Source organism: Sphingobacterium sp. UBA1897, from assembly GCF_002337775.1.
GTDB classification, from domain to species: domain Bacteria; phylum Bacteroidota; class Bacteroidia; order Sphingobacteriales; family Sphingobacteriaceae; genus Sphingobacterium; species Sphingobacterium siyangense.
The window spans coordinates 220,233-277,903 of the sequence record NZ_DDGR01000027.1 but is presented as its reverse complement, the minus strand read 5'-3'; the positions used below and the strand labels follow the sequence as shown (position 1 = coordinate 277,903).

Genomic DNA, 57,671 nt, shown 5'->3' with positions numbered 1-57,671 from the left:
TTCGAACTTTTTCCTTTATGATGCCATGCGCCATTCAGGATTTCACCATCAAAGGCGAGTTCTTGCCCAACTCTATTATTGTCTCTCGAAAAGAACCGTATTTTTTCGGAGTACCGATTATTATTGTACTGATAGTCACCTCCGCCTGTACCATAGAAACCCTTTTGAGCAGGATTAATCGCTACCCATTGAAAATATCCATCAACCAATATTTTGATTGTTTTACGATCTGCTTTGGGAATATCTTGCATTTTGCCTTCTTGCTGGCGACCTGTGATCCGCCAAAGTGCGTCAAGGTCTTGTGGAACTTTTTTCTGCTTGATATAGAGATGGTAGCTATTGGCAGTTTTGAGGCGAAGGGAGTCTGCTTCAATCCGGTAAGGTAATTGGGTTGTTTTGCCAATGGCAGCCGAATCCTGTGAGTTATACTCGACAGCGATAGTGATCAGATTATGCTGCTTATCAAGTGCGCCGCCCCAGGTAAGCTGAAAACGTTTTCTGACGTCATCGTAACTTATAAATGAAATATAATGGTCTTTAACGAGCATTAAATGTTTATTGATGCCATCCTGATACAGGTAGGCCCCGTCGTGAAGTTGCTGCTGTGCCTGGATTTTAGAAAAATAGATTCCAAAAAATAGAAAGAATAGGAGGGTACAATTTTTCATAACGGGTCTAAACTTGTTTCCCCTAAAGATACAAAATAAAACAGCGACACGAATGACGAACATTGGATTTAATCGAATCAAAAAAAGCTGACCAGGCGATGCCTTGCCTCCAAAAAGTTAGACACTTTTCTTGGCAGTTCAGCGAACGGTCAGCTTTTTTGATTCGGAGTTAAATGTATCTATTTAAATTTACTTGCCAATGCAGCTAGCTTGCTGGCCATATCCGTTTGTGGTTCGGCCTGCTTTTTAAAATCATTTTTTTTGTTTTTGGGTAGCGCAGGCTTCTCATCTGTTTTCATTGACAATGCAATGCGACTACGTTTTTCGTCTACTTCTGTTACCGTTACCATGACGTGTTGCTGTACTTTGACGACTTCATGGGGATCTGATATATAGCGATTAGATAATTGGCTTAGGTGTACCAGGCCATCTTGATGTACGCCAATATCAACAAAGGCACCGAAATTCGTAATATTGGTCACGATTCCCGGCAGTTTCATGCCAACCCGTAAGTCGCCAATGCTGTTGACCCCATCCGTGAATGAAAATGCTTCGAATTTTTCCCTTGGATCTAATCCGGGTTTTGCTAATTCATTTAGAATATCGTTTAATGTCGGTAGTCCTACTTCCTCCGAAATGTAATTTTTTAGGGGAATAGATTTCCTGAGGTCAGCATCTGTCAATAGGTCCTCCACTTTTTTTCCCAAGTCTTTGGCCATTTGTTCCACCAATGCATAACGTTCGGGGTGTACTGCAGAGGAATCCAATGGATTTACCGCATGGCGAATGCGAAGGAATCCTGCGGCTTGTTCAAATGCTTTATCACCAAGGCGAGGAACTTTTTTCAGTTCACGTCTCGATGCAAATGGACCATTCTCATTTCTGTATTTGATGATCTGTTGGGCCAAAGATGGACCTAGACCCGAAACATAGGATAAGATTTGTTTGGAGGCAGTATTCAGTTCAACACCGACCGCATTTACACAGCTGATAACGGTGTCGTCCAGAGAAGTTTGGAGTTTATTTTGATCAACGTCATGTTGATATTGTCCGACACCGATCGATTTTGGATCGATCTTAACCAGCTCAGCCAAGGGATCCATCAATCGTCTACCAATAGATACTGCACCACGTACCGTAACATCTTGATCTGGAAATTCTTCACGAGCAGTTTCGGAAGCCGAATAAATAGAGGCTCCACTTTCATTGACCATAACGATGGTAACGTTATTTAATCCGAGTTTCCGTACAAATTCCTCCGTTTCTCGACCCGCTGTTCCATTGCCGATTGCGATGGCTTGGATATCGTATTTCGAGACTAAATACTGAATTGTTTTTTTTGCTTCTGCCAGTCCATTGGCACCCGTATGTGGAAAGATAGCCGTATTTTCTTTGAGCTGTCCCTGCTCATCCAGAACAACCGTTTTACAGCCTGTACGAAATCCTGGGTCGATTGCAAGCAGCCTTTTCTGCCCTAGTGGAGCGGCTAGAAGTAATTGACGAACATTGTCGGCAAAAACTTTGATGGCTTCTTCATCGGCTTTTTGGCGTGTTAATACACGAATTTCAGTCTCCATGGAAGGTTTTAACAGACGCTTATAGCTATCGACCAAGGCGAGTTTTACCTGAGCTGCGGCATCGTTGGCACCCTTAACATAGATGGATTCGATACGGGGTAGAATTTCTTCTTCATTGATCGCTATATCTAAGTAGAGCAGCTCTTCTTTTTCCCCACGGCGCATCGCAAGCACACGATGGGAAGGTGCATCTTTCAAAGATTCAGACCATTCGTAATAATCTTTATATTTTAGGGCGGCGTCTTCTTTTCCAGGAACTACCTTTGAAACAAATGCACTTTTTTCGAGGAATATCGCTCTCGACTTGGCTCTCACTGTCGCATCTTCGGCAATGACCTCTGCAATGATATCGCGGGCACCTGCTAGTGCCTCCTCTGTATTTTTTACGCCTTTTTCTTCATCTATTAAACTGTCCGCAAGGGCGAGGAAATCGCCCGTTTCTTGCGCCAAAATAAGATCCGCTAAAGGTTGCAGACCTTTTTCACGTGCCACACTGGCGCGGGTTTTACGCTTAGGTTTGTAAGGCAAATAGATATCTTCAAGACTGGCCATGGTTTCGGCATTCAAAAGCTGCTGCTCAAGCTCCGCTGTCAATTTCCCCTGATCGTTGATAGATTTAAGAACAGCTTCTTTACGTTTATCTAAATCGCGCAGCTGCTGGAAACGATCTCTGATATTGGTGATTTGAACTTCGTCCAAACTACCAGTCATTTCCTTACGGTAGCGTGAGATAAACGGAACGGTAGCGCCTTCGTCTAATAGTGCTATAGTCGTGCGAACCTGTTTTTCGCTAATAGAAAGCTCGTTAGCAATAGTAATTTCGTGTGTTGATAAGCTCATTGTCGGTTTAATCTTAAAAAGTAGAGCTGTTGAATCACCATTCAACAGCTCTAAGTATATCTAATTATAAACTAAAGTAGTAAAATTAAGCAGGTTTATTGGTATTGTCCTGCTCAGGAACTTTTTTATCTTCTACCTCGTTGTTTTTAGTTTCTGCAAAATGATCGTTATACCCGTACGTGATGTGGGATGGCTCTTCGCCGTAATCGGGTTGTTTATGCGGATTATGTTCGACGACACCGGCAGGTGTTGTGAATTCATATTTTTTCTTAGGCTGCTCTGTTTCTGAACCTTCTACGGTTTCCTGTGGCTTAGCCTCTTCTTCGTGTGCTACTTGAGCCTTCTCCTCAGCTAAACGCACATCATTAGGAACAGCTTCTTCTTTTACTTCTGTTTTAACGTCTATGTCTTTCTCGAAATTATTGATTTGATCTGAAATTTCACGTTTGATACCTTCTGATGCATCTTTGAACTCACGTATTCCTCTTCCTAAACCTCTCGCCAATTCAGGAAGTTTTTTGCCTCCAAAAAGTAACAAGATTGCAAACACAATTAAGATCATCTCTTGTGTTCCGATGTTTAGAAATGCTATTACTGGATTGTACATACTCTTTTTCCTCTTCTTTTGATTACTAACTAGATGCTAAGGTACATTTATATTTCTATAGTTCTTAGACCCAAAAGTAAATTTAAGATAATTTTAAGGTATTTGAAACATAAAAATTACTTAACAAAGTGCGGTTATTTGATGGGTGTAAATTGTTATATTTTTGCTAAATATTTTTTAATATGACGATAGGGTAGCAATATCTTCGTATTTTTGTGGCTATTTTTTTAGGGAAATCGATTATGTTGGGAAAATTTAAAACATTTAAACCGTATTACAAAAGTACGATGGTATTGGCGGGGCCAGTGGTGATCTCACAATTGGGACATACACTGGTGCATACCGCAGATAGTGTGATTGTTGGACATTTTGCAGGAACCATTCCATTGGCCGCAGTTTCGTTGGTACATGCTGTTTTTATGGTTGTTATGGTCATCGGGTTGGGAATTGCTTATGGCATCACGCCGTTGATTGCACAGGAGAATGGCCGTGATAATAAAAAAGAATGTGCCATATTGTTGTCCAATAGCTTTTGGTTAAATATTCTCGCAGGACTCTTGTTGTTCGCTTTAGTTTACTTTGGTTCGATGTTGGCTATCGATCACCTCAACCAAGATCCGGCTGTGGTGAAGGAGGCAAAGCCTTATTTACTTATTCTGAGTTTATCGATGCTTCCGTTGATGGTATTTAGCACATTTAAACAATTTGCCGAAGGCCTTGGCTTTACAAAGCAAGCCATGAATGTAACTATTTGGGGAAATGTACTGAACATTATTTTGGCGATCATCTTTGTCAAAGGGATGTTTGGCATTAGCCCTATGGGGGTGAAGGGAGTCGGATACAGTACATTGATCGACCGTGTGTTAATGATGTCTGTGATGATGACCTATGTATTGCGATCGCAGAAATTTAAAGGATATATTCAATATTTTAAGGTGACATTGGTAGATCGGCAACGATTGCTTAAGATCGTGCGCATCGGAGCACCCGTGGCTATGCAATATGTATTTGAAATTGGGGCTTTTGCAGGGGCTTCCCTATTAGCCGGTACGATAAGTGCTACAGCGCAAGCTTCTCATCAAGTAGCCATCCAGCTGGCCGCGATGACGTATATGATGGCGAGTGGTATCGCTGCTGCTGCAACAATCAAGGTGGGGAATAGTTATGGTAATAGAAACCTTTTTCGCCTCGAACGATTTGCCATCACTTCGTATCAATTGGTGTTGATCTTTATGGTGATTACAGCGTCTTTGTTCGCGTTGTTGAATAATTATTTACCTTATATCTTTACCTCAGATCATGCTGTGGTGATTATTGCTTCCCAGCTGTTGATTATTGCGGGACTTTTCCAATTGTTTGATGGTACGCAAGTTGTCGGTCTGGGGGTGTTACGTGGTATGGGGGATGTGAATATTCCAACCCTAATCACATTTATTGCTTATTGGATTATAGGGCTACCAAGTGGCTACCTCATGGGAGTGGTATTTAACTGGGGTATTAAGGGGATTTGGTATGGGCTGACATTAGGCTTGTTAACCTCTTCGCTTTTACTTTATCTGCGGTTTCAATTGGTGATCAAGAAGAAGAAAATACAATTCGAACAAAGTATGTTTAAGTAACAAAAAATATATTTTAAATAATAAAAATGCCCCAAATAAGTGTCTAACTTTTTGGGGCATGTCTATTAAGAGCCTTTTTTTATTTATCAATTTTGATGGCTAGATTACTCTATTGCTATCCCAATTTTCCAGGTAGTCCGCCACACGTTTTAAGAAGGTACCTCCGAGGGCACCATCGATTGCACGGTGGTCGTAAGAAAGTGAAAGATACATCATATGTCTAATACCAATCATATCACCATACTCTGTTTCTATGACTGCTGGTTTTTTCGTAATTGTACCTACAGCCAAGATTGCAGCTTGCGGTTGGTTAATGATAGGAGTTCCCATAATATTGCCAAAAGCGCCGATATTGGTGAATGTAAATGTGCCATCTTGTGTGTCGTCAGGTTTTAATTTATTTGCCCGTGACCGTTGTGCGAGGTCGTTGACACTTTTACTCAAACCTACTAAGCTTAATTGATCTGCATTTTTGATAACAGGAACGATGAGATTGCCATTAGGCAATGCTGCCGCCATACCAATATTGATGTTTTTCTTCTTGATGATATTGTAACCGTCGATCGAGATATTGACCAATGGAAAATCTTTGAGCGCCTTGCTAATCGCCTCGATAAACAAAGGGGTGAACGTAATGTTTTCTCCCTCGCGTTTTTTATAGGCATCTTTAACTTTATTGCGCCACAAAACTAAATTGGTTACATCTGCCTCAACAAAAGAACATACATGGGGAGAGGTTTGTACACTTTTGACCATATGGTCTGCAATCAACCTTCGCATGCGGTCCATTTCAATGATTTCATCACTGCCATTGGCAACAGTGTGAACATGCGATGGAGCAGTGGAGATTATTTTCGGAGATTCTGTAGCCGTGTTCGTGTGCTCTGCCGGAATAGACTTTGGTGTTTTTGCCGATGAATCTCGATGTGTTACATACGTTAAAATATCTTCCTTTGTCACTCTTCCCTCTGCTCCAGTACCCTGGATACGGTCAAGTTCATCTTGGGACAATCCTTCGTGACGTGCGATATTCTTTACTAAAGGTGAATAGAAACGAAGGGTATTCTCGTAGGGAGAAGACGAAGTTTCAGCCGCTACATTTGGCAGCTGGTCTACACCAGGGATATTCAACTCTATGATCTCTTCGGGAGCTGTCGCTGAAGGAGCTGTATTTTCTTGTGCTTGAATCGCAGGTTCTTCATTTTCGCCCTCAATTTCTATAATTGCAACGACTTCACCAACTTGGACAGTCTGGTCTACGGTATAGCAATGCTCTTTTAAAACACCTTTTACAGGGGAAGGTACCTCTGAATCAACTTTGTCCGTTGCGATTTCCAATAAAGTGTCATCTTCATCAATCAGGTCACCAGGTTGTTTTAACCATTTTGTGATTGTTGCCTCGGATACACTTTCTCCCATTTTTGGGAGCAAGAGTTTATATAAAGCCATATTTTTTAGCAATCTCGTTATAGAAAAACGAAGTTAAATAAATTGTGGTTTACTTTCAACAATTTAAAATATTATTCCTTAAATAAGGTATTCTTTGAAATATTATTTTACTTTATTGTGTGTCTTGTTCTTTTTCTTTTACCAGCAACTTCCACAAAAGTAATAAAGCATTCATACGGGTACGTTCGATGTTGATCAGTCTTTCGTTATTAAACTGAAACTTCTTGGTTAAAACTTCTTTTTTTCCCGCAACAGCTACCCAGATCGTGCCAACTGGTTTCTCAACTGTTCCACCACCTGGCCCCGCTATCCCAGTTGTCGCAATAGCATAATCCGACGAAAATGCCTTTTTTGAACCGGAAGCCATTTCGATAGCAGTCTGCTCACTTACTGCGCCATATTGGATCAGTGTTGCTTCTTTGACGTTCAACAATTGTTGTTTTAAAGCGTTGGAGTAGGGGATAGTACCACCAAGGAATATAACGCTGCTTCCTGCTACTGCGGTTATTGAAGCGGCAAGGCTACCACCTGTACAGCTTTCTGCGGTAGTCAATGTAGCACCTCGGCGGCTAAGCTCTTTAATTAAATAAGGTTCGATGCTGGTATCATAATCTGCAATGACATATTGTTGTAAACGATGGAGTAGCTTTGTTTTAAAAAGGGCAACCTGGAGCATAATGTCAGATTTATTCCTGCTTTTACCAGAGAGTCTCAATCGGATAAAGGCCAAGGTTGGTAGATAGGCCAATTTTATGCTTGAAGGAAGTTCTGATTCGATATCCTTTATTTCTTCTGCCAAATAGGATTCTCCGATTCCGCCGACCAAAATTGTCTCATGACAGATAAATAAGTCAGGATCCTGTTTGGCTAATAAAGGCAGCACATGTTTTTCCATCAGAAATTTCATCTCAAATGGCACTCCAGGCATAAAAATAAACTTCTTTTGGTTCTGGTGTACCAGCATGCCGGGTGCAGTGCCATAGTCGTTAAATAGGACTTCACAATTTGCCAAAACATCGGCCTGCTGCAGATTGATGTCGAGCATTTTTAGATTGCGCGATTCAAATATGTTGGTCACGTGCCGAAGTACATGCTCATCCCGTATCAAGGTGGTTCCAAAATACGCTGCGGCAGTTTTTTTTGTCACATCATCTTTCGTCGGGCCCAGACCTCCGGTGATTAAAATAAGATCTGCTCGAGCTGAGGCCTCTTTCAATGTCGTTGAAATAGCCTCTTCGGTATCAGGGATCGATGTCATTTGAACGATATCGACTTCGAATTGGAGCAGTTGCTTGGCAATCCAGCCTGAATTGGTATCAATGATCTGACCGATGAGGATCTCATCGCCTATGGTAATAATCTCTGCTTTCATCTTTAAAATAATTATGCGATCACCTCCCTACTTTGAAAAATGCATCTGTGGGGATAGTGTTGGATTTTCTCAATCTTTTGGTGTTAAAATGTCCATGCGCTAGCGCCTAAAAAATGAAAATTCAATACCAGAAGATTCAGGATATAAACTTACATAAAATTGCGACTCAACGAAATGTTAAAAATGTATTTGATGGAAGAAGTTTTTTGAAAAGAAGCTGATGGTTCTGCTGACCAATACAGGTATAGCATTTCAAAAAAAAAGCAGTTATTTTAAAAATAACTGCCTCCTGAACTGGCTCTTTTTGTGAGCTTAAGATCTTGTAAGATCGATGCCTTTGCACGAATGGTGACGTTATAGCTTCGGAACCGCCCAAAAGGCATCCAGCCAAATGACATATCCCAACAATGTAGATCCCGATAGATATTGAAAGAGGTCATGACCACTTCCTTCTGTTTGAAATCGTATCCCGATTGAAAGGTTACCTTCCATTTGGGTGTAACACTGAAATCACCATGTAAATTTAAGGTACTTGTGATTTGACTTTCCATTCTCCGCGTACTGGAGTTGAACGATTTTGCCATATTGAAACTGAACGATGCCGCAAGGTTCCATGGGATATTAAAGTCCACAAATGCGTTTGGATCTGAGCTAATTCGAGCCAAGGCCTGTGCTTGCTCAGGAGTCATACCTGCTCCAGACATTTCTTTTCTTAAAGAATCGATATTGTTATTACGGGATTTTGCAGCCTTAGGATTCAGACTATAGTCAAAGGAAAGACCAAAGTTTGTCAGGCGAGCAAGGCTACCGTCTTTAATGGCATAGCGATTGACGCGGACACCATTTTCATTGACCGAATAGGGATCAAATGTACCGTTGAAGTTTACATTCATCTTTTGGTCGAAAAAAGCTGTACGGCCAGAGAAAGTAATTGGGGACAACTTTAGCGAGTCGGCAACAAAGTTGTAATTTCCGCTGAACGTCAAACCTTGAAGAATAGGGATTTTCTTCATGCCTCCATCCGTGGTATCGGATTTACTTTTGACTTTTGCTTCGATGTTATTGTCAATGGAAAAGCCTATCCCTGCAGATTTTCCTGCAGAAGGAGATCCGTAGACACCCTGACTAAAGATTGAGTATACATTTCTGTTCCCATATTGATCGTTATAATGCTGATAGAAACCATATCTTGGATCCGAAAAATCGGGTCTATAGTTCAGGTTGATCGACGGTGTAACGACGTGTCTGATCTGCTTAAGGTTACCTATTTTAGGGAAATAATTACCATAAACCTTGGTCGAAAGTCCGGTCGAAACAGAGTAATCGTATGCACGATTGAATCCCTGAACGGTATCGATACGTTGTTTATAACCTGCGGCAGTATTGTCGATGCTTTGTCGTGTACTTTGTAAATACCAACGCTCGGTATAGTTTACACTGGTGTTGAACTGAAAATATTTAAAAGCATTGAGTGATAAACTGATTGGAATATTATGTTGGAAACCATTTTGGAATTTCTTGAACCCCCCTGGTTTAAATAACAATGTATCAATGGTGCTTACCGAGTTTTGTGCTTGGAAACTATAACCGACATTGATGCGTTGATACCATTTTTGTTCACCGACACGGTCTTTACTGTCAAATGGATTGAAAGAGGATACGTTTAAGCTGATATTTGGTAAACTCATCTGTATACTGCGCGTAGCCATATCCTGATTATGCGTTAAGCTGGCCGTGAGGTTTACCTTGCCATCGGCAAATACTTTTCCATAACTGATGGACGAGCCCATCCGGTTACGTGCAAGGTTTTCATAGGTGTTTTGTGTACTTCCCGTTCCGGTATTTTGAAAGAAAGAACTTGTACCAAAGTTAACACTTGCAGAGAAAGATGTTCCTGGATTGGCTTCCTGGCGTTGGGTATGGTTCCAAGTGACATTAAAATCCTTATTGGAGCCATAATTAGATGTTCCTTCAATACCCGTTTTGGTATTGGCATAACGGATATTAAAACCACCGTTAAATTTATAGTTGACGGTATAGCGCGTATTGATGGACGCTTCCCATGAACCTTTAGAATACAAGGAACCTCTAATCTCACTGTCCCAATAATCGTTGAAGGCCAAATACCAACCGATATCCCGCATCGAGAATCCTCTGGTATAATCTTCCCCAAAAGATGGGAAGAGAAATCCAGATGCTCTTTTATCTGGTTTTGGGAAAAACGCAAATGGAAATGCCACCGGCATGGGGACACCCATTACCACAAGATAAGCCGGACCGGAAATAATCTGATTTTTAGTGACAATTCCTTTGGTGATATGAATGCCAAAATGGGTATGCGGATAGGGTAGATTACAGGTACTATATAATCCCTTGTATATCGACATTTCGTCGTAGATATTCTTTCGCACAATATTGGCCTGGATAAATCCACCATCAACTTCGGTCATAATACCGTAGGTGTTTCCCTCTTGTTTTTCGTAATCGTAATAGAGTGAGTCTACCGTTTTCGGTGATTCACCATTTCCCATGATGACGATAGGACGCCCTACATATTTACCACTTTTGTCATAGATCCCAGAAGCAAAAATCTTTTTCTTGTTTCGGTCAAGACGGATATAATCGGCAGAAAGTTCAAAATCTTGATATTTTACCTTTGCTCCGCGATAAAGGTGACTTATATTCTTGGCAACTTCAGATTTCTGCGAGTCAACCGCAATAATACTCACTTCAGCCTGCAAACCACTTCCTTTTTTCTTGGTCGTATCGCTTACAGATTTGGTCGTATCTGCAGTTTTGGATTTACTCGTGTCTTGCGATTTATTGGTCGCCGAAATAGGATCTTTATCTTGAAGTCCGTTCTGTTTTAAAGGAATATTACTTTGAGCAAAGCTAGAATTGCCCATTGCAAGAATGATAAATAGTGTTAAAATGTTGATTAACGACTTCAAAATTAAAGACAAATGTTATTTTTGTGAAATAATGTTAAACTTCGAGAGACAAAATTAGTCAAAAAAGCAATAGAAAATATGTTAAATATCGTTATCTATTAAAGAAATAATATAGACTCATTTTGATTCGTTTATAGTAGAGCAAATAATTATTCAATGAAATCAGATTTAAGAATTAGAAAATGGTGTAGCGTTGTGTTTGCTACTTTGGGATTTTTTTTATTGAATTCTTTCAAATTAAACAATGGGCAGGTAGAGCCTCCGGACTACCAAATAAGAACGATTGTAATTGATGCTGGCCATGGTGGAAAAGATACAGGGGCGGCCGGACGGCGATCGTTGGAGAAAAATGTAGCCCTTGAAGTTGCTTTGAAATTAGGAAAGCAGATTCAGAAGGATATTCCAGGTATCAAGATCATCTACACAAGAACGACCGACGAATTTGTTGAGCTTTACAAACGTATTCGTTTGGCGAATGCCAATAAAGCCGATTTATTTATTTCAATACACTGCAATTCCAGTGGTGCTAGTGCACATGGTACCGAAACTTTGGTCTCTGGTTCGCATCGTTTGGGACAGCAAGATGCTGCCGTTCGCGAAAATGCTTCCTTGTTACTGGAATCAAACTATAAAGAAAATTATCAGGGATTTGATCCAAAAGACCCTGAAAGTGCGATCATCTTTTCCTTGATGAAAAACCGATTCCGTGAAAAAAGTATTCGCCTGGCACAGATGATCGAAGGTGAGTATGTGAAAGCGGGCCGATATAGTAGAGGATTTTGGGAGAAAGGGTTAGCTGTGCTAGCAGAAGCAGGTATGCCAGCTGTATTGACGGAAATTGGCTTTATTAGTAATAGAGAAGAAGAGAGCTATCTCCTGTCTGATGAAGGGCAACAGGAGGTTGTTGATAATTTGGTTTCGGCTCTGAAAATTTATAAAAATTCTGTAGAACGCTAAACAGATTTGCTTTTATGCTGTTTTAAACTTAAATTAATGATCATTACTAAATAGGTTATTTGTGAAAATTTCAAACGAGACAAAAGTCGGCATATTAGCAACAGTTGCAATAGTTTTATTATTTATTGGATATAGCTTTCTAAAAGGAAATGATGTTTTTAGCAGCGATAATACTTTTTACACGACCTATACGACTGTAGATGGCCTAACTCCCTCCAAGCCTGTCCTGGTCAATGGCTATCAGATTGGGCGTGTTTCAAAAATGATTTTACAGGCAGATGGGAAGATCAAAACGGAGTTTAAGATCCATTCTCATTACGATATACCAAAAAATACAGTAGCGAGAATTTCAAGCACAGATTTGTTGGGAAGTAAGGCTATTGTTTTCGAAATGGGCAACAGTAAGGAATTGGCAAAGGATGGCGATTTTTTAACTTCAGGTGTTCAACCGAATATAATGGATAAGGTTGAACCCATTCAAAAACGGATCGAAACAATTACCATTAAACTGGATTCAACGCTATCGGTCGTCAATACTGTCTTAGACAAACAGTTTCAGGACGACTTTAAAAGAAGCATTCATAGTATTTCCACTTCTTTAAAAAATGTGGAAGGCATCACCAAAGATGTCGAAGGTCTAGTGGGGGATGAAAAGGGAAGACTGAATAGAATCATGGCTAATCTGGAATCTATCACTTCCAATTTTTCACAAAATGGTGAGAAAATCAATGCGATTATGTCTAATCTGAATAATATTACCGATAAGGCCGCCCGATTGGATTTTGAACACACCATGAACAAAGTAAATGCTGCAGTCAATGATTTTCAGGAGATCACTGGAAAAATTAATAGTGGTAAGGGATCTATCGGTTTATTGCTCAATGACGAAGCTTTATACAATAATCTTAATAATGCTTCAAAGGAAATGGATAATTTGATGAAGGACGTTAAAGAGAAACCTGGGAAATATATCAAACTTTCCATCTTTGGAAAAAAAGGTGAAAAGTAGATTTCAGCAATCAAATCGGATAATATACATAAAAGGCCTGCATATAGCAGGCTTTTTTCTTTTCATAGGATTGCCTTTGGACGTTGGAATTTGTCGACGGTCCTATACCCTAAATTTGCTCCCTTGGTTTATGTTTTACCGAACAGTACTTTCCTGTAACCGAGCTTATACGATGTTCTAAATTAGCACCGTTTTAACTGCCTTTTTACAGGGTATTAACACCGGGTTAATAGCGGTATACCCCTGTTGACCCCCTGTTATACCCCTGTTAACCCCCTGTAAAACCCCCGTAAAACTATAACTTGATATTAATCGTTGGTTAATAGGAGCATGATACGGTCATATAAGGTGAAATAGAAACGCCACTCATCGAGTGGCGTTTCTATTCTGCTAAATTCAGCACTTTACGAGCGACTTTATTAGTCGCGAAAGTAGGTGATCTTCCGATCCGATTTCACCGTACTTTCTATAAGGTTTCTTTAAGCCAGGTAAAGAATTCTCTTTGCCAAACCTGTGCGTTTTGTCCGGACAGTACCCAGTGATTTTCATCCGGTAGGTAGACCAGACGGCTCTTAATTTTTTTGAGCTGAGCCAATTGGAATGCAGCCAGTCCTTGTCCGATTGGGACGCGATAATCTCTTCCACCCTGAAAAATCAAAATTGGTGTGTGCCAATTATTTGCTTTTTCAATCGGGTTGAATGCGGTATAGGATTTCTCATTTTTGCTATCCCAGTACGCTCCGCCCAGTTCGTGGTTGGCGAAAAAGAGTTCTTCTGTGGTGCCATACCAGCTTCTCATGTCGAATAAACCATTGTGCGCAATGAACGTTTTGAAACGGTTTTGATGCACTCCAGCTAGTTGATAAACAGAGTATCCACCATAACTAGCTCCAATCGCCGCGCGGCGTGTTGTATCTACATAAGACTCTTTGGAGATATCGTCTATGGCGGCCAAGTAATCCCGGATTGGCTGACCACCCCAGTCTTGGGAAATAGCTTCATTCCATTTTACCCCCCAGCCAGGCATACCCCTACGGTTTGGAGCGATGACAATATAACCTTGTGATGCAATCAATTGTAAATTCCAACGGAACGAATAAAATTGCGTCAGTGCGGATTGAGGGCCGCCTTCACAGTAAAGTATCGTTGGATATTTTTTTGCAGGGTCAAAGTTTGGCGGATAGATTACCCATGAAAAAAGATCTGCTCCATCGGATGCCTTTGTAATACGCTTCTCAATTTTGTTTTCGCTGATGCTTGCGTATTTTGCATCATTAACTTTGGTGACCGGAGTTAAAGATTTGGTTTTTAGATCAAAGCTAAAGATTTCTGTTGCACGGGTAAACTTTGTCGAGCTAACGATTAATTTGTCTGCTACTTGACCTACAATCCCGGTGATGTCAAAATCACCTTCCGAAATTTGACGTATTTTTGGTAAACTTTTAGCTTTGATATTGGTCGGTACTTCAAGTTCAAATAATTGAACGGTACCTTTCGTAGCAGCTGTAAAATAGATTTTTCGATTGTCACTGCTCCAGATAAAACTATTGACCGTACCATCCCAATGTGCTGTTAGATTTAAACGAATTGAGCTGTTTTTGTCAAATAGCATGATGTCATTTTTGTCCGATTCATAACCATCGGTTTTCATGCTGAGCCAAGTTAGGCTTTTCCCATCGGGAGAATAGGTTGGGGCTGTGTCATACCCATTCATACCTTCTGTCAGGTTGGAAGTCGTTCCGCTGGCGATATCATAGCGATAAATATCGGTATTGGTACTGACGGCATAGTCTGTTCCGAATTTCTTTTTACAGACATACAGCACTGCTTTGCTATCTGGAGACCAGGCAAGATCTTCGGCGCCACCAAATGGTGCCTGAGGGCTATAAAAGGCTTGGTCCTTCAATAGGTCTACCGGCTCACCAACTTTACCATCAATAAAACTCGCCACAAAAGGATGACTGAACTTACCATCATTGAAGGTATCCCAGTGCCTATAATCTAAGTTGTCATAGATATAAGCGTCTGACTTTGGCAATTCGGGATATTTATCTGTGCTGTGGTATTTTTTTACAAGAACGGACTGACTGAAGAGTATTTGTTTTCCATCAGGAGAAAATTTGACATTTTCTAAGGCGATATCACCATTTGTCAATTGAAGTGCTTCACCCTTAGATAGGTTCTTCTTCCATAACTGCCCTTTTAGTAAATAAATTACGTCGCCATTTGGTGCGATCTGAACGACTGTTTCACCGCCTTTTTGATCGGTGAACTGATGGTTGGTGCCATTGGTCAGTGAAATCGTATATAGATTTTTTTCACTTGAATTGCTTTCCAAATTATAATTGGAAACACCATATACCAATGTTTTGCCATCTGCAGAAAGTCCTTCGGCCGAAACACGACCAAGATCCCAGAGTGTACTTGGGTTGATCGGTTGTGGCGATTCCGACACTAATTTAAAATTGCTTTTTCCACCTTTGCTTTCTTGCGCATTGCTGAGGTTACACGCCATAATCGCTAATGTAAGTATTGTAAGTTTTTTCATCTGTTTAAACATATCTATGCCGCTGAAAAATTTCTTCGCAAGTTACAGAATTTGGTCATAAATGCTAAGTCAAGTAAAAAAATAGCCATCTCTTTTAGTTAGAAATGGCTTATGAGAATTGCAAATCCCTTATTTTTTAAGTAATATTTGAATCAAGACCCAGTAAAGTCGCAGATGTTGTCTATTGATCCACATGGCTATTGTCAAATTGATACCAGTTTATTTTTGTTGAAACGCGCATCAAAATCGCCAAAATGATAAAGATGCCAATTGTTCCAGCGATAAGGGAATAATCCCGAAGTTGCATAAGGATATAGATGAAGAGATAAAATAAAGCCAAAATTGAACTCAGCAACAGCGCCGATTTCTGATCTTTGGTAATTGATTTAATGAAACTGCCAATCAGCATAACTGTAGCCACGGAAGCGGTTAAGTAAGCTAGATTAAATCCAATATGCTCGGATAGCGCGAGTAACAATGTGTAAAAAAGAACCATCGCTGCTCCAATCAGGATATATTGGATGATATGGATCCTTTTTTTCTTGATCACCTCGGTGAATAGGAGCGAAGTAAAGGTCAGAATGATGACTAAAATACCATATTTGGCAACTCGTGTTGTTTTTTGATAGTTATTGATATCTGGTAAGAAGTTAATTGTAATCATGTCCGTATTATCCAATAGGTTATTTGCAGAGGCAACTGTATTGGTGGCGGTTTGTGCTGCCTTTTGTTCATTGTCCTCATTTCCATTTGCGAGCTTGTTATCGAACTGATAGATTGGACGTGCATCGCCAGTCCATTGTTGTGGCAGCTTTCTATTGAACGAAGGGATTTCCCATGAAGCCGAAAAATTTGATGTTTCGGTATTACGTTTGCTCGGTAAAAATGCACCAGTGAAACTTGGATTAGCCCAGTTGCCCTTTGCCTGGATGTTTGTCTGATCACTAAGAGGGAGGAAATTCAATGATTTGGATCCTTTTAGATTTAGTTTTATCTTGAAACGATTGTCCGTTTTCTGCGGATCCAAAGATACCGGACAGACTAAATTTTGAGTAAATAATTTGAGATTATTAAAGTCTGGATCGAAAGTTAACTCGTTTCCATCCCAATTCAAGGATGGGCGCTTGCCTAAGCCTTTAAAATCCTGGATACCGAAAATAAGCTTGCTGCCTTTCCAGTCAATTTGCTCATGAGGGATCTCGAGTTTTTCTAGGGATATTTTGTCAAAAGAACCTTCTAATGTTATGTTGCTGTTGTAAACTACCGCATTATAAATACCTCTAGAGAGATGTTGTGGTGTTACATCTGTTGCGATATTGGAAGTTTTGGGTAAGACAAATATCCATTTCAGCTCTTCTCTAAGGTTAGATTTTTCGGCTTTTTCGGTAGACAGTGGGATAGTCTCGCGATAGGGGATGGCGAGAACAGGGCTTGAAATAACCTGATCCTTTCCCCAATTTAATGTAATTCCATCGGATACTTCCTGTTCGCGGTTTTTCCGCTCTTCAATCAAATCGCTGATTAAGGCTAGCGGAATAAGTAGTATGAGGGAAAGAAAGAAAATGACAAATAGCTTTAGGACAGTAGAATTACTGATTTTCTCAAAAAATGAGGATTGCTCTGTCGGAGGTAAATTGTTGTAGTTCATGGTTTTAGCGGTTTAAGTTTAGCTGAATGTTTTTGCTGTATAAGGCAATTTGAAGCTCCGTTAATTGCCAGTGAAGGATTTCTTTAAATTCTAAATGATGAAAACTTTGGAGCGATCGCCCCTTTTGAAAATGTTTTTTGTAATAACCGAAGTATTCAGGAAATAAGGTGCCGCCAATAAAAATCATTGCCATGAGATACAGGCTTATCTTTCCATTACCAAGCAAAAGGAATTGCATGGCAATTTCATCTTGTATCTCTGTTCCGGTTTCAGTCAGGATATGAAAGACATCGTGATTTTCCAGTTTGGGCATGACATCGAAACCTTTACTTTCATAAAAGAGCCCCAAATTATGGCCGATGCTTCCAATGGGGTAGGTCATGAAATCTGCTTTAGAGATTCCCCAGGCTTTTTTGTTCCATTTAAAGATGTTTGCATACACTTTGGAGGACCAATTGTAGAGGTGCAGCATCAGTTTCAGTCTAATTCCTTTCATTTAATTATGTTTTAAAAGTACTTTGGTTTTCAAAGTAAATAGATAAAAAAATTATTTGTATTGTTGTTTTATTAAATTTTCAAGTGCAATAAGATGGTTTTCAAAGGCTTTAAGTCCTTTTGTCGTTCTTTTGTATCTGGTGTTCGGCTTCCGGTCAACAAAGCTTTTTTCGACAATAATGTATTCCTCTTTTTCCAATGTTTTTAGGTTGGAAGCAAGGTTACCATCGGTTACATCCAACAATTCTTTCAATGAATTAAAATCATATTCTTCATTGGCAGCGAGAACACTCATAATTTGGAGGCGAACTCTGTTTTCAAATATTTTGTCATATAAGGAAAGATCTAATTTCACGATTCGTACTTTTTGTAAACGATAAAACCATAGATGATGTGTAGCACACCAAATCCCAATCCCCACAATAGTAATCCGTTGTCCGGGAAACATATACCAATCAAACCCAGACAGATTTCCAGTATACCCAAGCCTTTTGCTTCGGCAAAGGTATAGATACTACCCGCAGTCAGTGCCAGTCCATAAAAGATCAGCAGCATAGCAGCAATCAGCTGGTAGTAGCCTTGGACAAAAAACAACAAGGATATCATGCCACCTGTTAGTAAAGGGATTGAAACTGCAAATAAAAGAGATTTGCTTGTAATGTTCCAAATCGACTGCTTATTTTTTCTCGCCTTTTTACGTGCCATTAGCCAGCCGGTCACTAGGGATGATAACAGGACGATCAGCGCAATCATTAAAAACAGTAGGGGCTCATTCAGATTTTTGCCCAATAGTAGAGCGGTACTTTCGGGTTGATGTATAATATAGTATCCCAATAGCGTTCCGACCAAAGCATAACAGCCCATGAGTACACCTGATAATCCGCTTATTGAAACAAATTTGGACGATTTTTCCATTAATGATCTGATCTGCCCAAGTTCTCTAAATAAATCTTTCTGTTCCATAAAAGTACTTTGATATTCAAAGTAAATGAATAATAATGAATTATGCAAGGGGTTGGGAGAATATTGAAAAAAAATAAAAAAAAGAGTAGAAAATACTTGCAGGATATAGGTTTGGTTTCTATCTTTGTGGCATCAAAAGAAATCCTAATGCGGAAGTGGCGTAATTGGTAGCCGCACCAGACTTAGGATCTGGCGCCGCAAGGCGTGGGGGTTCGAGTCCCTTCTTCCGCACTTGATGTCCTCCCGAACTTAAAACCTCGGGAGGATTTTTTTATGAATGCGATATAGCTAAAAAGAGTATGAATATTTCACACGAGAATGTAGATGCAATCAATGCGGTAGTCAACGTCGCATTAGCACCTGAAGATTATAATCCTCAAGTCGACAAAGAGATTAAAGCGCAAGCTAAAAAAGCAAAATTACCAGGGTTCCGTCCAGGTCAAGTTCCAGTGGGACATATCAGACGTACTTATGGTAAATCTATTTTATTTGATGAGATCAATAAATTAGTGAATGAGAAAATCACCAATTATATTGCTGAAAATAAATTAGAAGTTTTAGGTCAACCACTTCCTTTGGAAGATGATGCACAATACAGCTGGGATTATAAAGACAATTTCAACTTCAAATATGAAATTGGTCTTGCTCCTGCTTTTGAATTACCTTTTACTGCTGAGACTGAATTTACTTCGTACGAAATCAAAGCTGATGAAGAGACATTGGCAGATCGTATCAAGAACTTGCGTCGTAGCTATGGAAAAATGACTAATCCAGAAGTATCTGAAGAAGGTGATGTATTGTATGCAACATTGAAACAAGATAAAGAGGAAGGTCTAGAAAAAACAACTTCTATCCGCACAGATATCGTAGAAGATGCTAAGATCAAAAAATCATTAGTTGGTCTTAAAAAAGACGATGTTGTTAAGATTGATGTTAAAAAAGCGTTCAAAACTGAAGATTTAGCACGTATCTTAGGTATCACTGAGGAAGAAGCAACTGCTTTAGACGTCACTAAATTTGAATTGACTGTTAAGAATATCAACCGCTTAGAAGAAGCTGATCTTAACCAAGAATTTTTCGATAAATTATTCGCGGAAGGTGAAGTAACAGAAGAAGCTCAATTCACAGAAAAAGTGAAAGAAGAAGTTGAGAATTTATTCAAACAAAATTCAGATCAAAGATTACGTAATGATATGTATACTTTTGGTATGGAGAAGGTTGATGTATCTTTCCCTGAAGAATTCTTGAAAAGATGGTTGAAAGCAACTAACCCAAGCATTTCTGAAGAAGAATTGAACGAAGGTTTTGCTGATTTCTTGAATAACTTGAAATGGACAATCATCGAAAATCGCGTTGTTACTGAAAATGGTCTTGAAGTTAAATATGATGAAGTTATCAATTTAGCAAAAGAACGTATCTACGCGCAAATTAAGATGTACAACATCAACGAAGAACCTTCTGATGAGCAGTTGAACCAATTTGCAATTCAATTGTTGCAAGACAGAGAACAAGGTAATCGTTTGTTCGAAGAAGCTAAAGCTTTAAAAGTATTTGATCACTTGAAAGGTTTAGTGAAATTGAATGCTAGTGATATTGAATTCAAAGAATTCGAGAAATTAGCATAAGCGATTTTTAAAATAAAAAGAAAGTCCCTCCAATCTATTTGGAGGGACTTTTTTATTTTCAGCGCAGTGTGGTCGCAGCTTTTACACTATTCTTTTTTTTGTTGTTCATATCATCCAAAGATCGCCTGTGTCGGCCGTTATATGGAGCTGAAAAAAAGCTCTGCTGGTGGAATCGAGACGGACTCCCAGAATAGGGACAATGCGGTTGGAATAGGAGTTGGGCTGCCAGAATTGAAAGAGGTCTGCTTGAGTTGGAATGGTCCACTTGAGTTGAACGAGCTCAGCCAGAATTGAAAAAAGACCTGTTGAAATAGCCAAGGGTCTAAACGAAAACGTTAATTGACTTTGCTTTTCTTTGTTTCAGCAGGAGTTGTCGTAGTCGTCTTCTTGCCAAAAGGGAATAGCCTTTTCAAGAACTCCGAGAAGGTGTTGAATTCCTGCCGATAGAGTAATCCGAAAGCACTAATATATTCGCCGTCATTGGGGCTAAGAAGAAAGTTACGTGTATTTAGGCGATTGGAAGCACGTAGGACCAAACGTCCGTCTTTTCTTAAATAAAACATAGCCTCGGCATCGGTTGAGACCCGATCTGAAAATACATTCAAATCCGTTAGAGCCTGACTTCTACGGTCGGAGATACCTCCTGTCAAAACAAGCCTGTCGTTGAATAGACGCAGTGAGGCAGATGCATCATTTAAAGATTTGATATTAATATCAAAGAAATTGATGTTTAGCGATTGGGCTATGATGTTGTTGATTTGGTTGAATGCTATTTCTGTGCCTGCGGATAGCAAGGTGTTATTTACTTCTTTACCGAAGTCTGTCTGTGTACCAGGTGTAAAACTTCGTCTCACGATTAGGCTAAGCGCTTGTTGATTGACATTGTTGGCATCTGAAAAGTATCCTTGCAGTTCATCCTTAACCCCGGGGTTTTGTGGAAAGTTGATATCAAACGTGATTTCCGGCTGACTTAACTGCCCTTTTAGGATCATGTCGGCCTGTGCCAATACACGCTCGGGATTTTCTTCCCGGCCTGCTGCATTATACAAAGGCGCTAAGCTTGTTCTTTGTTGATAGATGGCATTGATATTGATATTCGCTTCGGTTGGGTTTCCTGCCCATCGCACTGTTCCGCCCTCTTTGAGATCAAAAATCTTGTTGATATAGTCTTGGGCAGTGAAATTGAATTTTCCACTGTTTATGATAAAATCCCCAAACATTTCAAAATCCCCCAATGAAGATATCCGCATGTTGAGATTGCTATTTCCCCTTCCTGATAATTCGCCCATACTGGAGAATAGATTTATTTCTGCATTCGGGTTGATCAAGAGGTCCATATTCATCGTCAGACCGTTGAAATCTCGTTTTTTAGTGTTTTTCTTCGTTTTGGTCGAGTCTTTCTCAATAAAGTAGATAAAGTCGGTATCTGAGATTGTACTGGCACTATTGAAGGGAATATTGATAATCGTATTTTCTTCGGATTTAGCACGGATATTGATGTTCATGGCCGAAGTTAGTCCTTTAAACTGAAAGGTGCCTGAAGCGTAAGCAGTGCCATAATATACATTATTGTCCTTTATTGTGGTATTTAATACCATGAAATTCTTGGTTTCGGCAGTTACATCGATATCGGGATCACTCAATTTGTTGAGATCTACAACGCCATCAATGGTTGCTACATTGTTTTTGGGATCGTATACTTTTAGCCCTGTGAGAAAAATTCGGTTATTGGTAACCGCAATTTCGTCGGAAAGGCGGTATGGCGTTTTTAGGTAATTGATGACCATCGAAGCGTTATCCAATTTTCCAGAACCCGTAATTTTGGGATTCAGGATATCGCCTTCGATATCGAGGTCTGCATTGACCTTGCCCTGAATATTGGATACCAGGCTTCGTAAAAAGGGCTGGAAAACAAACACATCTGTGTTTACGAGTTTAGCTTTCAGATTAAGCTTATTGTTTTCGCTTAGGTGGTTATAGGAACCTTGTAACTGAATTAATTTATTTCCTTCCTCTATCTTGCTGTCTAGTTTAACCAATTGATTTTCGGGATCGTAGTTGGCATTCAGTGCTAATGAGCCGATCGGAATATTGTTATACAGGATAGGAGATGTTTTTATATTGGCGACAATAAAGGGTGCTTTGAATACGGAATTAACTTCAATATTTCCATTTAAATTTCCGGAGAGATTGATGCCATGGGGTTTGGTGATCCCATTTAGGGATGTAAGATTAAAGTCCTGAAATTTGAGATTGATCTGATCACTGACTTCGTTGGACAGGATGCCATCGATATGAACTTTTTGTTCGTCGTGACTCAGTGTTAGTTTTTCAAAGTACCATTTTCCTTTCGATATTTTCAATTGTGCATCATTATTGACAAGCCATCGCTCTCTATTGATTAAGATATTCGATGGATAGAAATTGATATAGGCAGGTTTGGCATGGGCAAAGCGTATGACGCCATTAAGATCCAGACTATTGCTTGCTTCAAGTTCCGACATTTTGATGTTGAATTGTAAACTATCGTTTGCCAAGGTGTTTGAAATATTGACGTTTTTAATATAGGTACTGTCGGTAAAATTTATGCGATCGATGGAGGTCTGCAATTCCATATTCTTCAAGTTGGCATTTTGATCGACAATCAGGTGAGTTAGCCGAATGCCATTGTACTTGAATTCGGGTGCGTAAAAATTAAAACTGGCCGTTTGTTTTTCACTTTCAAATTTTGCATTGAGCGTTGCACCGCTGTCTAACGCAATGTCCTTTCGAAAGAATGTTGCGATCGGCTTAAAAGAAGTTATATTAATATTCAGGTCAAAGTCCTGGCGATTAAAAATGTTGTTTTCAAACCCGATTGCCGGAGCGTAGCGCATGGCTAAAGCTTTAAAATAAGGAACAATTGTATTGAGGTCTATTCTTCCTTTGAGATCAATGTGTCCGATAGCCGACTGCAAGGTTAGGGAGCGTGCATTTTCATCTCCTTCGGCAAGGAAATTGATGTCGCGGATGACGAATTGGCCCTTAGAGGAAGTGAAATTGACACTGTCTGATTTAAATTCGCCGGTAATATTATTGATGTTGTCCCCAATTAAACTGGTGTGGAATTTCGTGTTAATAATGTTGATGGAATCCCCTTGAAAGAAGTTGAGTTTTTTTAGATTGGCTCGTTGGATATCAGCATCCAGGTGATAGTTGGGTTTGACAGACCAATCGATATCTGTGGTAAACTGTAGTTTTAAATTTGGATCATATATTTGCCCTGAAGCAAGAATTAACTGTTTCTCTGTATTTCCTTCAATTTGTATACGTTGATAACTGTAATTCTTGTAATTGAAATTACTAAGATCTCCTTTTATCTTTAGGCTCATTTTCTTAGGATCGGTACCTGTTCCGTCAACCTGTAAATTGAAGCCTGTTGCTCCCAGATCTTTTAATTTTGTTATCGTACCTACATCGAATTTTTTAGATTGAAAATTGCCCGCATATTTTATTTCCTTCTGGATATCCAGTAAGGCATCAGCCTCAACATTACCGATCGCAGTCGTGAAAACTCCCTTTGTCTTAAATTTATTGTATAATCCATTTAGGCTGCCTTTGAATGAAAATTTGTCGAAGATCTGGACAATTTCAGGGAGTTTGAAATTTTTTAGATTTCCGAGATCTGTAATAACTGCATTTAAGTCTTTGTGCTCAGAAGAAATTGCTATACTGGGAATAATAAATTTAGTTTTGTCAATATCTGGTAGACCGATAATCTGAAGATCGCCTGCTAAACTAGTTTTTTTTCCGATTGTTAAATCGACCTGTGATGCGTTGATGGAAGATACAGTTCCTTCTAGATTTGCCCGCTTGATATTGACGTCAAATTTGACTTGGTGCATAGGCGAAGAAAAGAAAGCAATATCCTCGGAGTGAATACGGGAGTCCCGTGCACGAAGTTTTACATGAACTTTATTGATGAAGTCCGAAAAATCGTCAAAGCTGTTGTAGCTAAGTTTGATGTAATTTTTGAATGTAGAACGGTTGGTGGCTAGCATAAGCTCACTGAGCTCGATACTTGTATTGCTTACCGTCGTTTGGCCAAGAAGGCCTTTGATCTCTAAACCCTTCTTTTCGCGAAGATTGAATGTCTTGATGTTCGCTGAAATTTGATTAGAATCGATTTTTATCTTATCAAAATGGGCGTTAAGTTTGGAAATCCCTAAATCTCCAAAGTCGACCACTTTATTGTAATGTTTGCGTCTATGGTTAACATAGTTAAACGCATTGTTCGTAATAACAAGTTCCTTTATATCGAAGATGATTTTTTTTGAACTTTTCTTTTTTTCTTTCTTATGCGGGTTGAAATAACGAATTAAAAATGAAATGTTTGAGCTGTCCTGAAATTGCTCAAAAGTCGCTTGGGTATCCTCAATGGTTAGTTTGTTGATCACAATCTTGTTCAGTTCAATGAACTGAGAAAGGTTGACGTTGGCTTCTAACCTTCCTGATTTTAATATTTCTTTTCCCTGTGGACTATAGAGTTGAAAATCTTCTACTACAATAGATTTAAAAGGTTTGAAATAGACACTTTTGAGGCTTATTTTGGTGTTTAGTTCGTTGGATAAATAGTCGACAGCTTTTTGGGCAACATAATTTTGTACCGGTTTCAACTGTAGTGATAACGCCAATGCAAGCAGTATAATGAATATACTACCAAGGACTATTGACACTATTTTAATTATTTTTTTGATACTTTTGTATTAAAATTTATTACCTCAAGCTATGGCTATTATTTTAGGGATTGAATCCTCTTGTGATGAAACCTCCGCTTCTATCTGTATTAACGGTGAAATTCATTCAAATGTTATTGCAACTCAGGCAATCCACGCAAAATATGGTGGAGTGATTCCCGAGCTCGCTTCACGTGCTCATCAACAAAATATTATTCCAACAGTGGAAGAAGCCATTCGTCAAGCAAAAGTAAGCAAAAATCAAATAGATGCAGTGAGTTTTACGCGGGGACCCGGATTATTAGGTGCACTTTTGGTGGGAACATCTTTTGCAAAATCATTTGCACTCGCACAGAATATTCCTTTAATTGATATAAACCATATGCAGGCGCATATCCTGGCTCATTTTATTGAGGATCCGAAGCCTAGTTTTCCGTTTTTATGTCTTACTGTTTCTGGTGGTCATACGCAAATTGTGTTGGTGAAAGATTATTTTGAAATGGAACTTTTGGGAGAAACATTGGATGACGCGGCAGGGGAGGCTTTTGATAAAACAGCTAAAATCCTGAATCTTCCTTATCCCGGTGGACCGCTCATCGATAAATTTGCAAAAGAAGGTAATCCGGCAGCTTATCGGCTTCCTGAACCACAGATCCCTGGTTTAAATTTTAGCTTTTCAGGATTGAAGACCGCGATATTATATTTGGTCCAAGATCAATTGAAGCAGAACCCGGATTTTCTGACCCACAATATGGCCGACTTATGTGCTAGCGTGCAATCCCGTATTGTATCAATCCTGCTGAATAAATTAAAGAAAGCGGCAAAGGAGACAGGGGTAAAGGATATTGCCATTGCAGGTGGCGTTTCGGCTAATTCTGGCCTGAGACAGAGCTTAATTGAAATGGGGGAGAAATACAAATGGCGGGTCTTCATACCAAAATTTGAATACTGTACGGATAATGCAGCGATGATTGCCATTGCGGGCTATCATAAATTTCTAAAAAAAGATTTTGTAGGTCAGGACGTCGCTCCTATGGCTAGGATGCACCTGTAGCAACTATTGAAATCTTGAGTTTCCCCGGGCACTGTCCTTTTGTACTGGGGAAACTTAAAATTCTTTATTTTATAAAGGGGAACTATACCCATAGGCCTGTGCCATAGAGGTAAATAAGTTTTTCTTCGGCTGGTAAAAGTTTAGTTCATACCCCTCAGCACCCCAAAAGATACTGATAAAACTAATTCCTTGCTCAGAACGCAATACTGTTAGTATCTGAAAAGCCTCGTTGTCAAACTGACCGCCATCATCAACACGCCAAGTGCTGATATCATCGTATAAAGCCGGGAAATCCAAATTGATCAGCTGTTCGTCCTTTGCGTAGGAAAATACAGCTAAAGCAGAATCTTGTTGATTTTCAAATACCGTAAGATTAAACTCGGACTGATCACTGAGGATGGCAACTGTCGTACTTTTATTAATCTTCCTATTGTATTTCTTCTCAAGCTGCTCCTTAATCGCTGAAGATGTTTCTTTTTGAACTTTTGTAAACTGCTCAATTTTGTACTGATCTAAAAAAGCCTTGTTGACAAGCATGCCAAATTCGCCTGATTTAATTGCGTCACTAATTTTAAATAACGAACCTTCACTATTCGCGAAGTTCTGCGCGGTCTGTCTTCCGTTACTCTCTTTGTTATCCATTTTATTCTGAACAAACTCAAGGGGGCTAACTTGGTTTTCCACAATGACATAATTATATTTTTCCGGACCCTCCATTGCTTGATCCATAGGAAGAGCGATTAGTGAGTCCTTTTGCTGGTTTAAAAAACCAAAATATGGCGAAATTGTCTCTTCCTTATTTTCATGCTTAATTGCAGTCTTGGATTGATTTTGATTGTTACCACAAGCATATAATGTAAGTAGAAAAATAGCTGAAAAAAGTGACTTCATAAGTATTTTGAATTTTTTTGTGAAATATAAGGCTTTCGCTCATCATAATGAAAAGATTTAAACTTTAATGTTATGATGAACTCTAAATTGAATATCTACCGCAAAGAATGGCTGGACGTTATTTTTGCTGGTCGTAACAAAATGTACGGTGCTTACGAGTTGCGAAATCTCTCTGATAAAGCAACAAATGTGGGTTTGGGAATTGTTGTTTCTTTTGCAGTTTTGCTGATCGCAGGATCCTATGCATATAATAAATATTTTAAGCAAACTGTTCCGCCCGTGATTTATACAGTACAAGATATTGGGCCCGACATGCTGGAAGAAATTCAAAAGAAGGTAGAGGAGAAAGAAGAGGTTCCTGAAGAACCTGTCATGATGAAGGAGAAAGCCCCGCAGCAGGTTGCCCAAGATGTATCCAAATTTGATCTGGTTAGAATGCCTGATATAAAAGTGGCGAAAGCAAATCAAGTTACGGAAGAACTTGTGAGTCAGGATGAGTTGAAAAATCCCAATACAATGACCTCAAGGATCACATTAAAAGCAAGTCCATCGGGAACATATATTGCGCGTGGTGAATTTGGTTCTTCAAAAAGAGACGGTGATATTACTGGTTCTAAAGATGGTTCATTATCCGGAGGCGGAACTGATGATAATTCTAACAGTACATTTACATCAGTAGAAATTATGCCAACACCTGTAGGGGGACTGCCTGCCTTTATGAAGTGGATCGCCGAGAATTATAACTTTCCACAACAGGCTTTGGATCAAGGGGTGTCTGGTGTTATAGAGGTTTCTTTTGTCGTTGAAAAAGATGGATCACTAACAGATATTGCTGTTAAACGTGATATGAAATTTGGTACGGGAGATGCTGCTATAAACTTATTGAAGAAAGCGAAAAAATGGAAACCAGGGGTGCAAAATGGACTTAAAGTGCGTGTAGCGTATACATTACCGATCCGTTTAAGTGCTGTCTCACAATAAATGCTTCTTAACTTTATTTAACAGATCATCAATTAAACTTTCGATAGCCAAGAGCACTCTTACTGATAAATAAGCTGAAAAAGAGTACTTATTAAAAAGAATGATTGTTGGTTTTATAAAAAAATAAAGAAATGAAAAAGTTGATGTTAAGTTTGGCGTTATCTGGATTGATGTTAGCCGGTTTCGCTCAAGAAAAAAAAGATGTTAAACCAGAAATGAAAGAAATGCAAACTTCCGTGCATAAACATAAAATGGGAAGAATGCGCGATGGTTTTAAAAATAAAACTCCAGAGGAAGTTGCTAAGATGAAAACTGATCGCATGGATCAAAAATTGAAATTTACAGATAAACAGCGTAAAGATATCTATGCCTTTAATTTGAAGCAAGCAAAAGACCATCAAAAAATGGCTGCTGAACGTCAGGAACATCGATCAAAAATGAAAAAACAACGTGTGGCAGAGCATGAAAAAATGATGGGAATGTTAACTCCAGAGCAACAAAAAACGTTAAAGGATTCCTACGCTGAAAATCGTAAAATGCACAAAGAACATTGGAAAAAAGACAGACAGCTAAAAAGAAAAGACTTTAAAAAAGGTGAAGTAACTAAAACAAATGAGGCAGACGTAAAAGCATCGTAAAAATTAAACAAGGATAGTTTTCATATTAAATATTGGTGAGTGTTAGTAGAGGAGGGAACCGTTGGTTCCCTCTTTCTTATTATGTAAGCTCATGCTTAATACCTAAGCTCATCATTTGTTCGACGTGTTTTGTCTAGCTCAAAGGTTACACGATTGCAAAACGCTTCGGTATCCCCATCAGGATGCGCTTATTTGATAAACCTTCTTGTTATTGAATTACTAGCCATCAGCTTGGTGATCAGGAAACTTAAGCTAAAACCTAAGAGCGCTATGGAGAAAATTTTCAATGTGGCTGGAAGAGTAGGAATAGGCAAGAAGATGTCTGTCAATGCTTGAACAATGATAAAATGCGCTAAGTAAATACCAAACGTGGCTGATGAAAGACGTTTTATCCATTTAGATTCGGGTATCTTCAGCTTTTGAACGACAAGAAAAAGAGCAATGGTCATGAACGCTACGTTGATATTACAGAAATACCAGATAACCTCGAGATTGGTATAATTTCCTGGATAGTACTTTTGAGTCGCCAAGAAGCCAAAAAATGTGGCTAAAAATCCAACGATAAATAAAGGTAAGGCAATCGCTATGGTCTTGGTGATAGACCATTGAAAAGGATAGTTGACCAGATAATAAGCCAACACAATGTAACCCAGAAAACCTGAAAAATAGTAGAAGGTGCCAAATTCATTCCAGTTACAGACTCCCCAGATCCCCATCTGGTCATAGTTGCCCGCATATCCCAATGTTGGAGCTATCATTTTTATGTATGGAATGAGGAGTGTGACTATCCAGAATGCAAGAAAATATTGAATGTCTTTTTTTGTTGCCTGATTCAACCAGCTGCCAATGATAGGTATGATGAGGTATAAACCAATTAACATATACATGTACCAAAGAGGGGTAGTATCGTAGTTAAAATTAAAGATTGCTGTATAAATTTTTGTAATCGTTGCTTGCATCGTAAAATTATTCATATCGATCAAAGCACTGGGACTACTTTTAATAAAGTTCAGGTATACAAAAAAAGCCATTGGCAATACAATTGACCAAAAGATAAGTGGGGCAATTATTCTTCCGATTCTCTTTTTATAAAAGGTAGCCAGATCGGTTTTAACGGGAAATAGGAGTATACCTGACATCATCGCAAATAAGGGGACACAGGCGCGAACAATACTTCCCCAGAACACACCTTGGTGAAAGGTGCTGCTGTTGTCAAATGTTCCGACAAAGGCGTCGCAGCTATGGGATATGAGTACCATAAAGCAGGCAAGAATACGTAAGAAATCAATCCAGGGAAGATAAGTTTTTGTATTTTCAGAAGTCATTTGTATTGAGGTTTGGGAGCGAAGCTAACAAAAAAAGTGGCATTAGTTTGATCGTCTAATGCCACTTTTTTGTTATTCTTTATTTTTTTGATGTTCTTTCCATTGTTTGGAGAAAGATTTGTCGGCCAATTTGGGTAGTTCCCGTTGATCTCCCCAGGTTTTCTGAAAGAGTTTTTTGAGGAAGAAATTTTTGAATTTCCCACCAAAAAAATCGATTAGTTTTCTTCGCATTATCCCGTAGGTGAACCACTGCCATACTTTTTGTTCCGTTTTTGTTGCCAGCCCCTGATCAACTGAATCTTTTCTGTTGACGAGAAGCATGCGCTGTATGTCAATACCAACGGGGCAGACCTCTGTACATTTTCCACAGAGAGTGGAAGCGTAGCTTAGGTGTTTGAATTCTTTCATGCCATTTAAATGTGGCGATATGAGCGATCCAATTGGGCCCTGATAAGTCGTTTCATAGGTATGTCCACCGATGTTTTGATAGATTGGACATACATTCAGACAGGCGCCACAACGGATGCAGTACAAACCCTGACGTTGTTCTTTTTGCGCTAAGAGCTTGCTGCGGCCATTGTCAAGCAGTATAACATACATTTCTTCGGGGCCATCTGATTCATAAGGCTGTTTTGGCCCAGTGAGTAGCGTATTGTATACCGTTAGATTTTGACCCGTGCCATGTGTGGATAGGAGTGGCCAAAAGACTTCTAAATCTTGTACGTTGGGAATGATTTTTTCTATTCCAACGACGGCGATATGTGTTTTGGGGAAGGTCGATGTCAATCGGGCGTTTCCTTCATTTTCGGTAATTGCTATACTTCCAGTTTCGGCAATTAAGAAATTGGCTCCGGTAATCCCAATTTCTGCCGATAGGTAGCGATCTCGAAGTAATTCACGGGCCTTCATTGTAAGTTGCTCCGCAGATGCATCTAGCGGTGTGTCAAATTTCTCGTGAAAAAGCTTGGCGATATCTTCCAGGCTCAAATGCATGGCCGGCGTAACAAAATGATAAGGTTTTTGATCCAGCAGCTGAATGATATATTCGCCAAGATCAGTTTCTATGGCTTCAATGTTTTTGGAGGCCAGAAAATGATTAAGCTCGATCTCTTCTGTCGCCATCGATTTTGACTTTACGACAGATTTTGCTTTTTTACGCGCAATGATCGAATAGATTTCGTCCAAGGCTTCCGTAGCATCATTGGCCCAGATTACTTTTCCGCCTCGAGCCGTGAAGTTTGCTTCAAATTGCAACAAATAGCGATCGAGATTTTCCATGACCTTCCATTTTATCAGGTTCGCTTTTATCTTGCTATTTTCAAGGTCCGCAAATTTGCTCTTGCCTTTTTCGAAAGCCATGCTGTATTTGTCGATATTGTAATTGATAATATCGCGGTGTTTGGTGTCAAATGCTTTTTGCGCACTTTCCTTAATAAACGTATTAGCGGTACTCTCTGCCATCTAATCTGCTAATTTTTCACAAAAAAAGTTGGTAAAAATTACCAACTTTTAAATATACTGTTAATAAATTGTTTCTCGAAAATCGAGTTAAATAATTTATGCTTTTATCGCAATATTTAAGCTTAGCTCGTCCAGCTGCTCTTGGTGAATGGTTGACGGTGCGTCAATCATAACATCTCTTCCCGAGTTGTTTTTTGGGAAGGCAATGACGTCACGGATAGAATCTAAACCTGCCAATAAGGATACTAGTCGGTCAAAACCAAAAGCCAATCCGCCATGTGGAGGAGCACCGAAGGTAAAGGCCTCCATAAGGAATCCAAATTGTTTTTTTGCTTCTTCAGGACTGAATCCTAAATGTTTGAACATGAGCGATTGAAGCTCTCTGTCATGGATACGGATTGATCCACCACCTACTTCTACACCGTTTAAAACAAAGTCATAGGCATTTGCCCTTACTTCTCCGGGATTGGTATCTAAAAGCGGTATATCTTCCGGTTTTGGTGAAGTGAATGGGTGGTGCATTGCATGGAAACGGCCACTTTCTTCGTCCCATTCCAATAGTGGGAAATCAACGACCCATAATGGAGCAAAGGTTTCTTTGTTGCGGAAACCAAGTTGTGACGCAACTTCAAGGCGTAATTCATTGAGTTGTTTGCGAACTTTGTCTGTTCCACCAGCCATAATTAACAATAAGTCGCCAGGTTTCGCGTGGAACGCTTCTGCAATTGCCGACAGTTGTTCTGGCGTGAAAAATTTATCAACGGACGACTTCACTGAACCATCTTCATTCACGCGCGCATATACCAAGCCCGTTGCACCAATCTGTGGACGTTTGATAAAATCGGTCAAAGCATCCAGTTGTTTTCTGGTATAATGTGCACAATTTTCCGCATTGATACCAACCACTAACTCTGCTGCATCAAATACAGGGAAACCTTTTCCTTTGGCAACCTCGTTTAGTTCAACAAACTGCATTCCGAAACGGATATCCGGTTTGTCTGATCCGTAAAGGCGCATCGCATCTGCGTAAGTCATACGCGGAACATTGCCTAAGTCGATACCTTTGATTGTTTTGAAGATATGTTTTGCAAGTCCTTCAAAGATATTTAATACATCTTCCTGTTCTACAAAAGACATTTCACAGTCTATTTGCGTGAATTCCGGTTGGCGGTCTGCACGCAAATCTTCATCACGAAAACATTTTACAATTTGAAAATAGCGATCAAATCCTGAAACCATCAATAATTGTTTGAAGGTCTGTGGGGATTGTGGTAACGCATAAAATTCTCCAGGATTCATACGGGAAGGTACGACAAAGTCGCGTGCTCCCTCCGGAGTTGATTTAATCAGGTATGGAGTTTCTACTTCCAGGAAGTTTTGGGAGTCAAGATAACGGCGTACCTCTTGTGAGGTCTTATGACGTAAAATAAGGTTTTCACGTACGGGGTTACGACGCAAATCCAGGTATCTGAACTTCATTCTGATGTCATCACCACCATCTGTTTCATCTTCTATTGTAAAAGGGGGTAATTTAGCGGCATTTAATATTTCAAGATTTGAAACCTTGATTTCAATGTCTCCAGTGGAGATTTTAGCATTTTTATTAGAGCGTTCGATAACTTCTCCGGTTACCTTGATGACATATTCTCTTCCGAGCTCACGGGCACTTGCGCGCAAGGAAGCATCATCATCTGCATTGAACGTTAATTGTGTGATACCATATCGGTCTCTAACATCGATGAAAGTCATACCGCCCAAATCGCGCGATTTTTGAACCCATCCACTTAGGGTAACCGTTTTCCCTAAGTCAGCTAGTGTTAATTCTCCACAAGTGTGTGTTCTGTGCATATCGTTATGAAAATTATATTTGACGCAAAATTATTGGTTTTACTCGACAATAACGAATTCTGTTTAGGTTATTTGAGTAGCGTTCTCCCACTTTCTTCCACATCTTTTCTTTCTGTTTTTGTTGTCTCCCACTTTGCCCCCTTTTGAGAGAAAAATTGGGTAAAATTAAATTTCTAAAGAGGAAATTTTTACAATTCATTTCTGATTTTGATAAAAAAAAGAGCGAAAAATCGTGTCTCGTGTAATAGTTTGTTTTGCTGATAAATTGGGGTTTAACTGCTTGTAAATAAGGTTTTACATGTGTTTCATTCCAAGAGTACTTCTGTTTGTTGTAGCTATTTGTCGATGTGGAAAACTTTTTTATGTGATAAAGTGGGGGAAAGTGGGAGAAAGTGTATACTTTTACATTTAAATTAGAATAGGATAATTGACGACATGACTCAGTTGATCGGAGAATTCGAATGCAAGTTAGACGCCAAAGGAAGAATGGTGTTGCCAGCTGCGCTCAAGAGGCAAATGCCTCATGTAGAGCGGGATGGCCTTGTAGTGAATCGCGGTTTTGAGAAACATCTGGTATTTTATCCAAGAGAAGAGTGGGATTTGATGACGGCTAAGCTGGCGAAATTGAATCAATTCGATCCTAAAGTACGGGCGTTTGTTCGTGCTTTTACGCGTGGCGCTACGGAATTAACGTTGGATGCTGCGGGGCGTGTTTTGTTACCAAAAAGTTTGTTGGAATTTGCGGGCATAAGCACTGAATTGGTTTTGGCTTGTCAGTTTAATAAGATTGAGGTTTGGTCAAAAGAAGGATATGAGGAATTGATGGGTGATGGCGGAGTAGAGGATATATCATCTTTGGCGGCAGAGGTAATGGGGGATATTAATTTTGGACTATAAGCGTATGGAGAATGTATATCATGTTCCGGTAATGTTGCAAGAATGCATGGATGCTTTGGCTATTAAGCCGGATGGTATCTACGTGGATGTAACTTTTGGTGGTGGTGGTCATTCTCGGGAGATTTTGAAGAGATTGGGGCCAAAAGGGAAGCTGTTTGCTTTTGATCAGGATCCCGATGCATTGGAGAATGCAATTGACGATCCTCGTTTTACATTGATACATCAAAACTTTAGGTTTTTAAAGAATAGCCTTCGGTTGGAAGGAGTACGTTCTGTAGATGGTGTTTTGGCAGATTTAGGTGTTTCCTCGCATCAATTTGATGCGGCTGATCGTGGGTTTTCTATTCGCTTTGACGCGGATCTGGATATGCGTATGGATCAAGTTGGTGATTTAGATGCGAAGTCGCTTTTGGCGACTTATTCGGAGGAGGATCTTCACCGTATTTTTGGGATGTATGGTGAAATCATGAATGCCAAGTCGCTTGCGAAAACAATTGTTACTGCACGTTTGGCACAGCCAATCCAGACTGTTGCCGAATTGAAAGAGGTGATTCAACGGATGGTTCCGAAAGGTAAAGAACATAAGTATCATGCGCAGGTATTTCAGGCGCTTCGTATAGAAGTGAATCGCGAGCTGGAAGCCTTACAGGAGTTTTTGTTGCAAACAGTTGATGTGCTACAGGCTGAAGGTCGATTGGCGGTGATGTCCTATCACTCTCTGGAAGATCGTTTGGTCAAAAATTTTATGGCCAAAGGGAAGTTTAAAGGAGAAGTTGAAAAGGATTTTTTTGGAAATGAAATTAAGCCATTTCATGTGTTGAGCCGTAAAGCAATTACGGCATCTGCGCAAGAGTTGGCGGTAAATAATAGATCGCGCAGTGCGAAACTGCGTATTGCTGAAAAGTTGGATTTGTCTTAAAAATGGAGCGAGAGGATGAGCAGAAATACGATAAGACAGAAAGAATTGAGTGAAGAAGTTCAGGAGGAACTACAAGAAACTGTCGAAGAAAAGGCGGAACAAACAGAAGCGTTTATTAAAACGCTTTTTACCGTTGGAGACCTTTCGTTAAATAAAATATTGCAGTACTTGCCGTTTGGAGCCTTTATCGCTTTTCTGATGTTGTTGTATATTTCCAATCGTCATTTTGCAGAGCGAACTATTCGGAGTATCGATAAAGTGAGTAAAGAGGTGAAGGAATTGGGCTGGGATCATAAATCGCTCTCCGCCGAACTGATGAAAATGTCTACACAGACAGAAATTGCCAAACGTGTAGATTCGCTGGGATTGAAAGAGCGTGTGGAGCCACCGATCAAAGTTGAAGTTATAGAGAATAAGGAAGATAAATAGGAAGAGTTATGAGTATCAGAAATACGATTCTTGTTCGTGTCTATTTTGCTTTTGGGCTTATCGTACTACTTGCGTTTTTGGTATTTGGAAAAATGACAAAGTTGCAGTATGTCGATGGAGAGCATTGGAAAGCTTTAGCGGATAGCCTTTCTATTCAGGAACGAGAGGTTGAGGCTGCTCGTGGTAATATCTATTCAAATGACGGAAGCTTGTTGGCAACATCAGTGCCTGAATATGAGCTTCGTTTTGATGCAATGGCTATTCCGGAAGAGGGTGAAGAGTATTTCAATTTGAAAGTTGACTCCTTGGCTATTAAACTTGCTGATTTTTTTAAAGATAAATCATCGCGGCAGTATTTGACATTATTAAAACAGGCGCGCAATAAAAAACAACGCTACTTGTTGCTCAAACGTAATGTGTCACATCAGGATTTAAAACGGGTAAAACAATTTCCTTTACTTAAATCTGCTCGTGTCAACAAGGAACGTTTTCCAAGTTGTTTGATTACTGATAGGCAGAATAAGCGCATTTTACCTTTTGTCAATCTCGCTGCGAGGACCATCGGTTATAAAAATGTGAAAGAAGATATTCATGTTGGACTGGAAGGTGCGTATGGAGAATATATCGACGGAAAAAGCGGGAAGAGGTTAATGCAGCGTATTGCCGGTGGGGTATGGATTCCTGTCAACAAAGATATTGAGGTTGCTCCGGTTGATGGGTCTGATATTATCTCGACCATTGATGTGAATATGCAGGATATGGCGCAAAGGGCCCTGGAGAAGCAGATGATTACAAGTAACGCGGATGAGGGCTGTGTTGTGATGATGGAGGTGAAAACAGGAGAGGTGCGTGCGGTGGCCAATTTTATGCGTGATAAAGATGGGGTCTATCGTGAAAAGTTCAATCTTGCAATTGCGCAAAGTGCAGATCCAGGTTCAACATTTAAGTTGGCTTCTTATTTGGCTTTGATTGATGATAAGAAAATAGACTCGAGTACAACAGTGAATATTGGTAATGGTAATTGGCCAATTTACAAGCATACCATTCGTGATTCACATGCGCCTAAGAAGTCTATAATTTCTGCGAAAAGGGCCTTTGAGGAATCGTCGAATGTGGGTGTTACTAAGTTTGTTTATCAGGCTTATAAAGATAACCCAGATCAGTTTACATCAAAACTGCATTCTTTTGGTTTTGGAAAAACGCTAGATCTGCAAATTCCGGGTGAAGGGGTGCCCTTGGTGAAATCTTCGAAAAGTAAAAGCTGGAGTGGGTTGTCGCTGGTACAGATGGCTTACGGCTATGAAATGAAAATTACGCCATTGCAAACGTTGACATTTTATAATGCTGTCGCAAATAATGGTAAGTTGATAGCGCCGCTATTTGTTAAAGAAATTCGGCATTTAGGAAATACAATTCAAACGTTTCAAGCGAAAGTCATTAATGAAAAGATCGCCTCGGATCATGCTTTAGCAGAGGTGCGGGGAATGATGGAAGGCGTTATGACTGAAGGGACAGGTAGAAGTGTTGCTAGCCCATTGTATAGCTCTGGTGGTAAAACAGGAACGGCACAGATGGCTGATGGCTCGAGAGGGTACGGTGCTAGACGATATCAATCTTCATTTGCTGGGTATTTTCCAGCTGAAGATCCAAAATATTCCATTATTGTCGTGATTCGTAATCCGAGAAATGGATATTATGGGGCATCGATTGCAGGTCCTGTATTTAAAGAGCTTGCAGACATGGTATATGCAAACGATATGGAGATGGAGGGAAAAAAGACGTTTAAAGCAGTTAATGTGGGCGGAAGAATGCCATTGACTTTGCAGGGGTCGAAGGAAGCTAGTAAAAAAGTGTACGATAAATTGGGGATTAATACCGTGAATTGGGATACGATTGCGCGGGGAGAGGTGGATACCTCGACACGAGGCGTACCATTCATAGATTTAAAATATAAAGAAGGAATCGTTCCAAATGTTGTCGGAATGGGATTGATGGATGCTTTATATGTTGTGGAGAATGCAGGATTTAAAGCGCACGTGACAGGAAAAGGAAGAGTTGGAATGCAGTCGTTAGCTGCAGGACAGAAACTGGCTTTTGGAACGGCGATAAATTTAGAACTTAAGTAATGATGGATTTAAAAAAAGTATTGCATGCTATTCCTGTACAGCAGGTTGTAGGGAACCTTGAAGAGGTCGATGTGCACTCTTTGTGCTTTGATTCCAGAAAAGTGGAGTTGGGAAGTTTGTTTATCGCAGTGCGAGGTGTTCAAACAGATGGTCATTTGTTTGTAGACAAGGCAATTACTTCGGGAGCAAGAGCAGTTATTGTAGAGGAGTTGCCAAAAGAGACGTTAGACTCTGTTGCCTATATTTTAGTAGCCGATTCGGCATATGCTTTGGGTGTGGCTGCCGCTAATTTTTACGGAAATCCTTCGGAACAGTTGAAGTTGGTCGGTGTGACCGGCACAAATGGTAAAACGACAGTAGCTACATTGTTGTTTCAGCTGTTTACTGAGTTGGGCTACCATGTAGGCTTATTATCTACGGTGCAAAACCAGATTGGAACGAAGATTATACCAGCAACACATACAACACCGGACCCTATTCAATTGAATAAATTGTTACGGGATATGGTTGATGATGGCTGTGACTATGCATTTATGGAGGTTAGTTCACATGCTGTCGTTCAGGAACGTATTGCAGGCTTGGTGTTTGCGGGTGCAATATTCACAAATATTACGCATGATCACCTTGATTTTCATAAAACTTTTGATAACTATATTAAAGCGAAAAAGAAGTTTTTTGATGATTTGGATGCGAATGCTTTTGCTTTGACGAATGCTGACGATAGAAATGGCCAGGTCATGCTTCAAAATACAGTGGCACATCGGAAAAGCTATGGCTTGCGTTCTGGTGCAGATTTTAAAGCAAAGGTGATCGAAAGCCATTTCGATGGTATGTTGATGAGTGTTGACGGACAGGAAGTATGGGTGAAATTGATCGGCGATTTCAATGCATATAACCTTTTGGCGGTTTATGCTGCCGCTATCTTGCTTGAGCAGGAAACGGTGAAAGTGTTGACCGCACTTAGTACCTTGAAAGGAGCAGAAGGACGATTTGAAACGATGAAATCGGCTTCGGGTGTTTTTGGAATTGTAGACTACGCGCATACACCTGATGCGGTTGAAAATGTGTTGAAGACTATAAGTTCATTGCGACGTCCAGAGCAAAAAATCATTACGGTGTTAGGATGCGGCGGCGATCGGGATAAGACCAAAAGACCTGAAATGGCAGAGGCGGCTCTGCGTTATAGTGACCGTTTTTTAATTACATCTGATAATCCGCGGACGGAAGATCCTTATCAGATTATTAGAGATATCGAAGCTGGTGTGGCAGCAGACCAAAAGGCGAAGACGCTTTCTATAGCGGATCGTAAAGAAGCCATACGCACAGCATATCAGCTGGCTAATCCGGGGGATATTATCCTAGTGGCAGGAAAAGGGCATGAGAAATATCAAGATGTAAATGGTGTGAAACATCATTTTGATGATAAAGAAGTTTTAGAGAATACATTTAACGAACAATAGAAATATGTTGTACCATCTTTTTACGTGGCTTAGCGAATATATTCATATACCTGGAGGAGGTTTGTTTCAATACATCTCCTTTCGGACATCTATGGCCGTAATCGCTTCATTGATTATTACCACGGTTTTTGGGGGAAAATTGATTCAATTCTTGCATAATAAGCAAGTCGGAGAGACAATTCGTGATTTGGGGCTTGAAGGAGAAAAAAAGAAAGCTGGTACGCCAACAATGGGTGGGATCATCATCATTGCAGGTATCCTTATCCCGACCTTATTATTTGCAAAATTGACGAATATCTATGTGATTATCATGATTGTGACAACACTTTGGATGGGCGCAATTGGATTTTTAGATGATTATATAAAGGTTTTTAGACATAATAAAGATGGATTGGCTGGTAAGTTTAAGGTTGTTGGACAAGTAGGTTTGGGAGCCATAATTGCTTGTACGATGTACTTTCATCCGGATATTGTTGTTCGAAAAGGCGTGGATAAACCAACCTCTACCAAGCCCGTTGAAGTGGTTATCAATGAAGGCACAGGTGAGAAGACCTATGCTGAAAACGTGAAATCATCTAAGACAAATATTCCGTTTTATAAAAATAACGAGTTTGATTATGCTAAGGTGTTTAAAATATTCGGACTACAGAGCGATTATCTGACTTTCGTCGTCTTTTTAGTTGTCGTTATTTTTATCGTTACGGCCGTTTCAAACGGTGCAAATATTACGGACGGTATCGATGGTTTAGCCACGAGTACATCCGCTATCATCGGTGTTACTTTAGCCATTTTGGCGTACGTGTCAGGTAACGTAATCTTTTCGGATTACCTCAATATTATGTATATCCCCAATTCCGGAGAACTCGTGATTTTCGCCGGGGCATTTGTGGGGGCTTGCGTAGGTTTCTTATGGTATAACACGTATCCTGCCCAAGTTTTTATGGGTGATACGGGAAGTTTGGCAATAGGAGGTATAATTGCTGCTTTTGCTATCCTGATTCGGAAAGAACTGTTGATTCCGATTTTATGTGGTGTATTTCTGTTGGAAAACCTGTCGGTTATTCTTCAAGTGTCGTATTTCAAATACACGAAGAAGAAATATGGTGAGGGTAGACGGATCTTTTTGATGTCGCCATTACATCACCATTTTCAGAAGAAGGGGTATCACGAAGCGAAAATTGTAACACGTTTTGTTATTGTAGGAATCATATTGGCCATTCTTACTATTGTAACATTGAAAATTAGATAATGATGTCAAACATTGCAACAATATATTATCCTCAATCTGGACGTTTGGTCATTTTAGGCGCCGGCGAAAGCGGTGTTGGAACGGCTATTCTTGGAAAAGAAAAGGGATTTGATGTATTTGTATCAGATAAAGGACTGATTGCGGACCACTATAAGGAACAATTGAAAGCCGAGGGAATAGCTTTTGAAGAAGGTAACCACGATGAAGAACGGATTTTGAATGCCGCTTTGGTTGTGAAGAGCCCCGGTATTCCAGAGACGGTGCCTTTGGTGGTCGCTCTGAAAGCAAAGAATATACCCGTGATTGCAGAAATTGAATTTGCTGCACAATACACCGACGCAAAGTTAATCTGTATTACAGGATCAAACGGAAAGTCTACGACGACGATGTTGACTTATGAAATGCTTAAGCATGGCGGTTTAAATGTTGGATTGGCCGGTAATATTGGAAAGAGCTTTGCGCTTCAGGTAGCTAAAGAACAGTTTGATTGCTATGTCTTGGAAATATCAAGCTTTATGCTGGACGATATGTACCATTTTAGAGCAGATGTTGCTGTTATATTGAATATTACGCCTGATCATTTGGATCGCTATGACCATAAAATGGAAAATTATGTGGATTCAAAATTCAGGATGATTCAGAATCAAACGGAGAACGATTATTTTATATACTGTCTGGACGATCCAGAAACAATTAAAGGATTGGAAAGACATCATAGTAAAGGGATCTATTTGCCTTTTACACAGGAACAACTTGTTGAATTGGGCGCTTATTTAAATGCCAATAAAACAATAATTATTAATACACCAAATAACGATACATTCACTATGAGAGCTGAGGAATTGTCATTGCAGGGGAAGCATAATATTTATAATAGCATGGCTTCTGGGTTAATTGCGAAAGTGCAGGAATTGAGAAATCAAGTGATGAAAGAGAGCATGGGCTCGTATGTGAATATTCCACATCGCCTGGAACATGTCGCCTGTATCGGCGGTGTAAATTACATTAACGATTCAAAGGCAACGAATGTAAATTCGGTATGGTATGCTTTGGAAAGTTTCTCTACACCAATCGTATTGTTATTAGGAGGTGTAGATAAAGGAAATGATTACAGTATGCTTGCTGATTTGGTCAAAGACAAAGTGCGCGCTATTGTTTGTTTGGGAAAAGATACGGCTGCAATTCATAAAGCATTTGAACAAGATGTGGAGATTATTGTCAACAGTACCTCCATGCAAGATGCCGTGGTATTGTCTTCACACCTGGCCCAAAAAGGTGATACCGTCTTATTGTCTCCTGCTTGTGCTAGTTTTGATTGGTTCAAAAACTATGAAGATCGTGGCGATAAATTTAAAGCGGCTGTAATGGAATTATAAATGGTGTAACCCAATAAGAGGAGGAAGGATATGCTACAGAATATAATGTCTAAATTGAAGGGTGATCGATGGATATGGATCATTGTGATTATCTTATCGGGATGGTCACTCTTGGCTGTATACAGTTCGGTGGGTACGTTGGCGTATAAAGAAGGGAAGGGAACAGAAATGTATTTGTTAAAGCACTTCTCTATTATCGCTATTGGCTTTGTCCTCATGTATCTTTCTCACAAGTTGGATTATCGGTATTATGCAGGGATTTCCAAAATCTTAATGGGAATTACAATTCCCTTATTGCTATTCACCTTAGCTTTTGGAAGTAGCGTAAACCAGGCCAGTCGTTGGTTGACCATACCAGGTATTGGGATGACATTCCAAACGTCAGATTTAGCAAAACTGTCATTGATTGTTTTTCTTGCACGGATGTTATCCCGGAAACAGGAGGAGATCAAAGATGTGAAAAAGTCATTTTTGCCCATCATGGGGTCCGTATGTGGGGTTTTCGTGTTGATTGCATGGGCCAACATGTCCACTGCGATTATGCTATTTGGAGTGAGTGTTTTATTGCTTTTGATCGGGAGGATATCCTTTAAACAGATTGCTATTGTATCTGCTGGGGTTGTTTTGCTAGGAATTATAGTCGTTTCTATTGGTCCTCGGCGTGCAACCTATTATAGTCGTGTGAAGTCTTTTTTTGGTGTAGAGAAGAAAGATGAAACGACGCCGGTATCCTTCCAGGATGATAAAAATTATCAGGCAAACAATGCGAAAATTGCGATAGCAACGGGTGGGCTTTTTGGAAAAGGACCTGGAAATAGCGTGCAGCGTAATGTGTTGCCGCATCCTTACTCAGATTTTATATATGCTATTATTATAGAGGAGTACGGGACAGTCGGTGGGGTAATCCTGCTATTTCTATATCTGGCCTTTATGTATCGATGTATACGTATTGTCACGATGAGTCCCAAAGCTTTCGGTACTTTTCTGGCAGCGGGTTTGGGATTTAGTTTGACGATTCAGGCCCTAGCAAATATGGCTGTTGCTGTAGGCTTAGGACCAGTTACGGGGGTTCCGCTTCCACTCGTGAGTATGGGAGGAACATCTATTTTATTTACGAGTGTCGCTTTAGGAATTATCCTGAGTGTGAGCAGAAATATTGAAGAATTAAAAGGTAAAGAAGAGCTGGATGAAAAGCCTAAACCGAAAAAAGTGGTTATAGGATCAATTCCAGCATAATAAAAAATTGAGCATGGCAATTCGTGTAATTATTAGTGGTGGTGGAACCGGAGGACATATCTTTCCGGCGATTTCAATTGCAAATGCACTGAAGGAAATGGATCCTGCAAATGAAATTCTATTTGTGGGTGCCAATGGCCGGATGGAAATGGATAAAGTGCCAGCTGCCGGTTATCAAATTATTGGACTTGATATCCAGGGGATCAATAGAAAACAGCTGTGGAAAAATATCTTCTTGCCATTTAAGCTTATGAAAAGCTTGAATATGGCAAAAAGTGTAATTAAGGATTTTAGACCGGATGTGGCTGTAGGTGTAGGGGGCTTTGCCTCCGGACCTTTGTTAATGATGGCGAATAAATTGGGCGTGCCAACCGTTGTACAGGAACAAAATTCCTATGCAGGTGTGACCAATAAAAAAGTTGGGGCAAAGGCAGCAAAAATATGTGTCGCCTATGAGGGGATGGAGCAATTTTTTCCTGCGGAGAAGCTGTTACTCACAGGGAATCCAATAAGACGTGAGTCTATAGCGATTGCAGGGAAAAGAGAAGAAGCTTTAACGTTCTTTGGGTTAGATCCACACAAAAAGACAATTTTGGTGCTCGGTGGAAGTTTGGGGGCTAAAACATTAAATGAAAGTGTGCTTGCTTACCTAAATGAATTAAAGGGAGAGGATGTGCAAGTAATCTGGCAATGCGGTAGTTTCTATGTCGAAAAGTTGCAGGAAGAGTTAGCGGGGAAATTGCCACAGAATATTAAGATGTTGGCCTTTTTACAACGTATGGACTATGCTTATGCAGCGGCAGATTTAATTATTAGCCGCGCCGGAGCGGGTACGATTTCTGAGCTCTGTGTAGTCGGTAAGCCTGTTATCCTTGTGCCTTCGCCCAATGTGGCCGAAGACCATCAGACCAAAAATGCAATGGCATTGGTCAATAAGGGGGCTGCATTGTTGGTTAAGGATAGTGATGCAAAAAAAGACCTGGTGCCTGCTGCTTTAACTTTATTAAAAGACGCAGATCATGTCGCACAATTAAGTGAAAATATTAAAAAACTCGGTAAGTTGAATGCTGACGTGCAGATTGCCGAGGAGGTGTATAAATTGGTAAATAAAAAATAGACGAAGTATGAATCTAGATGCAATAAAACAAGTTTACTTGATCGGAATAGGTGGTATAGGCATGAGTGGTCTTGCGCGCTATTTTAAGCATTTGGGCTGTGAGGTGAATGGATATGACCGTACAGAAACTGAGCTGACTAAAACCTTAGTCAAGGAAGGAATCGCGATCTCATATCAGGATGATATCAATACGATTGATGCTATTTTTCACGTACCTACAGCGGAGACATTAGTCATTTTTACACCAGCCATTCCTAAAGATTCGAAGATTAAAGCTTTTTTGGAATCTCAAGGACATATACTATATAAGAGATCGCAGGTTTTGGGGATCATTAGTGAGAGTAGATTTACGGTCGCTGTTGCCGGTACACATGGTAAAACGACAACTTCTACAATGGTGGCACATGTATTGAAAGATTCGGGTTACGACTGTTCTGCCTTTTTGGGCGGAATCAGTTCTAATTACGGTACCAATGTGCTTTATGGAAATAATAATACAGTTGTGGTTGAGGCTGATGAGTTTGATCGCTCATTTCTGACGCTTCACCCCAATATCGCAATAGTAACTTCTTCTGATGCGGATCATTTGGACATTTATGGAGATCGCAGCCATCTGCTCGAATCATTCCAATTGTTCTTGGATAAAGTAGTTGAAGGAGGTACACGTATTATAAAAAAAGGCCTCGAGTTTGCTGGACAAATAAGTTATTCAGGCCATGAAATCGCTGATGCATATGCTTCCAATGTGCATGTACGCGACGGAGAGTTCTTTTTTGACTACCAAGATACCAACGGGCGGATAGATGATATCCATTTAGGTATTCCTGGTACCCACAATGTTGAAAATGCGGTAGCCGCGATTGCAGTAGCCCGTTTACTTGGGATTGAAAATGAAGCGATCAAGAAGGCATTGACAACATTCAAAGGAGTAAAAAGAAGGTTTGAATATATTGTCCGTAAACCTGGAACGGTGTATATCGATGACTATGCGCACCATCCAGAGGAACTGCGTGCATTTTTAACTTCGATGCGTAAATTGTATCCTACAAAAAAACTAAATGTGGTCTTTCAGCCGCATTTATTTTCCCGTACACGGGATTTTGTGGATGGTTTCGCAGAGGTACTGTCCATGGCAGACAATCTGTTGTTAATGGAAATTTATCCAGCTCGGGAACTTCCAATTGAAGGGATCAATTCGAGTTGGTTATTGGATAAAATTACGGCAGAGAAAAAACAGCTTGTAACTGCAGAAGAAGTCTTGGAATTCGCACGCGATGAAAAGCCGGAACTGATTGTTACAGTTGGGGCAGGTGATATTGATAAATTGGTTAAACCGTTACAGGAAATTTTAGGGCATGCTTAAAAAATTACGTAACATACAATGGAATCGTGTACTCTACTTTACGCTGTTTTTTATCGGCGTAATAGTTGTCGTCGTGATTATGACTATTGTGGGGAAACGTGATGAGCAGCAGGTTTGTAAAGATATTAAAATTGTCATTGAAGGCACAGAAGCTTTTATTGATCAGGCTGATATCTCCAAACTGATAGAACAAAACTATGGTAGTTTTGCGGGAAAGAAAGTCAATGGAATTCCCTTTCAAAAGGTTGAAAAAACCTTGCGCAAATTACCTTATGTTTCCGATGCCAGTATACATGCCGATATGGATGGTACGATCAGAATTAATATTAGTCAGCGCGAGGCTGTCATGCGGGTCATCAACAAAAATGGAAAGGAATTTTATGTGGACCCCAATGGGTTGAAGATACCGACAACGTTGAAGTATATACCGCATATCATGGTTGCAACGGGTAACATCGCAGAAGGATATAATGAAGCACTGGATACCATATCAACGCCCTTGGTTAAAGATTTGGTAAAGGTTATTGAGTTTATCAAAAACGATGAATTATGGAGTAATCAAGTTGTGCAGATATATGTCAACGGGGATAAGGATATTGAACTTGTGCCTCGTATAGGGACACAGCAGTTGATTGTTGGATCGGCAGATTCATTGGAACAAAAATTTGAATTATTAAAGACCTTTTATACGCAGATCATGCCAAAAGTGGGTATAAATGCTTACGGTGTTGTCAACGTAAAATATGGAGGTCAGATTATCTGTGAAAAGAGGGGAAACTGGAGTTTTTCAGATGATCAAACAAAAAAAGTAGCAAATAATACATTATAGTAATACAGCAACAATACAGGAAATTATGAACTCAAAGGCAGCAGAAATTGAAAGAGAAAACCCAATTATCGTGGGACTCGATATTGGTACTACCAAAATTTGTGTTACGGTTGGGAGACGTAGCTCAGGAAACAAAATTGAATTATTAGGTGTGGGCAAAGCTGACTCTGCAGGTGTAAGCAGAGGGGTGGTTGCTAATATCCAGAAAACTGTGGGAAGCATTTTAGAGGCTGTCGAGATAGCCGAAGCACAGTCCAATGTGGATATTAAAGTGGTGAATGTGGGAATTGCTGGCCAACACATCAAAAGTATTCAACACCGTGGAATATTTACCAAAACTGATGGTGATGATGAAATCATTCGACGCGATATCGAACGACTGATTTCGGATATGTATAAACTGGTACTGCCTCCAGGAGAAGAAATTATACATGTTTTACCACAAGAGTTTACGGTAGATAACGAACCCGGAATTCGCGAACCAATCGGTATGGCTGGTCGTCGTATTGAAGCAAATTTTCATATTATATCGGGACGTGTGACGGATATTAAAAATATCAAGAAATGTATTGATAATTCCAATCTGGAAGTTGCTGAATTAATTCTCGAGCCTTTAGCGTCTTCCGAAGCTGTATTGGATGAAGACGAAAAAAATGCTGGCGTTGTATTAGTGGATATCGGTGGTGGAACCACGGATGTTGCCATCTTCCATGAAGGAATTATTCGTCACACTGCTGTGATTCCTTTAGGCGGTAATATTGTAACGGAAGATATCCGTCAAGGATGTTCTGTTTTGCGTTCTCAGGCTGAATTGTTGAAAACTCGTTTCGGATCGGCTCTAGCTGATGAAAATAAAGAAAATGAGGTGATTTGTGTGCCAGGATTGAAAGGTCGTGAACCAAAGGAAATTTCCGTTAAAAATTTGGCTTATATTATTCAAGCTAGAATGGAAGAAATTATTGAGCACGTGTACTATGAAATCAAATCTTCTGGATATGAAAATAAACTGATCGGTGGTATTGTTATTACCGGTGGTGGTGCTCAATTAAAACATTTGGTACAACTTGTTGAGTATATTACTGGAATAGATTGTCGTATCGGATTTCCGAATGAATATCTTTCTAAGAATGAGGTTTTACCAAAACCGTTGTTCGAAGAATTGAAAAGCCCTTTGTATGCAACAAGTATTGGCTTGTTGATTAAGGGAATTCAATCCCATGAGGAAGAAGAAGATAGCCGTAGAGAAATGCACGCCCCATCGAAAAAAGTGCAGGCTGCTACGGTGACAACAAAAGAGGTTTCTGAACAACAACAAAAAGAGCAAGGATTATTGTCATGGTTCAAACGTTTTATCAAAGACGGTAACGAAATCGATGACGCAAGTTTTTTAGATAAGAAGTAAGTTTTCCACAATAGTTGAAGTTTTCCACAATTTAACAAATGTGGAAAACTTTTGTTGAAATTATATTATTATTACATTACATATAGTGGGTTTGATTCGTTCTGATATCATCTTCATTGTAAGTTAAATAGGGATAAGTTATGTCAATACAGTTTGAAATGTTAAAAGAACAATCTTCAATAATCAAGGTTATTGGGGTTGGTGGTGGTGGCGGCAATGCCGTAAACCACATGTATAAACAAGGAATTAGTGGGGTAGATTTTATCGTGTGTAATACTGATGCGCAAGCATTGGAATTGAGCCCGATCCCAAATAAAGTTCAATTGGGAATAAGTCTAACCGAAGGTATGGGAGCAGGAGCAGATCCTGATGTAGGTGAAAATTCAGCAATCGAAAGTATTGAAGATATTAAACGTATGTTGGGTACCAATACCAAGATGTTGTTTATTACAGCTGGTATGGGCGGTGGTACTGGTACTGGTGCTAGCCCGGTATTGGCGAAAGCTGCCAAAGAATTGGGTATTTTAACTGTTGCGATTATTACGACACCATTTACATTTGAAGGTAAACGCCGTCGTTCTCAAGCGGAGGAAGGACTTTCGGAATTACGTAAATATGTAGACTCTTATCTTGTTATTTCTAACGATCGTTTGCGTGAAATCTTCGGGAATCTAACGATGACAGCTGCTTTCGCGAAAGCGGATGATATTTTAACTACCGCTGCAAAAGGTATTGCCGAAATTATTACGATCCCTGGTTATGTAAACGTCGATTTTAAAGATGTACGTACCGTCATGAATGATAGCGGTGTTGCTATTATGGGTAACGCAATAGCTGAAGGTGAAGACCGTGCATTACGCGCTGTAGAAGGTGCTTTGGCTTCGCCTTTATTGAAAGACAATGAGATCGAAGGCGCTCGCTATATTTTATTGAATATTACTTCTGGAACAAAAGAAGTAACAATGGATGAGGTGGCAATCATTACGGATTACATTCAGGAAAAAGCTGGTTTGTCAGCTGATTTGATCTGGGGTAACTGTATTGACGAGAACTTTGAAGATGAGTTGTCAGTAACAATTATTGCTACCGGTTTTCAAACATCTGAAGAACGCGATAAAGAACGTGAAAATACAAAGGTGTCTATGCCCTTAACTGCTGAACCGGCTAATTCTTTTATCAAACCTGTTTCTCAGGTAGCACCAAGAGAAGTTCCAGCTACGAATAGTTTCGTGACTCCGGTTCAACGTGTGGATACACCAGTCCCTTCTTCAAATACGCCAACTCCAAATAATTTGCAATCTGATTTGTTCACTTCACCAAGAAATGCTGTGCAACAACAGGTGGCTGTTGAGGAACCTCAAGTTATACGTCATGATTTAGGTTTTGATGGTGGTTATGAAGAGGAGACTTCATTTGGAGACAATGATTTTCAATTGAAAACTTCGCCATCTGTGTTTCAATTCCAGATGCCAACAGTCTTCGATTCTTATACAGCACCTTCAGCTTCAGCATATGAGGAGAAACCTACTTTTTCATCAAGTACAACAAATGAACAAGTAGAAGTCCCGCAAGTGGAAGAAGAACAGGTGTCGTTTGAAGATCAGCTCGTTCGTACGAAAGAACGTATTTTGCGTCTTAAAGAATTAAGCATGAAATTAAAATCTTCTAATGGGCTACATGAGTTGGAAAATGAGCCTGCTTATAAGAGAAAACAAATGTCATTGGAAGATACACCGCATTCTTCACAATCGCAGGTGTCTCGTTTTACACTTTCTTTTGAAGATGGAAATACTGAAATCAGACCGAACAATTCTTTTCTACATGACAATGTAGACTAGTTGATTCACCATAAAATAACAAAAAGCCATCCAATCGGATGGCTTTTTTAGTATCTTTAAATACCGAAATAAGACAATTATACAAGCTATGACGACAAAATTAAATAACCCTGTATGGGTAATGAGTTCTGCATTTGATAAATTATCCTTACCGGAGTTGATTCAGACGACCAAAAGAATCGGGGCGGGGGGGATAGACCTCTGTGTGTTTAGAAAAGATGGTACCCGAGAAGATCATACTGCAACACATTTGGATTATGATGATTTTACTCCTGCAAAAGCGAGGGAAATAATTGAGCTGTTCAATCAGGCTGATTTAAAACTTTCGCTTGGTGCTTTTGAAAATATGATTGGTGGTGATCCTGAGCAACGTGTGAAGAATCAAAATCATTTATTGAAATTGATCCGTATTGCACATTTGCTTGGTGGTGATGCAAATAACGTCAAGGTAGGAACATTCGTTGGATATAATCACGAATTGGGCAATCAAATTGATGGATTTCAAAAAAATCTTGAAGAATACAAACGTGTATTTGCTCCCATTGTTAATTATGCAGAGAGTTTAGGTGTAACCATCCTCTATGAGAATTGCCCAATGGAAGGATGGCGCTCATCACGTTATAGCTCTACCTATAACAATCTTCCCGCTGTGCTGGCCGCTCGTAAATTAATGTATGCGATGATTCCGAGTAAAGCTCATGGCGAGATTTATGATCCTTCGCATGATGTTTGGCAAAATACAAATCCGATTGAAGTTATTCGTAATACAGACATCAGCCGCTTACAGCGTATACATGTGAAGACTACACGTAATTTACAGACCGCTGCACGTATTGATTGGGGTGGAATGTACCCTATGCAGCATGTTGATGCTGAATTGGCTAAAAAGGCCAACGTAAGTATTCCTGGGCATGACTGGGATAGACATCACTATGAAGCAATGTTACCAGGCTTTGGTGGATCCGATAGCATGGATTGGCGAGGCTTTGTTGACTTATTGCAAGAACGTGGTTTCAGTGGTCCCTTTGAGATCGAAAACGAAGCTAAGAATTCGAAAGATACAGGTGATTTTTCTGCAACGGTTCAAGGATTTACGACCTGCCTCAACTTTTTAGCACCGATGTTATGGGATTTAGAAGCAGAGGTGGGGTATTCTTATAAGAAATCTCACCCTTTAGAAGACCTGAACGTAAAAGATGTTCCAGTTGTTACGATGGATGAGTTAATTTAGTAGGATAAAAATGCACTCCAACAAAATGACTAGTTGTTGGAGTGTATTCTGAAAAGTTCAATAAGTTCAGGAATATTAGAAACATTGAGTTTTTCAAAGATTCTGCTTTTATACGTGCTCACTGTTGAAGGGCTTAACTCCAACAAGCTAGATACTTCAATAATCCCCAGTCCCTTTATTAATTGTTTAGCAACGTCCACCTCTCTATTTGACAGACGTGCCAACGGATTTAGCTTCGTCAGTTCAGACTTGCTCTGTGTTAATTTCTGAATATATAGATCCTGTACATTGCTCGACATATACTTCCCTCTATCCTGAATAGCCAGAATGGCATTGGAAAGTTCAGCCATTGCTGTTGTTTTGTTGAGGTAGCCTACCGCTCCTGCTTCGATATAGCGTAGCGCATATAGTGATTCGTCATAAGACGAGAAAATCAAAATTTTGATGCTTGGTCGAATTTGAAGGATCTCCTCAACGACCCGTATATTATTTCCTCCCGGCATATTAATGTCCAACAATAACAGGTCGAAATCCTCTACCTTTATTTTTTCAAGAACCTCGTCAAAGGTTTCAGCTTGGAATATTTCTGCCTTTTGAAGAGTTTCTTTAATAATAACGGAGGCTCCTAACCGTACAATACCGTGGTCGTCTGCTATAAGAATCTTTTTCATAGATATGCTATCTGATGCTGGGCTTTAATTACCGTATGAAATAAAGTACTAACAATATACAATATATCTTGATATTTTACTAGTTAACGCGCAAATATAAGAAATTAAGTTAATAAAAATTGGGGCGGTGCGAGTTGCGTGTCTTTTCATATAAACAGGACATAGGGTAGAAAATATAGCACAATATGAGTTTAACGATAAAAAATTGGCATATTTTAATTAGATTTATGTGACAATTACTAGTTTTGTCATAATTTATGGACTAAAAAATTTAAATATGGGATTTTTAAAAGAGTTTAAAGAGTTTGCAATGCGCGGCAGCGTGGTCGATCTAGCTGTCGGTGTTATTATCGGTGGAGCCTTTGGTAAAATTGTCACCTCATTGGTTGACGATATTATCATGCCGCCCATTGGTTATTTAACAGGCGGTGTTGATTTTTCATCCAAAAAATTGATTCTGAAGGCCGCTGATGAGGCTACTAAACAAGCTGAAGTATCCATTAATTATGGAAACTTTATTAATGTGGTTATTCAATTTTTAATTGTAGCATTCTGTATTTTTTGTGTTATCAAAGCTTTAAATTCATTGAAACGTAAAGAGGAAGCAGCTCCTGCGGCACCTGCAGCACCGACGAAAGAAGAAACACTTTTGACTGAGATCAGGGATATTCTGAAAAATAAATAGTGTAAGGTATATACTTCATTTATAAAAATCAGCACAGTCAAACTGTGCTGATTTTTATTTTATGGTAGTTGAAAAATTGTTTTTTGAAGCTGTAGCTGAATAAATTAGCTTGTCTGCTTCACATTAACTTTAAATGTTCGTAATATTGTTTGTTTTTGTCTAAAATAAACTTTACTTTTGCATTCCTCTTGGGGAGTTTTGTATTAATTGAAGTAAGAACAAATTAGCATAATAGCGTCATGAAAAGAACATTTCAGCCATCGCAAAGAAAAAGAAGAAACAAACACGGTTTTAGAGAGCGTATGAGCTCTGCAAACGGTAGAAGAGTATTAGCTTCACGTAGAGCTAAAGGTAGAAAACGTCTTACAGTGTCTGACGAATACCGTCACAAAGGTTAATCTTTGACAAGGATCGGTGGCCACTTATAAGAGCTTTTTCTAGTAAGATTAAGTCATCGTATGAAAAATACATTTACAAAAGAAGAACGGTTATGTGCGAAAAGGCGTATTGATGCGCTTTTTAAAAGCGGTTCTTCTTTTGTTTTGTATCCGTTTAGGGTTGTTTTTATCTTCGAGAAAAACAACTTGACTGACCATATTCCCTCCAGTCAGTCTATCATTTCCGTATCCAAACGTAGGTTCAAAAGAGCAGTTGATCGCAATTCGATTAAGCGAATGATGCGTGAGAGTTACCGTTTACAAAAATCGAATGATTTGATTCCGTTTTTGTTGAAACATAATGTAACTTTGTATTTAGCTATTCAATATGTAGGCAAGCAGATCTTAGCGTATGATGTGTTTAGCACCGCAATGAATAAAATGCTGAAAAAATTGCAGGATGAATGTGCTGAAGCTTATTTGGAAAAAGGGGATTAGACCCTTGTTTAGTTTTATTTTCTTGGCTATTATTCGTTTCTACCAAGTTTTTATCTCACCATTTTTAGGCGCCAATTGTAGATATACACCTACCTGTTCTCAGTACGGTAAGGAAGCTATTTTGAAATATGGTCCTTTTAAAGGTGGCTGGATGGCTTTGAAACGAATCGCACGTTGCAACCCTTGGGGTGGCCATGGGCATGATCCTGTACCTTGATTTCTATAACGACGATGAATAATTTAATTTTACAAATTGATACATCAACCGCTGTATGTTCGGTTGCCTTGAGTGAAAATGGTCAAACGTTGCAAGTCATCGATCTCGATGAACCAAATGCTCATGCGGCTAAATTGACTATTTTGATTGAGGAAATTCTTAAACAGACAGGCCGAAAGATGCAGGATTTGAACGCTGTTGCGGTGAGTATGGGGCCAGGCTCGTATACAGGCTTGCGGATAGGGGTGTCTACGGCCAAAGGTCTCTGTTATGCCTTAGATGTACCTTTAATCGCTATTAACACGTTAGAAGCGTTGTTTTTAGGCTATAAAGGGCAATTCGGTTTAACAGAAGATGAAGCTTACCTTCCTATGCTCGATGCCCGTCGGATGGAAGTCTATACAGCAGTTTATAATCATAACGCTATATTGGAGAGAGCGACATCTGCGGAAATCATCGATGTTGAGTATTTCAATGAATTATTGCTGAACTACCATCGTGTCCATTTATTTGGTTCGGGAGCCGATAAATTCCAGGATTTGTTCAGTGCAACGGATCGCGTGGATGTGCTGAGCGGATTTAATGTTTCCGCGGCTTTTCTATCGCTGTTGGCCTTTGATAAATTTCAGCGGAAAGAGTTTGAGGATGTTGCTTATTTCGAGCCATTCTATCTTAAAGATTTTGTGGTTACCCCTACAAAGAAAAAGGTTGGCTTATTATAGCCAACCTTTTCTTTTGAACCACAAATAAATCGCAAGGGATATGGCAACCATGATTCCCATGGCCACTGGATATCCATAGTACCATTCTAATTCGGGCATATTTTTAAAATTCATTCCATAAATTCCTGCCACAAAAGTGATTGGCATAAAAAATACGGAGAAAATCGTCAGGATGCGCATAATCTCATTGGTGTGATTAGACGAGATGTTGAAATATACATTCAGTAGCTGTGCTACATTTTCCGATAAGTTTTCGTACAAGGTTGATGTCCGGACCTGGAGATCTTTTAAATCGCGGGTATAGACATCTTTTTTGGACGAGGAATGAAAATGCTCAACGACCTCTCTGTAGAGAAAGATGACCTTTCGTGCAACATCAATCTGCCTTTTGATAAAATAGAGGTTTTTCAGTATTGGCTGTTGTTTCATGCGTTTGAGGAAAATCAATTCTTCGTATGCATCGATGCGTGTTGAAAGTTGCTCTAAGGTTTGACTAAAGGTGAATACAGCCGCAGTCGTGATAAATACAGCCAGTTTACGGCTATTTTTTGTCTTGATGGACGTGAATTCAATATTCTTAAGTTTTTCTAAAAACTCGATACGACGTTTGTGTACAGTAATCACAAAATCACTTCCGTAGAAGATGGTCAGGCGATCGGTGATTTCCCCGATGCTGTCTGAATTTTCCTTGAAATTGTCCGACATGACACGGAGAATAACAAAGGTATAATTCTCAAATTCTTCAATTTTCGGTAGATGTTCTGGTTCTTTGGAATCCTTGATCGAAGCTTCATTCAAATTGAAGCGCTCTTTGATAAAGGTGAAGTCTTCTGAGGTTGGCTCAGCTATATCTATCCATTCGTAGTTTGCGATTTCCTTTTCAACAATCGTTCTGACCATAAATCCAATTTTAGTAAGGACAAGATAAGAAAGAAAATAAAAAAAGCCATCAACTCAGTTGATGGCTTTCCTAAATTATTATAACCTTCTATTTGTTTGAAGATTTATATTCTTCGTTTAACTGTTTGATTACCTCATTCGTGATTTCCAGAGATGGGTCAGCATACAATACAGTTGGGTTGCTTTTTGAATAGGTCAGCACCAGTTTGTAGCCATTTTCTGCTGCATGTTTTTTCAGGAATTCGGTAATTTTATTATAAACATTGTTGAATTCTTCAGACTCGTCTTTTGCAATAGAGGAAGAAGCTGTTTGATCTAAACGTGCAAGCTCATCTTGTTTACGTGCTAGTTTTTGTTCAGTAGCTTGTCTATCAGGGGCAGACATTGTAGCTGCATTTTTTTGATATTCGGCAACTTCCCGTTGGAATGCAGTGCTTTTAGATTGCAGATCCGTTTGTGCTTTCTTTACTTTGTTTTCAAGCTTTGATTTAATGTCCTTAAAATATTGATATTTTTCAGAAAGTGAATCCGAGTTTAAATAGACGATTTTATCTTTGTTACTTCCCTGGCTCTCCTTGCTTACCGTATTGGAATCATTTTTTGCAGGTTCGTTTGTTGTTTTTGCACCTTGGTTACATGATGCAATAGTTCCAACCAATAAAAGGCCAAAGGAAACTTTCGATACAATTGAAAATATAGTGTTCATTTTTTTGTTATTTGCAAATTATTACTGAAAACAAACCTAACATAAAAAAATCGAAATTCTAGTTTTTAGTAATAAAAAAGTAAAATTATCCTGTGTATTATAATTCGGAATATAGGTTCAATACTTGTTCACGGACTTGATAAATCGGCCAAAATTTCGTATTTTTGAATATTACATTTAAGAGGTTTTCAATGAGCGAAGAAAATAAAAATGCATCCACCTATTCGGCCGATAATATTCAGGTATTAGAGGGTTTAGAGGCGGTTCGTAAGCGTCCATCCATGTATATTGGTGACACCGGTGTAAAAGGATTGCACCATTTGGTATACGAGGTTGTTGACAATTCAATCGATGAAGCTGTAGCAGGATATTGTACAGATATCTTTGTTACTATCCATAAAGATGATTCGATTTCTGTCCGGGATAACGGTCGTGGTATTCCTACAGGAATCAACAAAAAAGAGAATAAATCAGCCTTAGAGCTTGTAATGACTGTATTGCACGCCGGAGGTAAATTTGATAAAGATACATACAAGGTTTCTGGTGGTCTGCATGGTGTCGGTGTTTCCTGTGTGAATGCACTATCTACCCTTTTGAAGGCTGAGGTTCATCGCGATGGAAAGATTTTCCAGCAAGAATACCAAATTGGTAAGCCCTTGTATGATGTGAAAGAAGTTGGTGTTTCGGATAAGACGGGTACTATTGTAACGTTCCATCCAGATGCGACAATTTTCACGCAGACTACCGTTTATAATTACGATACATTGGCAAATCGTCTTCGTGAACTTGCATTTTTAAATAAAGGTGTGAGTTTGACGTTGAATGATGAGCGGGAGACTAATGAAGACGGTTCTGAAAAGAAAGAAACATTCTATTCAGAGGGTGGTCTGAAAGAGTTTGTGAAATTTTTAGATGGTAACCGTCAGTCGTTGATTCCTGAACCAATTTATGTTGAAGGCGTGAAACAAGGTATCCCTGTTGAACTGGCTTTACAATATAACGATACGTATTCGGAGAATGTCCATTCTTATGTGAATAACATCAATACGATTGAAGGTGGTTCTCACGTTGCGGGTTTCCGTCGTGGTTTGACACGTACTTTGAAAGCATATGCGGACAAGTCAGGTTTGCTTAAAAACTTAAAAGTGGAAATTACCGGTGATGACTTCCGTGAGGGATTGACAGCTGTAATTTCGGTGAAGGTTGCAGAACCTCAATTTGAGGGACAAACGAAGACGAAATTAGGTAACTCCGAGGTGATGGGGGCTGTAGATGTTGCTGTTGGTGAGATCTTAGGTGTTTATCTGGAAGAGAATCCACGTGAGGCAAAATCTATTGTTCAAAAGGTTGTCATTGCAGCTCAAGCACGTGCTGCTGCACGTAAGGCCCGTGATTTGGTCCAACGTAAAACCGTTATGGGGGGCTCCGGACTTCCTGGTAAATTAGCCGACTGTCAAGACAACGATCCTACCAAATGTGAGATTTATTTTGTCGAGGGGGATTCTGCGGGTGGTACTGCCAAGTCTGGTCGTGATAGAAAGCATCAGGCGATCATGCCTTTACGTGGTAAGATCCTGAACGTTGAAAAAGCGATGGAACATAAGATCTACGAAAATGAGGAGATCAAAAATATGTTTACAGCTTTGGGCGTGAGTGTAGGTACTGCCGAAGATGCTAAGGCATTGAATATTGAAAAATTACGTTATCACCGCATCATCATCATGACCGATGCCGATGTGGATGGGTCCCACATTACAACATTGATCTTGACGTTCTATTTCAGATACATGAAGGAATTGATCGAAAGAGGATATGTATATATCGCTACACCGCCGCTATACTTGGTGAAAAAAGGGAAAGAGCATGAGTACGCTTGGAATGAAGACCAACGTATCAATGCAATTCAACGTTTGAAAGGAAGTGGTAAAGAGGATAGCGTACACGTACAACGTTATAAAGGTCTTGGAGAGATGAATGCAGAACAGTTATGGGATACAACCATGAATCCTGAAACGCGTACTTTAAGACAAGTAACTATTGAAAACGCGGCAGAATGTGACCGTATCTTCTCGATGTTGATGGGTGATGAAGTTGCTCCGCGTCGTGAATTTATCGAAAAAAATGCACGTTATGCTAAAATTGATATTTAATTGATCTGATCATAAAAGAATAAAAAAAGCCT

The 57,671-nt window shown here is 39.6% G+C and carries 46 protein-coding genes and 1 tRNA gene (1 of these 47 only partly in view); 28 read left to right on the top strand and 19 right to left on the bottom strand.

What is annotated here, in order from left to right:
- From B4N43_RS19600 to B4N43_RS19590, 3 genes are all read right to left on the bottom strand, one after another.
- Positions 1 to 668: the 5' portion of a hypothetical protein gene (locus tag B4N43_RS19600; protein ID WP_286735927.1), read on the bottom strand. Its footprint begins 46 nt before the window's first position; 668 of the gene's 714 nt are visible here — the first part of the coding sequence; its start codon is at positions 666 to 668; its stop codon lies beyond the left edge, outside the window.
- Between the two features lie 179 nt (positions 669 to 847).
- The gene (locus B4N43_RS19595; RefSeq protein WP_088160397.1) at positions 848 to 3,085 is read right to left on the bottom strand and encodes a Tex family protein; all 2,238 of its coding nucleotides are present in this window, start codon (positions 3,083 to 3,085) and stop codon (positions 848 to 850) included.
- A gap of 85 nt (positions 3,086 to 3,170) precedes the next feature.
- Positions 3,171 to 3,692 carry a Sec-independent protein translocase subunit TatA/TatB gene (locus B4N43_RS19590; protein WP_088160398.1) on the bottom strand — a complete coding sequence of 174 codons (522 nt, stop codon included), beginning with the start codon at positions 3,690 to 3,692 and terminating at the stop codon, positions 3,171 to 3,173.
- Between the two features lie 242 nt (positions 3,693 to 3,934).
- Here B4N43_RS19590 and B4N43_RS19585 point away from each other — a divergent pair, with 242 nt between their 5' ends.
- Positions 3,935 to 5,311: an MATE family efflux transporter gene (locus B4N43_RS19585; RefSeq protein WP_088160399.1), complete on the top strand. Its 1,377-nt coding sequence runs from the start codon at positions 3,935 to 3,937 to the stop codon at positions 5,309 to 5,311.
- Between the two features lie 99 nt (positions 5,312 to 5,410).
- Here the strand turns inward: B4N43_RS19585 and B4N43_RS19580 are convergent, their stop codons facing one another.
- From B4N43_RS19580 to B4N43_RS19570, 3 genes are all read right to left on the bottom strand, one after another.
- Entirely contained in the window at positions 5,411 to 6,760 is a 1,350-nt protein-coding gene (locus B4N43_RS19580) for a dihydrolipoamide acetyltransferase family protein (RefSeq protein WP_088160400.1), read from the bottom strand.
- A gap of 112 nt (positions 6,761 to 6,872) precedes the next feature.
- Complete coding sequence (locus B4N43_RS19575) at positions 6,873 to 8,132, bottom strand: competence/damage-inducible protein A (RefSeq protein ID WP_088160401.1); 1,260 nt, start codon at positions 8,130 to 8,132, stop codon at positions 6,873 to 6,875.
- A 272-nt stretch (positions 8,133 to 8,404) separates the two neighbouring features.
- Entirely contained in the window at positions 8,405 to 11,038 is a 2,634-nt protein-coding gene (locus B4N43_RS19570) for a putative LPS assembly protein LptD (protein ID WP_232475686.1), read from the bottom strand.
- A 201-nt stretch (positions 11,039 to 11,239) separates the two neighbouring features.
- Here B4N43_RS19570 and B4N43_RS19565 point away from each other — a divergent pair, with 201 nt between their 5' ends.
- Both B4N43_RS19565 and B4N43_RS19560 read left to right on the top strand, forming a co-directional pair.
- Positions 11,240 to 12,040: an N-acetylmuramoyl-L-alanine amidase family protein gene (locus B4N43_RS19565; protein ID WP_075991265.1), complete on the top strand. Its 801-nt coding sequence runs from the start codon at positions 11,240 to 11,242 to the stop codon at positions 12,038 to 12,040.
- Between the two features lie 61 nt (positions 12,041 to 12,101).
- On the top strand, positions 12,102 to 13,049 hold the full coding sequence (locus B4N43_RS19560; protein WP_088160402.1) for an MlaD family protein: 948 nt from the start codon (positions 12,102 to 12,104) through the stop codon (positions 13,047 to 13,049).
- A 466-nt stretch (positions 13,050 to 13,515) separates the two neighbouring features.
- Here the strand turns inward: B4N43_RS19560 and B4N43_RS19555 are convergent, their stop codons facing one another.
- The 5 genes from B4N43_RS19555 to B4N43_RS19535 form a co-directional block, all read right to left on the bottom strand.
- Positions 13,516 to 15,597 (bottom strand): S9 family peptidase, encoded by a 2,082-nt coding sequence (locus B4N43_RS19555; protein ID WP_088163459.1) that lies wholly within the window; start codon positions 15,595 to 15,597, stop codon positions 13,516 to 13,518.
- A gap of 181 nt (positions 15,598 to 15,778) precedes the next feature.
- Entirely contained in the window at positions 15,779 to 17,245 is a 1,467-nt protein-coding gene (creD, locus tag B4N43_RS19550; RefSeq protein WP_286735921.1) for a cell envelope integrity protein CreD, read from the bottom strand.
- 4 nt (positions 17,246 to 17,249) lie between these two features.
- Entirely contained in the window at positions 17,250 to 17,741 is a 492-nt protein-coding gene (locus tag B4N43_RS19545) for a hypothetical protein (RefSeq protein ID WP_088160404.1), read from the bottom strand.
- A gap of 51 nt (positions 17,742 to 17,792) precedes the next feature.
- The gene (locus B4N43_RS19540; protein WP_075991269.1) at positions 17,793 to 18,095 is read right to left on the bottom strand and encodes a winged helix-turn-helix domain-containing protein; all 303 of its coding nucleotides are present in this window, start codon (positions 18,093 to 18,095) and stop codon (positions 17,793 to 17,795) included.
- Entirely contained in the window at positions 18,092 to 18,703 is a 612-nt protein-coding gene (locus tag B4N43_RS19535) for a hypothetical protein (RefSeq protein ID WP_088160405.1), read from the bottom strand. The genes B4N43_RS19540 and B4N43_RS19535 overlap by 4 nt, the downstream gene beginning before the upstream one ends.
- 149 nt (positions 18,704 to 18,852) lie before the next feature.
- Here B4N43_RS19535 and B4N43_RS19530 point away from each other — a divergent pair.
- Both B4N43_RS19530 and B4N43_RS19525 read left to right on the top strand, forming a co-directional pair.
- A tRNA-Leu gene (locus tag B4N43_RS19530) sits at positions 18,853 to 18,934 on the top strand.
- 68 nt (positions 18,935 to 19,002) lie between these two features.
- Entirely contained in the window at positions 19,003 to 20,328 is a 1,326-nt protein-coding gene (locus B4N43_RS19525; RefSeq protein ID WP_088160406.1) for a trigger factor, read from the top strand.
- Between the two features lie 335 nt (positions 20,329 to 20,663).
- Here the strand turns inward: B4N43_RS19525 and B4N43_RS19520 are convergent, their stop codons facing one another.
- On the bottom strand, positions 20,664 to 25,043 hold the full coding sequence (locus tag B4N43_RS19520; RefSeq protein WP_286735920.1) for a translocation/assembly module TamB domain-containing protein: 4,380 nt from the start codon (positions 25,041 to 25,043) through the stop codon (positions 20,664 to 20,666).
- A gap of 52 nt (positions 25,044 to 25,095) precedes the next feature.
- Here B4N43_RS19520 and tsaD point away from each other — a divergent pair, with 52 nt between their 5' ends.
- Positions 25,096 to 26,097, top strand: a complete 1,002-nt coding sequence (gene tsaD / locus B4N43_RS19515; RefSeq protein WP_120335337.1) for a tRNA (adenosine(37)-N6)-threonylcarbamoyltransferase complex transferase subunit TsaD — start codon at positions 25,096 to 25,098, stop codon at positions 26,095 to 26,097.
- A 69-nt stretch (positions 26,098 to 26,166) separates the two neighbouring features.
- Here tsaD and B4N43_RS19510 read toward each other — a convergent pair whose 3' ends face one another.
- Entirely contained in the window at positions 26,167 to 26,988 is an 822-nt protein-coding gene (locus tag B4N43_RS19510; protein ID WP_145328206.1) for a hypothetical protein, read from the bottom strand.
- Between the two features lie 72 nt (positions 26,989 to 27,060).
- Between B4N43_RS19510 and B4N43_RS19505 the strand changes: the two genes are divergently transcribed.
- Together B4N43_RS19505 and B4N43_RS19500 are read left to right on the top strand one after the other, a co-directional pair.
- Positions 27,061 to 27,969 carry an energy transducer TonB gene (locus B4N43_RS19505; RefSeq protein ID WP_075991275.1) on the top strand — a complete coding sequence of 303 codons (909 nt, stop codon included), beginning with the start codon at positions 27,061 to 27,063 and terminating at the stop codon, positions 27,967 to 27,969.
- 131 nt (positions 27,970 to 28,100) lie between these two features.
- On the top strand, positions 28,101 to 28,607 hold the full coding sequence (locus B4N43_RS19500) for a hypothetical protein (protein WP_145328207.1): 507 nt from the start codon (positions 28,101 to 28,103) through the stop codon (positions 28,605 to 28,607).
- Positions 28,608 to 28,795: 188 nt separating this feature from the next.
- On the opposite strand, the gene B4N43_RS19495 is transcribed toward B4N43_RS19500, so the two are convergent.
- The 3 genes from B4N43_RS19495 to aspS form a co-directional block, all read right to left on the bottom strand.
- Complete coding sequence (locus B4N43_RS19495; protein ID WP_286735919.1) at positions 28,796 to 29,932, bottom strand: acyltransferase; 1,137 nt, start codon at positions 29,930 to 29,932, stop codon at positions 28,796 to 28,798.
- Between the two features lie 72 nt (positions 29,933 to 30,004).
- On the bottom strand, positions 30,005 to 31,393 hold the full coding sequence (locus tag B4N43_RS19490; protein ID WP_070564924.1) for a LutB/LldF family L-lactate oxidation iron-sulfur protein: 1,389 nt from the start codon (positions 31,391 to 31,393) through the stop codon (positions 30,005 to 30,007).
- Between the two features lie 96 nt (positions 31,394 to 31,489).
- Positions 31,490 to 33,241 carry an aspartate--tRNA ligase gene (aspS, locus tag B4N43_RS19485; RefSeq protein WP_088160414.1) on the bottom strand — a complete coding sequence of 584 codons (1,752 nt, stop codon included), beginning with the start codon at positions 33,239 to 33,241 and terminating at the stop codon, positions 31,490 to 31,492.
- A 435-nt stretch (positions 33,242 to 33,676) separates the two neighbouring features.
- On the opposite strand from aspS, the gene mraZ reads away from it, so the two are divergent.
- From mraZ to B4N43_RS19415, 14 genes are all read left to right on the top strand, one after another.
- Entirely contained in the window at positions 33,677 to 34,138 is a 462-nt protein-coding gene (gene mraZ / locus B4N43_RS19480) for a division/cell wall cluster transcriptional repressor MraZ (protein ID WP_070564930.1), read from the top strand.
- Positions 34,139 to 34,142: 4 nt separating this feature from the next.
- Positions 34,143 to 35,057 (top strand): 16S rRNA (cytosine(1402)-N(4))-methyltransferase RsmH, encoded by a 915-nt coding sequence (gene rsmH, locus B4N43_RS19475; protein WP_286735918.1) that lies wholly within the window; start codon positions 34,143 to 34,145, stop codon positions 35,055 to 35,057.
- A gap of 15 nt (positions 35,058 to 35,072) precedes the next feature.
- Entirely contained in the window at positions 35,073 to 35,486 is a 414-nt protein-coding gene (locus B4N43_RS19470) for an FtsL-like putative cell division protein (RefSeq protein WP_075991280.1), read from the top strand.
- A gap of 8 nt (positions 35,487 to 35,494) precedes the next feature.
- Complete coding sequence (locus tag B4N43_RS19465; RefSeq protein ID WP_088160416.1) at positions 35,495 to 37,612, top strand: penicillin-binding protein; 2,118 nt, start codon at positions 35,495 to 35,497, stop codon at positions 37,610 to 37,612.
- A complete protein-coding gene (locus tag B4N43_RS19460; protein ID WP_088160417.1) occupies positions 37,612 to 39,072 on the top strand; it encodes a UDP-N-acetylmuramoyl-L-alanyl-D-glutamate--2,6-diaminopimelate ligase in 1,461 nt (486 codons plus the stop codon). The genes B4N43_RS19465 and B4N43_RS19460 overlap by 1 nt, the downstream gene beginning before the upstream one ends.
- A 4-nt stretch (positions 39,073 to 39,076) precedes the next feature.
- Positions 39,077 to 40,321, top strand: coding sequence for a phospho-N-acetylmuramoyl-pentapeptide-transferase (gene mraY, locus B4N43_RS19455; RefSeq protein WP_201665954.1), 1,245 nt, complete (start codon positions 39,077 to 39,079; stop codon positions 40,319 to 40,321).
- Positions 40,322 to 40,323: 2 nt separating this feature from the next.
- Positions 40,324 to 41,697, top strand: coding sequence for a UDP-N-acetylmuramoyl-L-alanine--D-glutamate ligase (murD, locus tag B4N43_RS19450; protein ID WP_286710369.1), 1,374 nt, complete (start codon positions 40,324 to 40,326; stop codon positions 41,695 to 41,697).
- A 30-nt stretch (positions 41,698 to 41,727) separates the two neighbouring features.
- Positions 41,728 to 42,933 carry an FtsW/RodA/SpoVE family cell cycle protein gene (locus tag B4N43_RS19445; RefSeq protein WP_145328211.1) on the top strand — a complete coding sequence of 402 codons (1,206 nt, stop codon included), beginning with the start codon at positions 41,728 to 41,730 and terminating at the stop codon, positions 42,931 to 42,933.
- Between the two features lie 13 nt (positions 42,934 to 42,946).
- The gene (gene murG / locus B4N43_RS19440) at positions 42,947 to 44,050 is read left to right on the top strand and encodes an undecaprenyldiphospho-muramoylpentapeptide beta-N-acetylglucosaminyltransferase (RefSeq protein WP_286735917.1); all 1,104 of its coding nucleotides are present in this window, start codon (positions 42,947 to 42,949) and stop codon (positions 44,048 to 44,050) included.
- A 7-nt stretch (positions 44,051 to 44,057) separates the two neighbouring features.
- Positions 44,058 to 45,413: a UDP-N-acetylmuramate--L-alanine ligase gene (gene murC, locus B4N43_RS19435; protein WP_286735916.1), complete on the top strand. Its 1,356-nt coding sequence runs from the start codon at positions 44,058 to 44,060 to the stop codon at positions 45,411 to 45,413.
- Complete coding sequence (locus tag B4N43_RS19430; RefSeq protein ID WP_120335351.1) at positions 45,406 to 46,242, top strand: cell division protein FtsQ/DivIB; 837 nt, start codon at positions 45,406 to 45,408, stop codon at positions 46,240 to 46,242. The genes murC and B4N43_RS19430 overlap by 8 nt, the downstream gene beginning before the upstream one ends.
- Positions 46,243 to 46,267: 25 nt before the next feature.
- Complete coding sequence (gene ftsA / locus B4N43_RS19425) at positions 46,268 to 47,644, top strand: cell division protein FtsA (protein WP_070564959.1); 1,377 nt, start codon at positions 46,268 to 46,270, stop codon at positions 47,642 to 47,644.
- A gap of 140 nt (positions 47,645 to 47,784) precedes the next feature.
- On the top strand, positions 47,785 to 49,482 hold the full coding sequence (gene ftsZ / locus B4N43_RS19420) for a cell division protein FtsZ (protein WP_088160422.1): 1,698 nt from the start codon (positions 47,785 to 47,787) through the stop codon (positions 49,480 to 49,482).
- An 88-nt stretch (positions 49,483 to 49,570) separates the two neighbouring features.
- The gene (locus tag B4N43_RS19415; RefSeq protein WP_286735915.1) at positions 49,571 to 50,713 is read left to right on the top strand and encodes a sugar phosphate isomerase/epimerase family protein; all 1,143 of its coding nucleotides are present in this window, start codon (positions 49,571 to 49,573) and stop codon (positions 50,711 to 50,713) included.
- A 29-nt stretch (positions 50,714 to 50,742) separates the two neighbouring features.
- Here B4N43_RS19415 and B4N43_RS19410 read toward each other — a convergent pair whose 3' ends face one another.
- Positions 50,743 to 51,384, bottom strand: a complete 642-nt coding sequence (locus tag B4N43_RS19410; protein WP_120335355.1) for a response regulator transcription factor — start codon at positions 51,382 to 51,384, stop codon at positions 50,743 to 50,745.
- 277 nt (positions 51,385 to 51,661) lie between these two features.
- Between B4N43_RS19410 and mscL the strand changes: the two genes are divergently transcribed.
- The 5 genes from mscL (at position 51,662) to tsaB (ending at position 53,883) form a co-directional block, all read left to right on the top strand.
- Positions 51,662 to 52,069, top strand: a complete 408-nt coding sequence (gene mscL / locus B4N43_RS19405) for a large-conductance mechanosensitive channel protein MscL (RefSeq protein WP_286735914.1) — start codon at positions 51,662 to 51,664, stop codon at positions 52,067 to 52,069.
- A 239-nt stretch (positions 52,070 to 52,308) separates the two neighbouring features.
- Complete coding sequence (gene rpmH / locus B4N43_RS19400) at positions 52,309 to 52,467, top strand: 50S ribosomal protein L34 (protein WP_075991291.1); 159 nt, start codon at positions 52,309 to 52,311, stop codon at positions 52,465 to 52,467.
- Positions 52,468 to 52,527: 60 nt separating this feature from the next.
- Positions 52,528 to 52,944 (top strand): ribonuclease P protein component, encoded by a 417-nt coding sequence (locus B4N43_RS19395; RefSeq protein WP_088160425.1) that lies wholly within the window; start codon positions 52,528 to 52,530, stop codon positions 52,942 to 52,944.
- Entirely contained in the window at positions 52,907 to 53,161 is a 255-nt protein-coding gene (gene yidD, locus B4N43_RS19390) for a membrane protein insertion efficiency factor YidD (RefSeq protein WP_075991293.1), read from the top strand. The genes B4N43_RS19395 and yidD overlap by 38 nt, the downstream gene beginning before the upstream one ends.
- Positions 53,162 to 53,175: 14 nt before the next feature.
- Positions 53,176 to 53,883 carry a tRNA (adenosine(37)-N6)-threonylcarbamoyltransferase complex dimerization subunit type 1 TsaB gene (gene tsaB, locus B4N43_RS19385; protein ID WP_286735913.1) on the top strand — a complete coding sequence of 236 codons (708 nt, stop codon included), beginning with the start codon at positions 53,176 to 53,178 and terminating at the stop codon, positions 53,881 to 53,883.
- On the opposite strand, the gene B4N43_RS19380 is transcribed toward tsaB, so the two are convergent.
- Positions 53,878 to 54,783, bottom strand: coding sequence for a CorA family divalent cation transporter (locus B4N43_RS19380; RefSeq protein WP_088160427.1), 906 nt, complete (start codon positions 54,781 to 54,783; stop codon positions 53,878 to 53,880). The two genes, tsaB and B4N43_RS19380, sit on opposite strands and share 6 nt — an antisense overlap.
- An 88-nt stretch (positions 54,784 to 54,871) precedes the next feature.
- The gene (locus tag B4N43_RS19375) at positions 54,872 to 55,489 is read right to left on the bottom strand and encodes an OmpH family outer membrane protein (RefSeq protein WP_088160428.1); all 618 of its coding nucleotides are present in this window, start codon (positions 55,487 to 55,489) and stop codon (positions 54,872 to 54,874) included.
- A 191-nt stretch (positions 55,490 to 55,680) separates the two neighbouring features.
- Here B4N43_RS19375 and gyrB point away from each other — a divergent pair, with 191 nt between their 5' ends.
- The gene (gene gyrB / locus B4N43_RS19370) at positions 55,681 to 57,639 is read left to right on the top strand and encodes a DNA topoisomerase (ATP-hydrolyzing) subunit B (protein ID WP_286735911.1); all 1,959 of its coding nucleotides are present in this window, start codon (positions 55,681 to 55,683) and stop codon (positions 57,637 to 57,639) included.
- The last annotated feature ends 32 nt before the right edge of the window (positions 57,640 to 57,671 follow it).

Bases quoted from the DNA above. Each gene is read 5' to 3' on its own strand.
- B4N43_RS19495 (WP_286735919.1), bottom strand. From the start codon at position 29,932: ATGACTTCTGAAAATACAAAAACTTATCTTCCCTGGATTGATTTCTTA.
- B4N43_RS19430 (WP_120335351.1), top strand. From the start codon at position 45,406: ATGCTTAAAAAATTACGTAACATACAATGGAATCGTGTACTCTACTTT.
- murD (WP_286710369.1), top strand. From the start codon at position 40,324: ATGTCAAACATTGCAACAATATATTATCCTCAATCTGGACGTTTGGTC.
- mraZ (WP_070564930.1), top strand. From the start codon at position 33,677: ATGACTCAGTTGATCGGAGAATTCGAATGCAAGTTAGACGCCAAAGGA.
- B4N43_RS19470 (WP_075991280.1), top strand. From the start codon at position 35,073: ATGAGCAGAAATACGATAAGACAGAAAGAATTGAGTGAAGAAGTTCAG.
- creD (WP_286735921.1), bottom strand. From the start codon at position 17,245: ATGAACTACAACAATTTACCTCCGACAGAGCAATCCTCATTTTTTGAG.
- B4N43_RS19505 (WP_075991275.1), top strand. From the start codon at position 27,061: ATGATGAACTCTAAATTGAATATCTACCGCAAAGAATGGCTGGACGTT.
- B4N43_RS19445 (WP_145328211.1), top strand. From the start codon at position 41,728: ATGCTACAGAATATAATGTCTAAATTGAAGGGTGATCGATGGATATGG.
- B4N43_RS19575 (WP_088160401.1), bottom strand. From the start codon at position 8,132: ATGAAAGCAGAGATTATTACCATAGGCGATGAGATCCTCATCGGTCAG.
- B4N43_RS19375 (WP_088160428.1), bottom strand. From the start codon at position 55,489: ATGAACACTATATTTTCAATTGTATCGAAAGTTTCCTTTGGCCTTTTA.
- B4N43_RS19380 (WP_088160427.1), bottom strand. From the start codon at position 54,783: ATGGTCAGAACGATTGTTGAAAAGGAAATCGCAAACTACGAATGGATA.
- B4N43_RS19535 (WP_088160405.1), bottom strand. From the start codon at position 18,703: ATGGAACAGAAAGATTTATTTAGAGAACTTGGGCAGATCAGATCATTA.
- murC (WP_286735916.1), top strand. From the start codon at position 44,058: ATGAATCTAGATGCAATAAAACAAGTTTACTTGATCGGAATAGGTGGT.
- B4N43_RS19460 (WP_088160417.1), top strand. From the start codon at position 37,612: ATGATGGATTTAAAAAAAGTATTGCATGCTATTCCTGTACAGCAGGTT.
- B4N43_RS19545 (WP_088160404.1), bottom strand. From the start codon at position 17,741: ATGAAAGGAATTAGACTGAAACTGATGCTGCACCTCTACAATTGGTCC.
- B4N43_RS19580 (WP_088160400.1), bottom strand. From the start codon at position 6,760: ATGGCTTTATATAAACTCTTGCTCCCAAAAATGGGAGAAAGTGTATCC.
- B4N43_RS19465 (WP_088160416.1), top strand. From the start codon at position 35,495: ATGAGTATCAGAAATACGATTCTTGTTCGTGTCTATTTTGCTTTTGGG.
- ftsZ (WP_088160422.1), top strand. From the start codon at position 47,785: ATGTCAATACAGTTTGAAATGTTAAAAGAACAATCTTCAATAATCAAG.
- tsaD (WP_120335337.1), top strand. From the start codon at position 25,096: ATGGCTATTATTTTAGGGATTGAATCCTCTTGTGATGAAACCTCCGCT.
- B4N43_RS19525 (WP_088160406.1), top strand. From the start codon at position 19,003: ATGAATATTTCACACGAGAATGTAGATGCAATCAATGCGGTAGTCAAC.
- tsaB (WP_286735913.1), top strand. From the start codon at position 53,176: ATGAATAATTTAATTTTACAAATTGATACATCAACCGCTGTATGTTCG.
- B4N43_RS19410 (WP_120335355.1), bottom strand. From the start codon at position 51,384: ATGAAAAAGATTCTTATAGCAGACGACCACGGTATTGTACGGTTAGGA.
- B4N43_RS19565 (WP_075991265.1), top strand. From the start codon at position 11,240: ATGAAATCAGATTTAAGAATTAGAAAATGGTGTAGCGTTGTGTTTGCT.
- ftsA (WP_070564959.1), top strand. From the start codon at position 46,268: ATGAACTCAAAGGCAGCAGAAATTGAAAGAGAAAACCCAATTATCGTG.
- mscL (WP_286735914.1), top strand. From the start codon at position 51,662: ATGGGATTTTTAAAAGAGTTTAAAGAGTTTGCAATGCGCGGCAGCGTG.
- B4N43_RS19415 (WP_286735915.1), top strand. From the start codon at position 49,571: ATGACGACAAAATTAAATAACCCTGTATGGGTAATGAGTTCTGCATTT.
- yidD (WP_075991293.1), top strand. From the start codon at position 52,907: ATGAATGTGCTGAAGCTTATTTGGAAAAAGGGGATTAGACCCTTGTTT.
- aspS (WP_088160414.1), bottom strand. From the start codon at position 33,241: ATGCACAGAACACACACTTGTGGAGAATTAACACTAGCTGACTTAGGG.
- murG (WP_286735917.1), top strand. From the start codon at position 42,947: ATGGCAATTCGTGTAATTATTAGTGGTGGTGGAACCGGAGGACATATC.
- B4N43_RS19570 (WP_232475686.1), bottom strand. From the start codon at position 11,038: ATGGGCAATTCTAGCTTTGCTCAAAGTAATATTCCTTTAAAACAGAAC.
- gyrB (WP_286735911.1), top strand. From the start codon at position 55,681: ATGAGCGAAGAAAATAAAAATGCATCCACCTATTCGGCCGATAATATT.
- B4N43_RS19555 (WP_088163459.1), bottom strand. From the start codon at position 15,597: ATGAAAAAACTTACAATACTTACATTAGCGATTATGGCGTGTAACCTC.
- B4N43_RS19590 (WP_088160398.1), bottom strand. From the start codon at position 3,692: ATGTACAATCCAGTAATAGCATTTCTAAACATCGGAACACAAGAGATG.
- B4N43_RS19595 (WP_088160397.1), bottom strand. From the start codon at position 3,085: ATGAGCTTATCAACACACGAAATTACTATTGCTAACGAGCTTTCTATT.
- B4N43_RS19510 (WP_145328206.1), bottom strand. From the start codon at position 26,988: ATGAAGTCACTTTTTTCAGCTATTTTTCTACTTACATTATATGCTTGT.
- B4N43_RS19500 (WP_145328207.1), top strand. From the start codon at position 28,101: ATGAAAAAGTTGATGTTAAGTTTGGCGTTATCTGGATTGATGTTAGCC.
- B4N43_RS19585 (WP_088160399.1), top strand. From the start codon at position 3,935: ATGTTGGGAAAATTTAAAACATTTAAACCGTATTACAAAAGTACGATG.
- B4N43_RS19395 (WP_088160425.1), top strand. From the start codon at position 52,528: ATGAAAAATACATTTACAAAAGAAGAACGGTTATGTGCGAAAAGGCGT.
- rpmH (WP_075991291.1), top strand. From the start codon at position 52,309: ATGAAAAGAACATTTCAGCCATCGCAAAGAAAAAGAAGAAACAAACAC.
- mraY (WP_201665954.1), top strand. From the start codon at position 39,077: ATGTTGTACCATCTTTTTACGTGGCTTAGCGAATATATTCATATACCT.
- B4N43_RS19490 (WP_070564924.1), bottom strand. From the start codon at position 31,393: ATGGCAGAGAGTACCGCTAATACGTTTATTAAGGAAAGTGCGCAAAAA.
- rsmH (WP_286735918.1), top strand. From the start codon at position 34,143: ATGGAGAATGTATATCATGTTCCGGTAATGTTGCAAGAATGCATGGAT.